The organism is Serpentinicella sp. ANB-PHB4, assembly GCF_031432315.1.
Classification (GTDB): Bacteria; Bacillota; Clostridia; order Peptostreptococcales; family Natronincolaceae; genus Serpentinicella.
In genome coordinates, this window is record NZ_JAVKGO010000013.1 from 1 (window position 1) to 57,671 (window position 57,671).

The 57,671-nt window shown below is 33.4% G+C and carries 49 protein-coding genes and 1 riboswitch (1 of these 50 running past the window's edge); of the genes, 46 read left to right on the forward strand and 3 right to left on the reverse strand.

From position 1 onward, the window contains the following. Positions 1 to 843 precede the first annotated feature (843 nt). The 29 genes from RH915_RS09670 to RH915_RS09810 all read left to right on the forward strand — a co-directional run bounded on the left by RH915_RS09670 (position 844) and on the right by RH915_RS09810 (position 33,287). A complete protein-coding gene (locus tag RH915_RS09670; protein WP_310479680.1) occupies positions 844 to 1,311 on the forward strand; it encodes a COG2426 family protein in 468 nt (155 codons plus the stop codon). Positions 1,312 to 1,408: 97 nt separating this feature from the next. Then, positions 1,409 to 1,514, forward strand: a riboswitch (SAM riboswitch). Between the two features lie 134 nt (positions 1,515 to 1,648). Continuing rightward, positions 1,649 to 2,836: a methionine adenosyltransferase gene (gene metK, locus RH915_RS09675; RefSeq protein ID WP_310479682.1), complete on the forward strand. Its 1,188-nt coding sequence runs from the start codon at positions 1,649 to 1,651 to the stop codon at positions 2,834 to 2,836. 220 nt (positions 2,837 to 3,056) lie between these two features. After that, on the forward strand, positions 3,057 to 5,288 hold the full coding sequence (gene recD2 / locus RH915_RS09680) for an SF1B family DNA helicase RecD2 (RefSeq protein WP_310479683.1): 2,232 nt from the start codon (positions 3,057 to 3,059) through the stop codon (positions 5,286 to 5,288). Positions 5,289 to 5,548: 260 nt separating this feature from the next. Continuing rightward, a complete protein-coding gene (locus RH915_RS09685) occupies positions 5,549 to 6,253 on the forward strand; it encodes a ComF family protein (protein WP_310479684.1) in 705 nt (234 codons plus the stop codon). A gap of 75 nt (positions 6,254 to 6,328) precedes the next feature. Continuing rightward, positions 6,329 to 6,742, forward strand: coding sequence for a TIGR03826 family flagellar region protein (locus tag RH915_RS09690; RefSeq protein ID WP_310479687.1), 414 nt, complete (start codon positions 6,329 to 6,331; stop codon positions 6,740 to 6,742). A 75-nt stretch (positions 6,743 to 6,817) separates the two neighbouring features. Further along, positions 6,818 to 7,111, forward strand: coding sequence for a flagellar biosynthesis anti-sigma factor FlgM (flgM, locus tag RH915_RS09695; RefSeq protein ID WP_310479689.1), 294 nt, complete (start codon positions 6,818 to 6,820; stop codon positions 7,109 to 7,111). 34 nt (positions 7,112 to 7,145) lie between these two features. Further along, the gene (locus RH915_RS09700) at positions 7,146 to 7,655 is read left to right on the forward strand and encodes a flagellar protein FlgN (RefSeq protein WP_310479691.1); all 510 of its coding nucleotides are present in this window, start codon (positions 7,146 to 7,148) and stop codon (positions 7,653 to 7,655) included. Between the two features lie 227 nt (positions 7,656 to 7,882). Further along, positions 7,883 to 9,400: a flagellar hook-associated protein FlgK gene (gene flgK, locus RH915_RS09705; protein ID WP_310479694.1), complete on the forward strand. Its 1,518-nt coding sequence runs from the start codon at positions 7,883 to 7,885 to the stop codon at positions 9,398 to 9,400. 10 nt (positions 9,401 to 9,410) lie between these two features. Then, positions 9,411 to 10,964 (forward strand): flagellar hook-associated protein FlgL, encoded by a 1,554-nt coding sequence (gene flgL / locus RH915_RS09710; protein WP_310479695.1) that lies wholly within the window; start codon positions 9,411 to 9,413, stop codon positions 10,962 to 10,964. A 59-nt stretch (positions 10,965 to 11,023) separates the two neighbouring features. Continuing rightward, positions 11,024 to 11,500, forward strand: coding sequence for a flagellar assembly protein FliW (gene fliW / locus RH915_RS09715; protein ID WP_310479697.1), 477 nt, complete (start codon positions 11,024 to 11,026; stop codon positions 11,498 to 11,500). Further along, a complete protein-coding gene (gene csrA, locus RH915_RS09720; protein ID WP_310479698.1) occupies positions 11,501 to 11,728 on the forward strand; it encodes a carbon storage regulator CsrA in 228 nt (75 codons plus the stop codon). It begins immediately after the preceding gene. A gap of 440 nt (positions 11,729 to 12,168) precedes the next feature. Next, positions 12,169 to 12,987, forward strand: coding sequence for a flagellin N-terminal helical domain-containing protein (locus tag RH915_RS09725; protein WP_310479700.1), 819 nt, complete (start codon positions 12,169 to 12,171; stop codon positions 12,985 to 12,987). A gap of 67 nt (positions 12,988 to 13,054) precedes the next feature. Further along, a complete protein-coding gene (locus tag RH915_RS09730; RefSeq protein ID WP_310479701.1) occupies positions 13,055 to 14,410 on the forward strand; it encodes a motility associated factor glycosyltransferase family protein in 1,356 nt (451 codons plus the stop codon). A 94-nt stretch (positions 14,411 to 14,504) separates the two neighbouring features. Further along, on the forward strand, positions 14,505 to 15,116 hold the full coding sequence (locus RH915_RS09735) for a hypothetical protein (RefSeq protein ID WP_310479702.1): 612 nt from the start codon (positions 14,505 to 14,507) through the stop codon (positions 15,114 to 15,116). Between the two features lies 1 nt (position 15,117). After that, positions 15,118 to 17,004 (forward strand): motility associated factor glycosyltransferase family protein, encoded by a 1,887-nt coding sequence (locus RH915_RS09740; RefSeq protein WP_310479703.1) that lies wholly within the window; start codon positions 15,118 to 15,120, stop codon positions 17,002 to 17,004. A 62-nt stretch (positions 17,005 to 17,066) separates the two neighbouring features. Continuing rightward, on the forward strand, positions 17,067 to 18,071 hold the full coding sequence (pseB, locus tag RH915_RS09745) for a UDP-N-acetylglucosamine 4,6-dehydratase (inverting) (RefSeq protein WP_310479704.1): 1,005 nt from the start codon (positions 17,067 to 17,069) through the stop codon (positions 18,069 to 18,071). Positions 18,072 to 18,093: 22 nt separating this feature from the next. After that, positions 18,094 to 19,293: a UDP-4-amino-4,6-dideoxy-N-acetyl-beta-L-altrosamine transaminase gene (gene pseC, locus RH915_RS09750; RefSeq protein WP_310479706.1), complete on the forward strand. Its 1,200-nt coding sequence runs from the start codon at positions 18,094 to 18,096 to the stop codon at positions 19,291 to 19,293. Between the two features lies 1 nt (position 19,294). Next, on the forward strand, positions 19,295 to 20,029 hold the full coding sequence (locus RH915_RS09755; RefSeq protein WP_310479708.1) for a glycosyltransferase family protein: 735 nt from the start codon (positions 19,295 to 19,297) through the stop codon (positions 20,027 to 20,029). Between the two features lie 52 nt (positions 20,030 to 20,081). Beyond that, positions 20,082 to 20,627 carry a UDP-4-amino-4,6-dideoxy-N-acetyl-beta-L-altrosamine N-acetyltransferase gene (gene pseH, locus RH915_RS09760; protein WP_310479710.1) on the forward strand — a complete coding sequence of 182 codons (546 nt, stop codon included), beginning with the start codon at positions 20,082 to 20,084 and terminating at the stop codon, positions 20,625 to 20,627. 44 nt (positions 20,628 to 20,671) lie between these two features. Continuing rightward, on the forward strand, positions 20,672 to 21,667 hold the full coding sequence (locus RH915_RS09765) for a hypothetical protein (protein WP_310479712.1): 996 nt from the start codon (positions 20,672 to 20,674) through the stop codon (positions 21,665 to 21,667). Between the two features lie 124 nt (positions 21,668 to 21,791). Next, the gene (pseI, locus tag RH915_RS09770) at positions 21,792 to 22,826 is read left to right on the forward strand and encodes a pseudaminic acid synthase (protein WP_310479714.1); all 1,035 of its coding nucleotides are present in this window, start codon (positions 21,792 to 21,794) and stop codon (positions 22,824 to 22,826) included. 75 nt (positions 22,827 to 22,901) lie between these two features. Then, a complete protein-coding gene (locus RH915_RS09775; protein ID WP_310479716.1) occupies positions 22,902 to 24,635 on the forward strand; it encodes a sulfatase-like hydrolase/transferase in 1,734 nt (577 codons plus the stop codon). A gap of 78 nt (positions 24,636 to 24,713) precedes the next feature. Continuing rightward, positions 24,714 to 25,481 carry a phosphocholine cytidylyltransferase family protein gene (locus RH915_RS09780; RefSeq protein ID WP_310479719.1) on the forward strand — a complete coding sequence of 256 codons (768 nt, stop codon included), beginning with the start codon at positions 24,714 to 24,716 and terminating at the stop codon, positions 25,479 to 25,481. 13 nt (positions 25,482 to 25,494) lie between these two features. Then, positions 25,495 to 26,004 carry an adenylyl-sulfate kinase gene (locus RH915_RS09785; protein ID WP_310479720.1) on the forward strand — a complete coding sequence of 170 codons (510 nt, stop codon included), beginning with the start codon at positions 25,495 to 25,497 and terminating at the stop codon, positions 26,002 to 26,004. Positions 26,005 to 26,009: 5 nt separating this feature from the next. After that, entirely contained in the window at positions 26,010 to 28,367 is a 2,358-nt protein-coding gene (locus tag RH915_RS09790; protein ID WP_310479722.1) for a PEP-utilizing enzyme, read from the forward strand. Next, positions 28,364 to 29,026, forward strand: coding sequence for a gamma-glutamyl-gamma-aminobutyrate hydrolase family protein (locus RH915_RS09795; protein WP_310479724.1), 663 nt, complete (start codon positions 28,364 to 28,366; stop codon positions 29,024 to 29,026). The genes RH915_RS09790 and RH915_RS09795 overlap by 4 nt, the downstream gene beginning before the upstream one ends. 139 nt (positions 29,027 to 29,165) lie before the next feature. Then, on the forward strand, positions 29,166 to 30,605 hold the full coding sequence (locus RH915_RS09800) for an NAD-dependent succinate-semialdehyde dehydrogenase (protein WP_310479726.1): 1,440 nt from the start codon (positions 29,166 to 29,168) through the stop codon (positions 30,603 to 30,605). A 587-nt stretch (positions 30,606 to 31,192) separates the two neighbouring features. After that, positions 31,193 to 31,675, forward strand: a complete 483-nt coding sequence (locus RH915_RS09805) for an REP-associated tyrosine transposase (RefSeq protein WP_310479727.1) — start codon at positions 31,193 to 31,195, stop codon at positions 31,673 to 31,675. A 115-nt stretch (positions 31,676 to 31,790) separates the two neighbouring features. Beyond that, positions 31,791 to 33,287 (forward strand): sodium-dependent transporter, encoded by a 1,497-nt coding sequence (locus RH915_RS09810; protein ID WP_310479729.1) that lies wholly within the window; start codon positions 31,791 to 31,793, stop codon positions 33,285 to 33,287. 172 nt (positions 33,288 to 33,459) lie between these two features. On the opposite strand, the gene RH915_RS09815 is transcribed toward RH915_RS09810, so the two are convergent. Continuing rightward, positions 33,460 to 34,278, reverse strand: coding sequence for an aminotransferase class IV (locus RH915_RS09815; protein WP_310479730.1), 819 nt, complete (start codon positions 34,276 to 34,278; stop codon positions 33,460 to 33,462). A 400-nt stretch (positions 34,279 to 34,678) separates the two neighbouring features. Here RH915_RS09815 and RH915_RS09820 point away from each other — a divergent pair, with 400 nt between their 5' ends. The 8 genes from RH915_RS09820 to prfB all read left to right on the forward strand — a co-directional run bounded on the left by RH915_RS09820 (position 34,679) and on the right by prfB (position 43,490). Continuing rightward, positions 34,679 to 35,032, forward strand: coding sequence for a flagellar protein FlaG (locus tag RH915_RS09820; protein ID WP_310479733.1), 354 nt, complete (start codon positions 34,679 to 34,681; stop codon positions 35,030 to 35,032). Between the two features lie 16 nt (positions 35,033 to 35,048). After that, complete coding sequence (fliD, locus tag RH915_RS09825; protein WP_310479735.1) at positions 35,049 to 36,653, forward strand: flagellar filament capping protein FliD; 1,605 nt, start codon at positions 35,049 to 35,051, stop codon at positions 36,651 to 36,653. Positions 36,654 to 36,681: 28 nt separating this feature from the next. Then, positions 36,682 to 37,062 carry a flagellar export chaperone FliS gene (fliS, locus tag RH915_RS09830; protein ID WP_310479736.1) on the forward strand — a complete coding sequence of 127 codons (381 nt, stop codon included), beginning with the start codon at positions 36,682 to 36,684 and terminating at the stop codon, positions 37,060 to 37,062. 8 nt (positions 37,063 to 37,070) lie between these two features. Continuing rightward, positions 37,071 to 37,523 (forward strand): flagellar protein FlgN, encoded by a 453-nt coding sequence (locus RH915_RS09835; protein WP_310479737.1) that lies wholly within the window; start codon positions 37,071 to 37,073, stop codon positions 37,521 to 37,523. A 763-nt stretch (positions 37,524 to 38,286) separates the two neighbouring features. After that, complete coding sequence (gene hpf, locus RH915_RS09840) at positions 38,287 to 38,820, forward strand: ribosome hibernation-promoting factor, HPF/YfiA family (RefSeq protein ID WP_310479738.1); 534 nt, start codon at positions 38,287 to 38,289, stop codon at positions 38,818 to 38,820. A 172-nt stretch (positions 38,821 to 38,992) separates the two neighbouring features. Then, positions 38,993 to 39,592, forward strand: a complete 600-nt coding sequence (locus RH915_RS09845; RefSeq protein WP_310479740.1) for a DUF5317 domain-containing protein — start codon at positions 38,993 to 38,995, stop codon at positions 39,590 to 39,592. Positions 39,593 to 39,699: 107 nt separating this feature from the next. Further along, positions 39,700 to 42,372 carry a preprotein translocase subunit SecA gene (gene secA / locus RH915_RS09850; protein ID WP_310479741.1) on the forward strand — a complete coding sequence of 891 codons (2,673 nt, stop codon included), beginning with the start codon at positions 39,700 to 39,702 and terminating at the stop codon, positions 42,370 to 42,372. A 13-nt stretch (positions 42,373 to 42,385) separates the two neighbouring features. Then, a protein-coding gene (gene prfB / locus RH915_RS09855; RefSeq protein ID WP_442985504.1) for a peptide chain release factor 2 occupies positions 42,386 to 43,490 on the forward strand; the annotation gives its coding sequence in 2 pieces (ribosomal slippage) (positions 42,386 to 42,454 and positions 42,456 to 43,490; 1,104 coding nt in all). Positions 43,491 to 43,801: 311 nt separating this feature from the next. Here the strand turns inward: prfB and RH915_RS09860 are convergent. Then, positions 43,802 to 44,248, reverse strand: a complete 447-nt coding sequence (locus RH915_RS09860) for a YaaR family protein (RefSeq protein ID WP_310479744.1) — start codon at positions 44,246 to 44,248, stop codon at positions 43,802 to 43,804. A 400-nt stretch (positions 44,249 to 44,648) separates the two neighbouring features. On the opposite strand from RH915_RS09860, the gene RH915_RS09865 reads away from it, so the two are divergent. The 8 genes from RH915_RS09865 to rimI all read left to right on the forward strand — a co-directional run bounded on the left by RH915_RS09865 (position 44,649) and on the right by rimI (position 56,263). After that, positions 44,649 to 48,743 carry a DUF6240 domain-containing protein gene (locus RH915_RS09865; protein ID WP_310479745.1) on the forward strand — a complete coding sequence of 1,365 codons (4,095 nt, stop codon included), beginning with the start codon at positions 44,649 to 44,651 and terminating at the stop codon, positions 48,741 to 48,743. 9 nt (positions 48,744 to 48,752) lie between these two features. After that, positions 48,753 to 49,037 carry an EscU/YscU/HrcU family type III secretion system export apparatus switch protein gene (locus RH915_RS09870; RefSeq protein ID WP_310479747.1) on the forward strand — a complete coding sequence of 95 codons (285 nt, stop codon included), beginning with the start codon at positions 48,753 to 48,755 and terminating at the stop codon, positions 49,035 to 49,037. Between the two features lie 223 nt (positions 49,038 to 49,260). After that, positions 49,261 to 50,856, forward strand: coding sequence for a flagellin N-terminal helical domain-containing protein (locus RH915_RS09875; protein WP_310479749.1), 1,596 nt, complete (start codon positions 49,261 to 49,263; stop codon positions 50,854 to 50,856). Positions 50,857 to 50,929: 73 nt separating this feature from the next. Further along, a complete protein-coding gene (gene fliS, locus RH915_RS09880; RefSeq protein WP_310479750.1) occupies positions 50,930 to 51,406 on the forward strand; it encodes a flagellar export chaperone FliS in 477 nt (158 codons plus the stop codon). 383 nt (positions 51,407 to 51,789) lie between these two features. Next, positions 51,790 to 53,952 (forward strand): Tex family protein, encoded by a 2,163-nt coding sequence (locus tag RH915_RS09885; protein WP_310479751.1) that lies wholly within the window; start codon positions 51,790 to 51,792, stop codon positions 53,950 to 53,952. Positions 53,953 to 54,644: 692 nt separating this feature from the next. Beyond that, positions 54,645 to 55,103 carry a tRNA (adenosine(37)-N6)-threonylcarbamoyltransferase complex ATPase subunit type 1 TsaE gene (gene tsaE / locus RH915_RS09890; protein ID WP_310479752.1) on the forward strand — a complete coding sequence of 153 codons (459 nt, stop codon included), beginning with the start codon at positions 54,645 to 54,647 and terminating at the stop codon, positions 55,101 to 55,103. Beyond that, positions 55,100 to 55,816: a tRNA (adenosine(37)-N6)-threonylcarbamoyltransferase complex dimerization subunit type 1 TsaB gene (gene tsaB / locus RH915_RS09895; RefSeq protein ID WP_310479754.1), complete on the forward strand. Its 717-nt coding sequence runs from the start codon at positions 55,100 to 55,102 to the stop codon at positions 55,814 to 55,816. The genes tsaE and tsaB overlap by 4 nt, the downstream gene beginning before the upstream one ends. Then, positions 55,817 to 56,263 (forward strand): ribosomal protein S18-alanine N-acetyltransferase, encoded by a 447-nt coding sequence (gene rimI, locus RH915_RS09900; protein WP_310479755.1) that lies wholly within the window; start codon positions 55,817 to 55,819, stop codon positions 56,261 to 56,263. A gap of 64 nt (positions 56,264 to 56,327) precedes the next feature. Here rimI and RH915_RS09905 read toward each other — a convergent pair whose 3' ends face one another. Beyond that, on the reverse strand, positions 56,328 to 56,498 hold the full coding sequence (locus tag RH915_RS09905) for a hypothetical protein (protein ID WP_310479756.1): 171 nt from the start codon (positions 56,496 to 56,498) through the stop codon (positions 56,328 to 56,330). A gap of 188 nt (positions 56,499 to 56,686) precedes the next feature. On the opposite strand from RH915_RS09905, the gene tsaD reads away from it, so the two are divergent. Further along, a protein-coding gene (gene tsaD, locus RH915_RS09910) for a tRNA (adenosine(37)-N6)-threonylcarbamoyltransferase complex transferase subunit TsaD (RefSeq protein WP_310479757.1) crosses the window boundary here: on the forward strand, positions 56,687 to 57,671 show its 5' portion. Its footprint extends 62 nt past the window's final position; the window shows 985 of its 1,047 coding nt (coding positions 1–985); its start codon is at positions 56,687 to 56,689; the stop codon falls past the right edge of the window.

Consider the following 57,671-nt stretch of genomic DNA (forward strand, 5'->3'; position numbering starts at 1 on the left):
CTGGCTTTTTATTATTTCTAATTCTTGCCAGAAAAGAGTATATTTTTTCACTAAAGCACAGATTACTTTACACTACCCACCTTAGAATTCATTCGTCCTAACCAACTGCAGCACTGTCATCCTGAGTGTAACAAAGAATCTGGAATAAAGTAGCTTCGAATTCATTCGAAGGTTCCCCGTATAATCATTTAGCTTTTGCCTTTCCTTTCCAACTTTCCACTGACCAACTGAAAGTTTTGCCTTTCCTAACCAACTAACTACTAACCAACTAACTACAATAGTCTAACAATGGTTCAACTATGGTTTAACAATTGCTCAACTATTGTTTAAACCAGGGCAACTATCCACCGTCATACTGAACGCAGTGAAGTATCAGGTTTTTGACTTTCCCCTAACCAACTAACCAACTTTCTACTAACCAACTTACCAACTTCATAGTCATCCTGATTAATGTAACGAAGGATCTAGATTAAAGGTAGCTTCGAATTCATTCGAAGGTTTCCCGTAGATCATTTTGTTAAGATACAGTAGCTCCGAATTTATTCGAAGATGAGCATAATCATTTAGCTTTTGATTTTCTTGACCAACTATCTACTGACCAACTGCAACGCTGTCATCCTGAGCAAAGCGAAGGATCTCGGGTTTAAGAAATTTGCCTTTGCCTTTCGCTCTTCCTAACCAACTAACTACTAACCAACTGACCAACTGAAAGTTATGCCTTTCCTTTCCAACTTTCCCCTTTCCGACTTACCAACTTTCTACTAACCAACTAACCAACTTTCCAACCCATTCTAATTATTTTTTGCTCCTCCCCTTAATATAGATAGATTAGGAGGGGAGCACATGGATAGACTTTTTGATTATATAACCCGAGAGGTAATGGTACTTTTAATTGCAGCAATGCCCTTAATGGAATTGAGAGGAGCCATACCTATAGGCGTTTCATTGGGGTTACATCCCTTGCATGCTACTGTACTTGGCATATTAGGGAGTTTGGCACCAGTGCCTTTTTTACTAATATTTATAAAACCTATTGTTATCCGTATAAAAAATTTACCATGGATTAATAAATTAGTAAATCGAATGATCCAAAGAACTAGGAGGAAAGGAGATAAAATAAGGAAATATAGCGTGATAGGCCTAGTTTTATTTGTTGCTGTCCCCTTGCCAAGTACTGGGGTGTGGAGTGGATGTCTAGCCGCAGTTTTATTTAATATTCCATTTAAGCATGCACTACCCTCTATTGCATTAGGAACTTCTATAGCTGGGACCATTATGTTTATACTGAGCTATGTTGCTGTGCATTTGTAGAGCGCTTAAAAAGGTATGCTAATTAATAATATTTTTTACTTGACAATAAAACAATGGAAGTGATAGTATTAATACGCAATTGAATAGAGATCTTGATTCCTTATCAAGAGAGGTGGAGGGATGGGCCCGATGAAACCCGGCAACCATAATGCTTTTAAGTATGGTGCCAATTCCCCCAGAATTAAAATTCTGGAAGATGAGGAGAGGTAATCGATAATAGGAACCTCTTCTTCAAGGAGAGGTTTTTTGTTTTGTTAAAAAGCTCCCAAAAGATTTGGAATACAAGGTATTTTAAAGGGTATAGTAATAAAATAAGAAAAATATAGGAGGGACACGAATGATAAAAAGACTATTTACATCTGAGTCGGTTACGGAAGGACATCCAGATAAAATTTGTGATCAAATATCAGACGCGGTATTAGATGCCATTTTTGAGCAAGACCCTAAGGCAAGGGTAGCTTGTGAAACAACAGTAACAACAGGCTTAGTACTACTTTCAGGAGAAATAACAACAAACTGTTATGTAGATATACCGAAAGTTGTTAGAAAAACAATAGAAGAAATAGGCTATACAAGAGCCAAGTATGGCTTTGATGCAAATACATGCGCAGTTTTAACTTCGATTGATGAGCAATCCCCAGACATTGCAATGGGCGTTGATGAGGCTTTGGAAAGTCGTGAAGGAGAAAAAGATGCAGATCTAGAAGCTACTGGAGCGGGAGATCAAGGGTTAATGTTTGGATTTGCATGTAATGAAACACCAGAGTTAATGCCATTACCAATTTCTTTATCTCATAAACTATCTAAACGTTTAGCAGATGTTAGAAAAAATGGCACATTACCTTACTTACGTCCTGATGGAAAAACCCAAGTAACCGTTGAGTACGAAGATAACAAACCTAAAAGAGTAGATACCATTGTTATATCTACCCAACATAGCCCTGAAATAGAGCAAAAAACCATTGAACAAGATATGATACAGCATGTAGTAAACGAAGTAGTACCTGTAGAATTACTTGATGATGAGACGAAATACTACATAAATCCAACAGGTCGATTTGTAATCGGTGGGCCACAAGGAGATGCAGGTTTAACTGGAAGAAAAATTATTGTTGATACCTACGGTGGCTACGCAAGACATGGTGGCGGTGCTTTTTCTGGAAAAGATCCAACAAAAGTAGACAGATCAGCAGCTTATGCAGCTAGATATGTAGCGAAAAACATTGTAGCAGCAGGACTTGCAGAGAAATGTGAAATTGGATTAGCATATGCCATTGGCGTTGCCAGACCAGTTTCTGTACTAGTTGAAACTTTTGGAACAGGAAAAGTAAGTGATGATAAAATTGCTGAATTAGTTCAAAAACATTTCGATTTAAGACCAGCAGCCATTATTAAAAACCTAGATTTAAGAAGACCAATATACAGACAAACAGCTGCCTACGGACACTTTGGAAGAACAGATATATCACTTCCATGGGAGCAAACAGACAAAGCTGAAATATTAAAACAAGAAGCTTTTCAATAAACAAAAAAAAGAAAATCATTCAACAGGATGATTTTCTTTTTTGTTTTTTGTTTATTATTTTAATTTGACTTGTACCTTCGAATTCATTCGAAGGTAACCACAATGATCTGTCATTCACTTCCCTTTCCCCTTTCCACTTTCCAACTTTCCAACTACTCTTATCGTACCCCACCGCCTTTATGTTATAATAAAAACAACATAAGCTTTAGGAGGCAATAACGTGGTTGAATTACAGGGGCAATTAGTAGAAATTATATTCTCAAACGAGGCCAATGGATATACCGTGGCAATACTTTTATCCGAAGAGGAAGAAGTAACCGTTGTCGGATATTTACCAACCCTAAAGGCTGGGGATAAAATACAAGTGCAAGGAAACTGGAAAATACACCCTGTATACGGACAACAACTGGAGATAACTCAGTTTAGAACCATCATGCCCTCAACGGAAAAAGAAATCTTAAATTATTTATCCTCTGGGGTGATCCCTGGAATCGGTGAAAAAATGGCGGAAAGAATTATTGACTACTTTGGTACAAAAACATTAGAAATAATGGAAAAAAATCCAGATAGACTTCGAGAAGTATCAGGAATAGGACAGTCCAAGGCAGAGAGTATTAAAGTTGCTTTTCAAGAACAGCATGAGCTTCGGGAAATTATATTATTTTTAAATAAATACAATATACCAACTAGCTTTGGTGTAAAAGTGTATAAAAAGTATGGAAGTCAAACGATTGATGTCATTCAAGAAAATCCCTATCGATTAGCAGAGGATATACACGGAATTGGGTTTCACACATCAGATCAGATTGCTAGAACCCTAGGGATCCCTTTTAATTCAAAATATCGAGTTTCCGCAGGGGTCCAATATACAATTAACAGCTTTCACTTAGAAGGACACACCTATATTCCAGGGGAAATGTTAATAGAAAAAACAGCAAAACTATTAAATATAGATGAAGAAGGGATCAGTGAAGGTATACAGCACTTAGCCCTAGATCAAAAAATACAATTAGAGCGCATGGCCGATGATATTAACATTTATAGTATGCCTTATTATTATGCTGAAACAAATGTGTGTAAAAAAGTGATAGAACTTTCTCAAGTACAATTTGAAAAAGTGGATATTGACGTAGAGGCAACACTCTTAAGCATTGAAGAAAAAGAAGAAATTCATTTAGCTGAAAATCAAAAAGAAGCAATTAAACAGGCCATGGACAAAGGACTACTTGTTATTACAGGAGGACCGGGAACTGGGAAGACCACAACTGTAAATACTTTAATCAAGGTTTTTGAAGCACTCGACAAAAAGGTTATACTTGGTGCGCCCACAGGAAGAGCAGCAAAAAGAATGACAGAGGCCACAGGAAAAGAATCAAAGACCATTCATCGACTTTTGGAGTTAGGATTTTCAGATGAGGATCAGGAATTTGGATTTTTAAGAAATGAAGAACAACCTTTAGAAGCAGATGTTGTTATCATTGATGAAGTATCCATGGTAGATATTATTCTAATGAACAGTTTAATAAAAGCAGTCGGGTTAGGAACGAGACTTATTCTTGTAGGGGACGTAGATCAACTTCCTTCAGTAGGAGCAGGGAATGTGCTGAAAGACATTATTAGCAGTAATATTATAAAAGTTGTAAAACTAAATGAGATTTTTAGACAGGCCCAAGAAAGTATGATCATTGTGAATGCCCATAGGATTAATAAAGGGGAACGGCCTGTTTTAAATAAAAAAGACAAAGATTTTTACTTTATGTCAAAGGGAAACCCAAGGGATATTTTAGGTACAATTATAGAACTAGTCATTAAGAGACTTCCAAAGCACTATGGGTTTGATACGATGAAGGATATCCAAGTTCTTTCCCCTATGAAGAAAGGGGAGCTTGGAACCATTAATTTAAACAAGCAGCTGCAACAACATATTAATACGCCAGCCCATTATAAAGAAGAAAGGGTTTTAAAAGAGAAAACCTTTAGGGTTGGGGATAAGGTCATGCAGATTAAAAACAATTATACTTTGAAATGGCGAAATATTGACGAGGATGTAGAGGAAGAAAAAGGAGAAGGTGTATTTAACGGAGATATAGGTTATGTGCATGAAATTGATAGCCAGGAACAGATACTCAGTGTACTATTCGAAGATGGTCGGTTAGTGGAGTACGATTTTGTCAGACTAGACGAGTTAGAATTAGCCTATTGTGTTACAATTCATAAAAGTCAGGGGTCAGAATTTCCAGTTGTGGTGATGCCAGTTACTTGGGGACCTCCCATGCTACTTACTAGAAACTTACTATACACAGCAATTACCCGGGCAAAATCCTTAGTAGTATTGGTAGGAAACGAAAAATATTTAAAAACAATGATTGATAATAATAAAATTACAGAGCGTTATTCTGGATTAGGAACAAGACTTAAAAAATTCTATGAGTTTCATACAGAAAATCCCTAAGGAAATTAAAAGCGTAAAATGCAACATAAGTGGATATCTATATAATAAAAATAAAACTAAAACTAAAAAAGTTTGTCATTCTGAACGAAGTGAAGAATCTTGGGTTTGTTATAATCTCGTAGCTTCGAATTCATTCGAAGGTTTACTATTTGGCATGTATAATAGCAATTTGTAGAGGCGAATTCATTCGCCGCAATACTACACCAATGAATTATTTACAATAAAGAAGGAAAATCCCGAAAATTGTAGAATATTTAAATATGGATACAAAAAAAGCGTGGATAAAAGAACTAAAAGCCTATGGAGAAGCCTTTCTCGATTTTATCTATCCTAATATACACTGCATGACATGCGGTGAGGATATAACCAAAGATTCAAAAAATAATATTTGTACCTTTTGTTATGAAAAAATTAAATTTGTTCAGGGGGTTCAATACCCTTATGGCATGACTTACTATGATCGTATTATCTCTGTAGCAGAATACAAAGGACCGATTAAAAAAGCTGTAAAGGATTTTAAATATTACGATAAAGTTTATTTAGGTAAACTGATGGCAAATCTTATGGCAGATCGAATTAGCCAAGAGGAAATAGACTTTGATAGCGTCGTAGCCGTTCCATTACATGGGAGCAAGGAAAAATATAGAGGATATAATCAAGCACATATACTTGCAAAACATTTAAGTAGATTATTAGATAAAGAATATATTAAAAATGCATTAATTAGATCAAAAAACACAGAAGATATGAACAAACTTACAAAAACAAAACGGATAGAAAATGTCCGGGATGTTTTTGAAGCAAATAATAAGATAGCATTGAAAAATAAACATATATTATTAGTAGATGATGTTTACACCACAGGTGCAACGGCGGACGCCTGTAGTCAAACACTATATAATGGTGGTGCAAGACGTATAACCGTTGGCACTTTTGCAAAGGCAAGAATGAAGGGGACATCATAAACTATTAAAGAACATATAAAATGAGTTACTAATCTGAAGATCAGATATATTTAAAATAAATAGGAGGGATCGATTATGGATTTAAGAAATTGTTCTAAATGTGGTAGAGTATTTTCCTATAAGGGTTCTACAGTCTGTTCCAGATGTGCTAGCACCTACGAAGATGATTATAAAAAAGTAAAGGATTATTTATACGATAATCCTGGAGCATCGATATCAGAAGTTTCTGAAGAGACAGAAGTTCCGGAAAAGCAAATATTAAAATATTTAAGAGAAGCCCGAATTGAAATTAGAGAAGACAGCAATTATTTACTTGATTGTGAACGTTGTGGCACTGGCATTAAGTCCGGCAGATACTGTGATAAATGCGCAGGAGAAATGAGAAGAGAGTTTGGGGCTGCTATTAAACCAAAAACCGAATCGAAGAAAGAGGAATCAAAAAAAACAAATACAAAAATGCACGTTGCAGATATGAGAAAAAAAAGATAAATAAATATAAAGAAACACCTCAATTGTTCCGATAGTATTAGTATAAGACTAAATTGGAAAGTTGAGGTGTTTTTTATGAAGATTTTTAATAATCCCCAATTATCGAAGGTAATGAACTTATACAATAAAAATAAAAGTGCTGCTGTAGATAAAGCCGAAGGTGTTAAATCTAAAAAAGATCAGGTGGAAATATCTGACAAGGCAAAAGAATTTCAAATTGCTATGAAAGCATTTAAAGCATTACCGGATATTCGTGAAAACAAAGTGAATGAAATCAAGCAAAGAATTGAAACAGGAAGTTACAACGTATCTGGTCAAGAGATTGCAGAAAAAATGGTTCAAAGTGTACAAATAGATAAAAAAATATAGTTTGTCAAAGCACACTTATATTTGAGGTGAAAATATGAGATCCATCGAACAATTAAAAGAAGCCTTAGAAAAAGAACTTGAATTGTATGAAAAAGTACTTGAACTAGGGGAAAGCAAAGTGAATATTGTTGTTAAAGGGAAAGTAAAAGAGCTAGAAGATATTACAAAAAAAGAAGAGCAGTACGTCGTAAATATGGGTACTTTTGAAAAGGTAAGACGTTCTATTTTTGTAAACATTGCTTCCGAATTACAGTGTCGAGAAATTGAAAGCTTATCTCAGCTAATATTGATACTGGAAGAAAGAAATTATGATGATCATGAACTGAAAACATTAGATGATCTTAGAAATAAATTGATGAGTGTGATTGATAAAATAAAAGCAGCCAATGAGTTAAATGAAAAGTTAATTAAGCAAAGCTTAAACTATATTTCAGTAAATAAAGAACTATTGTTAAGCGCAGAAAATCCAGGGAATCAGTATGGGAAAAAAGCAGAAGAAAATGAGAAAAAAACAAATACAAGCTTCTTAGACGTACGGGTTTAGAGGGTTTAGAAACTGAGGAAATTGCATAATTAAATTTAGTCGAATAAATATAAAAAATATACCTTCCCTGCTTCGAATTCGTTGACTTGTCTTTTGATTATAAATTCAATGATACAAGTCAGCAAATGAGCCGCGACCTCAGGTAACATTTTTTCTACTTATTCTATGGAAACCTTGAATAATGTAATTATGCAATTTCCTCAAATAAGTAATAGGAGTGTATATAAATGAGATCAACCTTTTTAGGATTTAATACAGCACGATCGGGATTGTTTGCGGCCCAAAGGTCCTTAGATACTACTGGACATAACATTGCAAATGTTAACACCCCGGGATATACAAGACAACGCCTTGAACAGAAATCTTCGACTCCTTTAGCACTTCCTGGAAGAGAAGGAATGCTAGGAACTGGAGTTACTACGGTTACAATCGAACAGGTTAGAAATGAATTTCTTGATTTTAAATATAGAAAAGAAGTCAATGCATCTTCAGAATGGGAAGCAAGACGAGATGGATTAATGCATATTGAAGCAATTATGAATGAGCCTTCTGATACAGGGATCAATACAGTGATCGATGAATTCTTTCAATCATTACAAGAATTAAATAAAAATCCCCAAGAGCTAACCAATCGTTCTTTAGTAAGGCAGCGAGGGGTGGCACTATCAAACTCGCTAAATCATATGCATGGACAGATGGAAAGAATGATAAAGGATACAAATGAAGATGTAATTACTACAGTCAGAGCTATTAACAGCTATGCTAATCAGATTGCACGATTAAATGAGAAAATATTTAGCTCAGAAGTCGGAGGTTCTAATGCCAATGACCTTAGAGACCAAAGGAACCTGCTAATTGACGAACTTTCCGAGCTTGTAGATGTAGAAGTGATTGACGTTGTTGACCCTAATTCAAAGGGAGAAAACAAAGCAACAAAAATGGCCATCCAAATCAATGGACAACCTTTAGTGTCCCATGACAAAGTGAATAGATTAAGTACTGAAGATGAAGTGAAACATGACCACATTGAAGACTTATACATAAACAAAGTAAAATGGGAGAATGGATCAGGATTTGATTCAAATAGTATAAACGGAAATTTGAGAGGACTGCTTGATCTAAGAGATGGCAATGGTAAGGAAGGACAGTATGGCGGACTACCCTACTACATGGAAGAACTAGATAGGTTCGCTCAAACCTTTGCAAAAAAATTCAATGAAATTCATGCCAGTGGATATGACATAAATGGAGGTACAGACACTCTATTTTTCACAGCCAATGGAACGGCTTCTTCGGCTATGATTGACGGGAATGGCAATATAGAACATGATAAAATCACTGCTAAAAACATTGCAGTTTCATTAGATCTACAAGATTTGAATAAATTTGCTGCAGCTACAAATAAGGAACTTTTACCCGGGGATGGATCAAACATATTAAAGTTAATTGATTTAAGACAGGATACAGGTATGTTTAAAGAAGGCGCACCAGAGGATTATATTAAATCCTTAGTAGCAGCCCTAGGGGTTGACACCCAAGAGGCTATAAGAAATACGCAAAACCAAGAGTTCTTAACAGAACAACTAGATAATCAACGACAGGCTGTGTCTGGCGTTTCTATGGATGAGGAATTGTCAAAAATGGTGATGTTTCAACACGCATATAACGCTTCAGCTAGAATGGTGAATACCATGGATGAAATGTTAGATGTTATTATTAACCGTTTAGGTCAAGTAGGAAGGTAGGGATTAACATATGCGAACCACCAATAATATGGTTATCACAAACATGATGCGAAATTTAAATAGAAATATGACAAGACTAGATAAAAGACAAATGCAAATGTCTACAGGTAAACGGATACATAAACCTTCTGATGATCCCGTAGCCATCGCTAGAAGCTTAAAGATCAGAACAGATATTAATCAATTACATCAGCATAGAAAAAACATTGACGATGCTGCATCTTGGCTTGAAACAACAGAATTAGCGCTACAGAATAAAGGGGAAGCCATGCACAGAGTTAGGGACTTAACCGTACAAGCAGCTAACGGAGTTTTAACCCAAGAAGAAACCCTAAAAATTAGTGCAGAGATAAAAGAGCTGAAAGATCAAATTATTGGACTATCCAATACAACCTATGCTGGCCGTTATGTATTTTCTGGTAAAAATACAAATCAACCCCTGTTAGATCAAGAAGGAAATTATAATGTTGATTTATACAATGCCAATAATCCGAATGCCATCGATCACAAAATGATCTACGAGGTGGGTATTGCAGAAAAGATTGATGTTAATGTTCTTGGAACAGATTTTCTTGAAACCAACTCACTAACCCTAAATTTTCCAAGACAAGAAGGGGAAGAAACAGAGTGGACCCTTCATGATGCAAAAGTAAATATCACAATGGAAGAGGAAAATCCAGACACATATAGTGCAACAGTAACAGTGGTGAACGAAGAAGGGAAAGAAATAGTTAAAGCAATTCCTGAAGATGGTGATCCACGGATTAAATCAGATCTATCAAAAGAGATAGCAGATACGTTAAATGAATTAATTAAAAATGACGGAGAATGGAAAGATGAAGAACAAACTCCGTTAAGATCAACTAACCCATTAAAAAATTATAATTTTAGTGGAGTAGATTTTAAGGAAACGCAATTAGATTTACCTGGTGCTGACGAGGAAAAAATTTGGCGATTTGGTGGAGAAGAATTTAAGATTGAATATGATGGTAATAACTACACCGTTTCTAAAAAAACGGTTGATGATAATGGAAATGACACAGACAAACTAATAGGATCTGGAGGTAATATTGCAGAAATTTTTAATGAATATGTATACGGCGATGAAACTGAAGATAATTCAGGAATTAAAAATCCAAATCATCCATTAAAGAACTATACATTCGATATTAATGAAGGCAATTTAGTAGCCACAAAACAAGACGGCTTATTAGTCGCACAACCAGAAAAAGCAGGACTAATAGCCCTACTAGACAGAATAGAAGATAATATGATTAACGGGAAAAATGAAGAACTAAGTGATCAGCTTAAAGAATTAGATACCTATAAAAATCAATTGTTAACCATGCGCTCAGAAGTTGGAGCAAAAGTCAATCGAATGGAGTTAGCAAACAACAGAATCTCCGATGATATTGTTAACTTTAGAACCCTACAATCCAACCTAGAAGATGCGGACATGGGTGAAGTCATCATGGAACTTATGAACGAAGAAAATGTATACAGAGCAGCACTAAATGTAGGTGCGAGAATTATACAACCAACCATCCTAGACTTTTTAAGATAGTATACCAAAAACCACAAGGCAAGTCCTCGTGGTTTTTTACAAAAGGAGGAGAAAAACACATGAAAATTACAACAAAAAACTTTGGTGAAATAGAAATAAATGAAAAAAGCGTTATTGATTTTATAGACGGCATACCCGGATTCGACCACTTAAAGAAATTTGTATTAATAGAAAATCCAGAAGAAGATATGCAATTTCATTGGCTACAATCCGTAGACGATGGAGATGTTGCCTTTGTAGTAATCAACCCATTTTTATTTAAACCAGATTACGACTTTGAAATTAGCGAAAATACCATTATCAAACTTCAACTTGAAGATCCTAAAGATGTAGCCATATACAGTATTGTAGTAGTACCAGAAGACCTTACAAAAATGACCGCTAATCTAGCAGCACCAATAGTAATTAATACAAAAAACAAAAAAGGAAAACAAGTACTCCTAGACTCAGACAAATATAGCAAACGACATTACATTATGGAGGAACTAAATATTGTTTCAGAAGAAGTAACAAAAAAAGAAGAGGAGGCGTTATAAATGCTAGTCCTCACAAGAAAAGCCGATGAAGGTATTATAATTGGAAAAGATATAGAGCTTAAAATTTTAGCCATTGAAGAAGGCAAAGTGAAATTAGGTATATCCGCCCCAAAAGAAGTAGAAATTTTTAGAAAAGAAATCTACTTAGAAATTGAAGAAGAAAATAAATCAGCTAGCAGTCAACAAGTTGACCTAACAGCGCTGAAGAATATATTAATTAAAAAATAATCATCTACTTTTTATTTAAGCAAAGAAAAGATTTATTTGAGTTGTCATCCTGAATAAAGTGAAGGATCCCGTTTCTAAAACAAACACGTAGCTTCGAATTCATTCGAAGGTCACAACTACGATTGTCATTCCACTCTGCGTAAGCGACTGACACGAAACTACTCTTCGGTCATCTGCTTATGAGCAAAACAAAGAATCCCGGATCTGATTTTAAACGTAGCTTCGAATTCATTCCAAGATTTCACATTAAAAATTAATGTAAAAAATGTTTCAATTTATAAAAAAAAGGTATAAAAAAACTAAAGTAACATCAAATCCAAACCGATATATATTATGAGAAGAAAAACTTACTTCTTTCTTAGCCGGCAAGAAAGAAAAGTTTTCTAAAATATCCTAGGCAAGGATGCCAAAGGAAAATAAAATTCAAGGAGGAATTTACAATGAGAATTAATAACAACTTAATGGCAATGAACACACACAGACAGTTAGGAATGGCTAACGCTGGTGGCGCTAGATCAATGGAGAAATTATCTTCAGGATTTAGAATCAACAGAGCAGGAGATGACGCTGCGGGACTTTCTATTTCTGAGAAAATGAGAGCGCAAGTAAGAGGACTTAATCAAGCATCAAGAAATGCTCAAGATGGAATCTCTTTAATACAAACAGCAGAAGGTGCATTGGATGAAACACACTCAATTCTTCAAAGAATGAGAGAGCTTGCTGTTCAGTCAGCGAATGATACAAACGTAACTGTTGATAGACAAGCGCTACAAGCAGAGTTCGATGAATTAGTAAATGAAATAGACCGTATTGCAGAACAAACAGAGTTTAACACACAAACATTAATGAGTGGCGCACTAGAAGATAATGGACTGAAGTTCCATATTGGAGCAAATAAAGGCCAAGATATTGAACTTAAAATTGATGATATGTCTGCTAATGGGTTAAGTGTAAGTGGGTTATCAATTAGTGGACAAACAGATGCAAACGATACAATTGAAACGGTTAATACTGCTATTGAAACTGTATCAACACAAAGATCTAATTTAGGAGCGGTTCAAAACAGATTAGAGCATACAATCAGAAACTTAGATAATGCATCTGAGAATTTACAAGCTGCTGAGTCTAGAATCAGAGACGTTGATATGGCTGCAGAGATGATGGAGATGACAAAACAAAACATTCTTCAACAAGCATCTACAGCAATGTTAGCACAAGCAAACCAAGCACCACAATCAGTACTTCAATTATTAGGTTAATTAAATTAGTTCAATATAAAAAAGGTTGGGATTCCCAACCTTTTTTATTGTATTGGAGGTTTTAAATATGAGATACGAAGAAAATATAAAGCTTTTAAAGAAATCACCAAATATTTTTAGAGAGGTTATTCAAACAAAACCGCTAAATAGCATATATGAAGTTGTAGATACAAAAGTAGGAGTACCTACAGTAAAAATAAATTTAGAAAATAAGCGTATCTACTTACATAGTAAATACGATCCATATAGAGAAGCTGAAAAATTTGCTGAGGAAAATCTAGATTCATCGGTAGAAAACTACATTGTAATTGGAATGGGGTTTGCCTACCATATTGAGAATTTAATAGAGAAAGCACCTAATGCTAATTTTTATATACTAGAAACAAATAAAAACATATTTAGATTAGCTTTAGACTATATAGATCTAAATAATATCTTAAATAATAACAGGGTAAAAGTCCACTTATCTGATAGCGCTTTAGAGATTAGTGATATATTGAGAGATTTATTGTTTACTCCAAAGTCGAAATTAATTATTCATAACCCTTCAATTAATATCATGTCAGAGGAATTAAGAGATATAAAATACTTACTAGAGGAGTTTAAAATGTTGTCTAGTTCTGTAGAAAGTCATTCTTTAATTATGCAAGAAAATTTCGACTCAAATATAAACCAACGCAGTAAAAACGTAGATGTTTTATTTAACAAATTTAAAGACAAGCCATTATATATTATATCTGCTGGGCCGTCTTTAGATAAAAATATAAAAGAACTCTCTAAGATTAAAGATAAAGGAATAATTATGGTAGTTGGTAGAGCTGTTAAATCCTTAATAAAGGAAGGAATAACGCCGGATATTATCATAATAACAGACCCGTCGCCCCATCTTTATAATAATCAGCTGAAAGACATAGATATAAATGTACCAATAATTGTTCTATCTACTTGTGATAAAAACGTGATGTTAAATTATAAAGGAGATAAATTAATCGCTTTACAGAAGGGTTACTTACCAGCAGAAGAATATGCCAAAACTAATAACAACATATTAGTTAAAACGGGTGGGTCTGTTGCTACGACAGCTTTAGATGTTGGTATTAGAATGAGATGTAACCCCATCACTTTTGTTGGTCAAGATCTAGCCTTTACTGATAGTAAAACCCACTCAGTCAACACTAATTCAAGAGATGTAATACAATCGAAGAACTTAAGAGAAGTAGAAGATGTAAACGGTAATAGGATATATACCTCTAAAAACCTTTTTATATATCTAAGATGGATACAAAATAGAATCAATCAAGAAAACGACATATTATTTATAGATGCTACAGAAGGTGGCGCGAAAATTAAAGGAACAAAAATACTAACACTTAGGAATACAATAGAAAAATATTCCAGAAAGAGCTTTGGTAAAAATTTGTAATTAATTTAAGCTATGTTTTGTACAAAAAAAGTAAAAAAATTTATGACTTATGTCGATATATATATATATAAAATATCTTTTGGAGGTTACTTAAATGAAAGTATATATATTAGATCAAACTTTAGAATGTGAGAATAGTAAAAATCAAATTGAGGAAATTTTTAAAGAAATTAACGAGAAAATTTCAAACAATAATGTACTGTTTAGTCATTTAATTATTGACGGATCAGAAGTATATGGTGAGTTTGATAACTATATCTTAGAAAATATTAATCAGATAAAAGAAATTAAAGTAGTGACTAAAACTTTAAAAGAAGTAGCCCAAGAAACGCTGTTATCGACTTTAGATTATATTGAAAGGGCTAACCCGGAAATAGAGGCTTTATCTAATGAATTCTACAAAACCCCGGAAATAAATACATGGAAAAAATTAACCGAGTTGATTGAAGGTATTAATTGGATAATGAGTACCTTTACGTATATAGATTCTAATCCGAATCTTAAAAATATTGTTATTAGCTATGAAAATTGGAACCTTTACGCAAAAGATATATATTCCCTAAAAGAACTGATAGTAGAATTTGAAGAAATAATGGAAAATGGTGATTTAGTCTCCCTAGCCGATATACTTTCTTATGAGATTGTGCCCTTATTTAATAGTATGAAAGACAAACTAGAAACGCTTGTATCACAAGGGAAGAATTAACATGATTTTAGCGGATAACATTACGTTTTTAAAGAAAAGATTTCCAAGTTTTTGGCATAAGTTAAAATCATTAGAAAATAATCTAGATATGCAAGTACATATGCATGAAGTCAGGTCGGGGGACAAAACACTATATATTCAAAAAAATGATAAAAAAACATTTATTCATAGCAAATACAATCCTCAAAGAGAAGCAGAAGCATTATTTCAAAACTATCAAAATTTAGATGAAGAGACCCATTTCGTTTTTTATGGAATTGGCCTTGGACATCATATAAAAAAAATTCTTGAAGCATATCCAAATGCAACCTATTCAATTTATGAACCTGTTCCAGAAGTCATGAATTTCTTTTTATCTCAAGTAAACCTAACTAAGTTAAGGGTGGGGAGACTGAGACATATTGAAGTTGAACAAGAGGAGAGCAATGTTGAAAATTTTATTTATCAGCAAATAGAAATAAAAAACGAGGCAGTAGCATTTATTCCTTTGCCGAGCTATGAAAGGATTTTTGGAGAAAAGTACAATTGTTTCTTGAGGTCTTTTAGGGAAGGCATAAAAGATAAAAGAAGTATGCTTCATACTAATTATGCCTTTCAAAAAAGATGGATTATTAACGGTATGATGAACTTGAAAGATGTGTTGACAACTCCCAATGTTCTTATGCAGAAGAATGGTGTTTTTAAAGAGAAACCTGCAATTATAGTTTCAGCAGGTCCATCTTTAAATGAAGAAATAGAGAATTTAAAATATATTAAAGAAAATGGGTTAGCTTATATTTTTGCTGTTGGATCTTCAAACAAAACATTGCTTAAGCATAATATATACCCCCATGCTGTAACCTCTTATGACCCCCAAGGTACAAATTATAAAGTATTCAATGAATTAGTAGAAAAGAATATTACTGATATCCCTCTAATTTTTGGAAGTAGTGTCGGATATGAGACTGTAGAAAAATTCCCTGGGCCTAAATATCACATGTTAACGAATCAAGATTCAACAACACAGTTTTACTTAAAACCAAAGTTAAATCAAAATTTAAAAGGTGTAGTGGATGCACCAACAATTGCAGTAATAACATTACAATTAATCTATGAGTTAGGTTTTAGCAAAATTGTTTTTGTTGGACAAAATTTAGGTTTATTAGGTGAAATTGATTATGCAGAGGGCATTAAAGAAAATAATCAAAGCAAACAAGCTAAAAATACCAGCAAGCATATTGTTGTAAAAGATGTTCAAGGAAAGAATATTAAAACGACTGATGGATTTAATCGTATGAGGCTTCAGCTTGAAAAGTACATTTCTTATTATATGCAACTTAATAGGAAAGTTGATTTTATAAACACGACCCAGGGTGGGGCACACATTCAGGGTACAGAATTTATTCCCTTAGAAGAAATAATTGAAAGAGACTTTAAAGAGACTATATTTGATCCAAATTGGCTATCCGTTCAACCAAGAAATTTTTACGATAAAGAATTTCTGTCCCATAAACAAAAAGAGATGCAAGATAGCTTGAGCGGACTTAAAAATGAAATAGTAAAGTTTGAAAATATAGTTGAAAATGTTATGAAATTAAAAAACAACCGTAATATTAAACAGTTAGAAAAGGAATACGGTAAGTTTGACATGCTTTATTCTAAACTTAAAGAGAACACATTTATGAAGACATATATTATACCTATGAGTAGAGTTGAATATGAAATCATAATTAAAGAAATTAAAAACATAAAAATACAGTCAAATCCAGTTAAAAAAGCAGACAAGTTTGTAAAAACAATGAGCATGTTATTAGGTATTATTAAACGAGAATTAAAAAATTTAGAAAGTCCTTTTAATAAAATGAACAATGACATCTTAAATCTGCTGAGTCTGGCAGAAGAAGTATAAAAAAAAATTATAGTATATAGCCATGTAGAGAATCTATGGTCAAGAAAGACGAGGTTAAAGACATGTTAAATAATAAATCAATATTAATTACAGGTGGAACGGGTTCTTTTGGAAAAAAGTTCACAGAAATGATTTTGCAAAAATACGATCCAAAAAAAATAATTATATATTCTAGGGATGAGTTTAAACAAGATGTAATGAAAAAAGAACTGACGCAAAAGATACCAGATAAAATATCTAAGCTTAGGTTTTTTATTGGAGATGTTAGAGATAAGGATAGACTATATCGAGCATTTAAGGATGTGGATTATGTCATTCATGCAGCAGCCATGAAACAAGTACCAGCATGCGAGTATAACCCATTTGAGGCAATAAAGACAAATATACATGGCGCACAAAATATTATAGATGCTGCCCTCGATAAAGATGTGAAAAAAGTTGTTGCTTTATCAACGGATAAGGCCGTAAATCCAATCAATCTTTATGGTGGGACCAAACTTGTATCGGATAAGTTATTTGTCTCAGCCAACGCATATTCAGGAGAAGAAGGAGCAGTTTTCTCGGTGGTACGGTATGGCAATGTTTCAGGAAGCCGAGGTTCAGTTATTCCTCTATTTAAAGAACTTATAGAGAAAGGCAATTTAGAATTACCTATTACAGATGAGAGAATGACACGTTTTTGGATGACTTTAGATGATGCAGTAAACTTAGTAATTAGAGCATTGAACGAGTCAAAAGGTGGGGAAACCTATGTATTTAAAAATCCATCATACAAAGTAACAGACATTGCTGAAGCAATGAATCCTGGAGCAAAAATAAAGATTATCGGGATTAGAGAAGGTGAAAAGTTACATGAATGTATGATAACAAGCGAGGATTCTCGAAGAACATATGAGTATGATGATCATTATATTATATACCCTGATTTTATTTGGTGGAATAAAGAGAATTATTTTAAAGAAGGTGGCAATTTAATAGAAGAAAATTGGGAGTACAACTCAGGCACAAATGATGAATGGTTAGATATAGAAAGTTTACAAAAGAAAATAAGAAAATTAGATATCTAAAACATTTAAGGAGGTGCCTAGAGTGGATAAGTTAGCAATTTTAGGCGGCACGCCCGTGAGGAACCAGAATCTAGCCTACGGCAAACAGTCAATTGATGAAGAGGACATTGAAAGAGTTGTTAGAGTTCTAAAAGGCGATTATTTAACTACAGGACCTTATGTCAAAGAATTTGAGGAAAAAGTAGCTAAATATGTAGGTGCGAAGTATGCTGTTGCTGTTGCAAATGGGACAGCTGCATTGCACATGGCATGCTTTGCAGCTGGGATAAGCAAAGGAGACGAGGTCATCGTAAGCCCAATTACTTTTGTAGCATCAGCCAATTGTGTTCTGTATTGTGGAGGGACTCCTGTATTTGCAGATATTGATCCAGTTACATACAATATTGATCCTAAAGAGATAGAAAAAAAAATTACAGAAAAAACAAAAGCAATTATTGCAGTAGATTTCACTGGGCAAGCTGTAGATCTGGATGAGATTAGAAAAATTGCAAATAAACATAAATTATTTGTAATAGAGGATGCTGCTCATGCACTAGGGAGTGAATATAAAGGTAAAAAAGTAGGTTGTTTAGCAGATATGACAGCCTTTAGTTTTCACCCAGTTAAACCAATTACCACTGCAGAAGGTGGTATGATTACAACAAATAATAAAGAACTATACGAAAAAATGATGATTTTCAGATCACATGGGGTTACTAGAGATTCTAGTTTATTAAAACAAAGTGATGGCCCTTGGTACTATGAACAACTGGAACTGGGATATAATTATAGGATTACTGATGTTCAGTGTGCCCTTGGTTCAAGTCAAATAGAGAAAATAGATGATTTTATAAGAAGAAGGCGTCAAATAGTATCGAGATATAATCAAGCATTTCAGAACTTAAAAGAAATCACAACGCCATTTGAAGCGGCTTATTCAAATTCAGGTTGTCATATATATGTTATAAGAATAAAACCGAAATTATTAAATGCAACAAGAGAAGATATTTTTCGGGCATTGAAAGCAGAGAATGTTGGAGTTAATGTACATTATATCCCTGTATATCTACATCCATACTATAGAGAGTTAGGATATTCAGTAGGCTTGTGTCCTAATGCAGAAAGATTATATGATGAAATAATTACATTACCACTTTTCCCTAAAATGACTGACCAAGACATAGTAGATGTAATTAATGCTGTGAAAAAGGTAATAGATTACTATTCGAAAGTTAGGTGTTAATATGAAAATAGGTGCTATTATACAAGCTAGAATGGGATCAAGTCGTCTACCTGGGAAAGTAATGAAAAAGCTAAAAGGAAAAACGGTTTTACAGCATGTGATAGATAGAGTAAAACAATCAAAAATGATTGATGAGATAGTTATTGCGACAACGGTACATGAAAGAGATGATGCTATAGAAAATGAAGCATTGAACTGTGGTGTTAAAGTATACAAAGGTAATGAGGAAGATGTACTTAGTCGGTATTATTATGCAGCAAAGGAAAATGAAATAGATATTATACTCAGAATTACGTCGGATTGTCCTTTGATAGACCCATTTATAATGGATAGTGTAATAACGAACTATTTAAAAGGTGATTATGATATTGTTACGAATGCAGGATCTGACCTTTCACAAAGAACATTTCCTAGAGGTCTGGATATAGAAATTTTTTCTGATGATATTCTAAAAAAGGCTTTTAATAATGCTAAACAAACTTATCAACGAGAACATGTAACACCCTATATCTATGAACATAGTGAGAAAATATTCTATCATAAAAATGATATTAATTACTCAAACTATCGTTTAACATTAGATACGGAAGAAGATTTTGAATTAATAACACAAATTTATAATAGACTATATAAAGGCAAACATGATTTTTACTTGAATGAGCTTATAGAACTAATCATCCAGGAACCAGCACTTTACTACATTAATTCACAAATTAAACAGAAAAAGTTAAAATAAAATTAATTAACTGTAAAAATATCGATATTACAGACGAAGAAGGGTGATGTAAATGGCTTTAAAATTAACAAAAGTCACTGAAGATGACCTTGAATTAATTATGAATTGGAGGATGAAACCTAGTGTTACGAAATACATGTATACCGATCCTAGACTAACAATAGAAGGTCAAAAAAACTGGTTAGAGAATATAAAAGAAAGTTGTTATATTAAATACTGGGTAATAAGAATGGACGGAGTTAGAATAGGCTTAGTTAATGTCTCGGATATTGACTTGATAAATAAGAGATGTACTTGGGCGTACTATATAGGAGATACTTCATTTAGAGGCAAAGGATTAGCGGGAATATTAGAGTGTAATATTTATGACTACGTTTTTGATGTACTAAAATTAAATAAGCTATGTTGTGAAGTATTTTCCTTTAACGATAAGGTTATTTCAATCCATCAGAGATTTGGATCAGTTATAGAAGGGACTTTAAAGCAACATATTTATAAAGATGGCAATTATTTTGATATAGTTTGTATGGGTATTACAAAAGATAGATGGTATAAAATAAAAAACACCTATAACTATGAAAAAATATTAATAGAATAGCAAAATATAAATTTAAAATTATTTGATATTAAAGAGGAATGGATATGACGCAAAAAATTATATTTAGGACTTTGGGAGGAATGAGAATAGGGTATGGACACTATTATAGGTGTATATCACTTGCTAGTGCATGTTATAAATCATTTAAAAGGATAGAGATAACGTTTATTGTTAATAAAGAACTTGAAGAATTAATAAAAGAAACTCATTTTAAATACTTTATAAAGGACATATTGGATGAAGATATAGAAGTGATACAAAAAAAAGGTCCTGATTTGTTTGTTTTTGATTCTTACCTAGGAAATGATCACTATTTAAGAAAGGTAAAGGATTTAACAAAGCTAATGATTTTTGATGATAACAATGATATTTATGACTCTACTATTCCAGATATTCTTTTAAATGGGAATATTTACGCTAATCATTTGAATTATAAATTGAATAAAAATAGTCTATATCTTTTAGGCCCAAAATATCTTGTCCTAAAAGAAGAGTATTGGGAAACTAACAAAGAAATAGAAGTATATAAAGATGGCTTATTGATAACAACTGGAGGAACGGACCTACATGAGATTTCTTATATAATTCTAAAAAATATTAATGAACTACCGATTAAAAAAAGAGTAATTATTGGCCCAAGTTATTCTTCCAGTCTTATAAAAAAAATAGAAGAATTAAATGATACATACTTAGAACTAATATATAAGCCAAAAAGCCTAAAGGATTACATTCGAACCTCAAAATTAGTAATAACTGCCTCTGGTAGTACAGTCTATGAAGTTTTGACTCAAAAAACAATGCCTTTGATATTTTCAATGGCTAAAAATCAAGAGATTGCTTACTACTACTTTGAAGCACACAAAATTCCTGTGCTTGGAAAATATCCAAATATAAATTACGATATTATACAAAACAAAATTAAAAAAATAATTAATGATAATGAGGATTTACATTGGAATAAAATATACAACTATTTTAAGAGTGATGGAGTAAAACAAGTAATAGAAGCAATACAGGAGTGTATACGTGGATGTGATTAGATTACGATTTATAATATAAAGTGAATTTTAAATTTTGATCATACAAGTAGTGAAGTAACGAAGAAAAAAATAATGTACTGCTTTTAAAAAAGCTAGTATATTTTAATTTAAAAAGGAGAGTACGATGAATATACAAGATTTTAGAATAGGGACAAAAGTTTTTGTAATTGCTGAGCTTTCTGCAAATCATGGTCACAATATAGATACTGCTAAAAAAACAATAAAAGCAGCGAAAGAGTCAGGTGCAGACGCCATTAAGATACAGACATATACACCTGATACAATAACAATCGATTGTAATAATGACTACTTTAGAGTGAGTGGAGGTACAATTTGGGACGGTAGAACTTTATATAATTTATATAGGGAAGCATATATGCCTTGGGAATGGCAAAAGGAATTAATGGATTTTGCTAAAGAACAAGGTTTGATTTCTTTTTCGACACCATTTGATAAAACAGCTGTAGATTTTTTAGAAGAATTAGACGTTCCGGCATACAAAATAGCTTCTTTTGAAATTACAGATATTCCACTAATAGAATATATTGCTCAAAAGAAAAAACCAATTATTATGTCCACCGGTATTGCTACATTAAGAGATATAGAAGATGCTTTAATGGCGTGTAAAAGAATGGGAAATGATGATGTTATTTTGCTAAAATGCACTTCGGCATACCCATCACCAATGGAAGATATAAATTTAAATGTTATTCCTAATATGAGAGAAACTTTTAATAAATTAACCGGGTTATCAGATCATACACTTGGCCATACTGTAGCATTAGGTGCTGTAGCATTAGGTGCTAAGGTGATAGAAAAACATTTTATACTAAATCGCAATGATGGTGGACCGGATGCTAAATTTTCAATGGAACCTAGTGAATTTAAAGAAATGGTAAAAAATATTAGGGATTTAGAAAAAGCTCTAGGAACAATAACTTATGAACTGACTGAAAATCAAAAAAACAGTAGAGAGCATTCGAGATCTTTGTTTGTAGTAAATGATATAAAAAAAGGAGAAAAATTTACCGAAGAAAACATAAAAAGTATTAGGCCTGGCTTCGGGTTAGAGACAAAGTATATTGACAATATTTTAGGTGAAAAGGCTAAGTGTGATATAAAGAAGGGCACACCCATGGCATGGAATTATTTGGTATAAAATAGTTAAAATTCTTAATCTTAATCTATAACTTAGTTATACCATGGAATAATAAATGGTAAAAGGAGGGAGATTATGTTAGAAGAACTATTAGAAAGCATATTGCAAAAATATGATATGCTACATTCCCCAATACAAAAAACTTTTTTAAGAAGGCTAGATGAGATTCCATCAGAACAAAAGATTGGTATTAGGGGTTCTATGCCAAGAATGACCAAAATATTAGATTATATACCTGATAAAAGTAAGATCAAAGGGCTATATGATAAAGATTTAAAATCAGTTAATCAAGAAATTGAAGGGTTCAAAATTAAGCATGCAGATTTTATTGAAAAAGATTCAGTAGATATAGCTATAATAGCACATTATAATTACAAAGAAGAAATCATGAAAGAACTAGAAGATAAAAACATAAAAGCTATAGATATATATCAAGATTTCACCAAATTGTATGGTATTGAAATTACTGATTTTACATATATAGAATATAATATAATTTTCAGACTGAAAGAACTCTATTTAAAGGAACAAAAAACTGATCAAAAGCAATATTACTTAAAAGAATTAATTAATCAATATTTACACATAAAAGACTTCAAGTATGCTATAAATTTTATAAAAGAATATATTGTACTACGCTATGATAACTACCATCTATTTGAGAGTCTTTTAGTTGAACTGAATGATTTTTTACTAACTGTAAAGAGAGAAATTGCTAAAAAATCCAAAGGACAAGATATATCGTTGTTTTTACTAGATGGATTAAAAGCAAAAGATGTATATGGTGCTGAGCATGATGGGACTAGTATTATGAAAAATCTAGCTAAGTTATCTAATGAAAATAAGCATTTTACACAAGCTTTTAGTCCCTCCACTTTTACTAGAGAAGTTATAACAGTTATATTAAATGAAAAGCATATATTATATGAAGATTCGGAATTAACCAATGTAGAGCTTAAAGATAGTATGTGGATAAGAAATCTAATAAAAAAAAGATACAAGTTATTTATAAACCTTATGAAAAATATTATTGGTCCCAATGATCATTTTCATAATGTAAAATTAAATAAACCTAAATATAAAACAGCACCGGAAACTTTTTGGGAACTTTTAATTGAACTATATAGTATAGAAGAGGATAGTTTATTTTCTTTCAACCATTTATACTGTGAAAGTCATGAACCATATTTCTGTGGAAACCATTCTTTAAAACCTTTTAATATTAATTTAACAGATATAAAAACATTAAATGACCAAGAACGAAAAAATATACTTACCCAACGAAGAGAAAGTTTAATTTATTTAGATGAACAATTAGAATATTTTTTTGATTTTTTACCGAACAATCATTCTATTATTGTATTTAGCGATCATGGAGCACCAGACTTAGATAGGAATGATTCTTCTAGATATGAATGTAAAGAGTCTAACATTCACGTTCCACTAATAGTAAAATCAGAATATTTAAATACTGAACGTGAAGATAAGTTATTTAGCACCATAGATTTAGGAAAGTTAATTTTAAATTTAGTTAACAGAAAAGATACAATTACAAGTGAAAGACATTTTGTAGAAATCCAACTTGAACCGATTTACAATAAGGATATAAAAAATAAGTTAATTAAACAAGGACAGTCAAAGTTAACTTCTGGATTTAGAGCGATCAGAGGAAAAAAAGATAAATATATTTTATGGGGAGATGGAACTGAAGAATATTATTTAATTTCTGATGAATCTAACAACTTAATAAAAAGTGAAAGTTATGAAGATAGAATAAAGTGCTTAAAAAGTAAAACTGATTTTATTTAGTCATATTATATTTATTAAAGTTACGAAGTGAGGAAAGTTATCATCTCAATCTATAGTTGGAAAGGAAGTAATATATTTATGAAAACGATCATTCTAGCAGCTGGAGAAGGAAAACGCCTTAGACCATTTACAGAAGACAAGCCTAAATGTATGGTACTATATCGTGAAAAACCCATAATTAATTATATATTAGATGCTATAGATGAAAAAAATTTACAGGATATTGGAATTGTAACTGGATATAAAGATGATGTTCTCAGAAAACATATAAAAAAAATTTATACAGAAAAAAATGTAGATTTGTATCACAATCCTAAATATCATAGTACAAATATGGTACAAACTCTATTTTGTGCTGAAAGCTATTTTGACTGTAATAAGGATTTGATAGTATCATATGCGGATATAATTTACAATCAAAATATCCTGACAGATTTAATTAAGGATGACTCAGAGATTAGTGTTGTAGTTGATAAAAACTGGAAAGAACTATGGGAAATGCGTATGGATAACCCTTTAGAGGATGCTGAAAGTATGAAGATTGACAACGAAGGCTATATCAGAGAGTTAGGAAAAAAACCAAGAGACTACTCTGACATAGATGGACAGTACATAGGATTAATAAAAATATCGAAGAGAGTTATAGAGAAAGTAAAATCTTTTTATCATAACTTAGATAAAAATCGAAATTACGATGGTAAAAACTTTAATAATATGTATATGACAACATTTATACAACTTTTAATTAATAAGGGTTTTAAAGTAAAGGCTGTTGAAGTTTATGGTGGATGGCTTGAAATTGATACCACTGATGATTTGAAAATATTAGAAGAATATTTTATATAGAGTGGGTGAGAGTATGGTAATTTGGATTACAGGTCTAGCAGGCTCTGGAAAGACAACAATAGGAAGACAAGTATATTCTAAAATTAAAGAATATCATATTAATACTGTTTATCTTGATGGAGATGTTTTTAGAGAGGTAATAGGAAGCTACGGGTACTCTTTAGAGAATAGATTAATCGTGGCAAAAAAAATTTCTAACTTGTGTAAGCAGTTAGAAAATCAGCAAATTAATGTAGTCTGTTCTACCATATCCCTATTTAATGAAATACATAAGATGAATAGAGAAAATTTCAGTGAATATTATGAAATTTTTATCGAAGTCACATTTGATGAACTATTAAAGCGTGACCAGAAAGGTTTATATACACAGGCGCTAAAAGGTGAAATAAAAAATGTTATTGGTGTTGATCTATCGTATGATATACCTAAACAACCAAACCTTATTATAAAGAATAATGAAAAGGTACACCTTCAAGGGAACATAAATAAGATACTAGATCTAATTGATTTCGATGGGAAGTGATGGAAGTGTCAAAAACGTATAATTTCAAAACAAAAGCAGAAACGTTAAAATATTTACAAAAACATGACTTGGAAGATGCAAGAGTCCTTCCTATATACATCGCTAGCAGAAAAGATTATTTCATAAATGAGAAACAACGTCTAAAAGAAATACAAGAATATTTTGATAATGAATACCTTATCATACGTTCTTCATCAAAGAGTGAAGATACGATTGAAACCTCTAGTGCTGGTAAATTTCATACAGAATTAAATGTTTACAAGAATGATATTGAGGCTTTAAGACAAGCACTTACAAAAGTATTTTTATCTTATGGCAGAGTAGAAGATGATGATGAAGTATTAATTCAACCAATGTTAAAAGATCTTAAATATTCTGGGGTTGTATTTACTGCTGATATAGATACGTTAGCACCTTATTACATTATAAATTATGATGAAGGGAAAACTAGTGATACTGTTACTAGTGGGAAAACTAATGCTTTAACAACGAATATTGTTTACAAACACAAACCTATTAGTCGAGGAAACAATTTAGTTAATAAAGTTATCAAATCATGTAAAGTGTTAGAAAAAATTTTTAATAACTCTTTTTTAGATATTGAATTTGGAGTAGATGGGAGAGAAAATATATTCATCTTTCAGGTTCGACCTATTGTTAAGTCTGGCAAGAAAGATTTATCGAATATTAACTTAGATGATCCATTAAAAAAAATGAAAAAAAAGATAAAGAAATTGTCTTCACCTCACCCAAATTTACTAGGTAGAAAAGCTATTTTTGGTGTAATGCCTGATTGGAATCCAGCTGAGATAGTAGGGTTAAGACCTAAGAAGCTTGCAATATCCTTATATAAAGAATTAATTATGGATAATATATGGGCATATCAACGAGATAACTATGGTTATAGAAATTTGCGGTCTCACCCACTTTTAATCTCTTTCTTGGGTGTTCCCTATATAGATGTGAGAGCTTCATTTAACTCATTTATACCGAAAACGTTGAATGAAAATATAGCTGAAAAATTAATGGATTTTTATCTTCATAGACTAAGTGAAATTCCTACATATCATGATAAAGTTGAATTTGAAATTGTACATTCTTGTTATTACTTAAATTTAGCAGATAAATTAGAAGATTTATTACCCTATGGATTTACTAAAAATGAAATTAAAAGAATAGAGTTTGCATTACTTGAAATGACAAATAACATCATTGATCCTAAAGATGGATTGTATAAAAAAGACCTTCAAAAAGTTAGTATATTAGAAAAGAAATATGAAAAAGTGATGAACTCTGATCTAGCTATTGTAGATAAAATCTACTGGTTAAGTGAAGATTGCAAAAGATATGGAACGCTACCTTTTGCTGGAATTGCAAGAACTGGATTTATAGCAATACAGTTTTTAGAATCGTTAATATCTATGGGTATTATGACTCGGGAAGAATATAATTCCTTTATGAACTCTTTGAACACAATTAACAAACAGATGAATGTGGATTTGTTAAGTGTATCCAAAAATAAAATGAAAAAACAAGACTTTCTAAATAAATACGGTCATATAAGACCAGGTACATATGACATTTTATCATTAAGATATGATGAGGATTTCGATAATTACTTTAATGTTGATCAGATGGAAATATCTATCGAGGAAAAATTCGAGTTTACTAATAAACAAATGAGAGAAATAGATCAGGCATTACAAGAAAATGGAGTTCAGATTAATTCAGACGAGTTAATTACATTTATTAGGGAAGCTATTGAGGGCAGGGAGTATGCAAAATATATTTTTACTAAATCTCTTAGTAGAATTATCCAACTTATTATAACCTTTGGAAATAAGTACGGATTTAACAGAGACGATTTAGCTTTTTTAGATTTTCAACGCATAAAAGAACTATATTCAACGCTAGATCACAGAGATGTAAAAGATATTTTCAAACAAGATATTAATAAGAATAAGGAGTTTTATGTATACACAGAAGCAGTGAAGTTACCCAGTGTAATTATAGAAGCAGAAGATATTTATCATTTTTCTTTGCTTTTAGAAGAGCCTAATTATATAACATTAAAGAAAGTGCGAGAAAAAATTATTTTAGAAAATAAAATAAAAAATAGCAATCTGAAAGGAAAGATAATTTTCATAGAATCAGCAGATCCTGGATATGATTTTTTATTTTCTAAAAATATAGGGGGACTAATAACACAATTTGGAGGGGCCAACTCTCATATGGCTATTCGTTGTGCTGAATTAGGAATACCTGCTGTAATAGGAGCTGGTGAAAAAAATTTTAAAACATGGTCTAGAGCGGATACACTCGAAATAGATGCTCTGAACAAACAGGTTCGGGTGATATCATGAAAAAAATATTAGTGTCACAGCGAATTATAGAAAATGAAAGCTATTATGAAGTTAGAGATGCATTAGATATAAACTGGGGACGTTTTATTAGAGAGATTGGTGCTGTGCCTATAATCCTTCCTAGTGAATATGACAGTACTAGCTTTATAAGTAATTTTGATATACAGGGAATCATACTTACTGGTGGAAATAATCTAGGATCCCTAACAAAAAAAGCAGTTGATATTAAAAGAGATACTCTTGAAAAAAATCTAATAGATTATGCTATTTACAATAAGATACCTATATTAGGTGTTTGTAGGGGGATGCAAATAATTCTTGATTCTTTTGGATATCCGCTTTATTCATTTAATAATCATGTAGCCGTACAACATGAAATAAATGTTTCAAAAAATACTAAGTATTACAATATATTAAATAGACAGGAGAAAGTTAATTCATATCATGAATATGCTATTAGTAGTCATCTATTTAATAAGATAAATTGTGATAAACATACACGTTCTAAATTACAAATTTCTGCAGTTTCAAAAGATGGTATTGTAGAAGCAGTTGAACATCCTACGAGTATGATTTATGCACAAATGTGGCATCCAGAGAGAGAAAAACCATTTAAGGAAAGTGACTTATTATTATTTAAAAATCATTTTGATTTGTAATAAAATACTAATTAGTAAAAGCAGATAACTTTTGTCGGTTTAAACTAATTAATTGTTTCAAACTAAGAAACAAAACCTGTGTACCTCCATTTAATTTTGGGTATAATTAATTATACGAAAAAATGATGGAGGTATTTTTATGAAAAGCTATAAAATTTATATCGACGGACAATGGATAGAGTCAATGAACAAAGAACAAATTACTGTAACCAATCCAGCCACAGGAGAGGTTGTTGGATATGTACCAAAAGTCGGTGAAACTGAAACGAAAAAGGCAATTGATGCAGCTAATAATGCGTTTAAAAGCTGGTCAACAACAACAGCTTCTGAAAGAGCAAATTATTTATGGAAGCTTTATCATTTGTTACTGGAGAATAAAGAGGATATAGCAAGAACTATGACAATGGAACAAGGAAAACCGTTACAAGAAGCCATTGGGGAAGTAATGTATGCTGCGGGATTTGTTCAGTGGTATGCAGAGGAAGCGAGGAGGGTTTATGGAGAAACAATTCCAGCTTCAAAAGAAAATAAAAGAATTCGAGTTTTAAAACAAGCTGTAGGGGTGGTAGCAGCTATTACTCCTTGGAATTTTCCCGCTGCCATGATTACGAGAAAGTTAGCACCTGCATTAGCAGCTGGATGTACCATGGTAATTAAACCAGCGTCTCAAACACCAATTACAGCAATAAAGATAATGGATCTGTGTGAAAAGGCAGGATTCCCAAAAGGCGTTGTTAACTTAGTTACTGGAAATGCAAATGAAATTGGTAAAACAATTATGTCTGATTTTAGAGTTCGCAAGCTCACTTTCACAGGATCAACGGAGGTAGGTAAGATATTAATGGGCCAAGCGGGAGAAACAGTAAAACGTATTTCTTTAGAGCTTGGTGGACATGCCCCATTCATTGCCTTTGAGGATGCGGATTTAGATAAAGCGGTTACCGGTGCATTAGCATCAAAGCTAAGAAATTGTGGTCAGGTTTGTGTAGCTTCGAATCGTTTTTATATACAAGAGAGTATTGTTGATAAATTTATAGAAAAGATAAAAAGTAAGCTAGCAGATTATCGTGTTGGTAATGGTTTGGAAGAAGGGGTTAATCTAGGACCATTGATTGACGAAAGTGTATACAATAAAGTAGAAAAACACATTGAAGATGCAGTGAATAAGGGAGCAAAAATTGAGTTTGGGGGAAAGGGATCCAAAGCTGAAGGAAATACCCCAGGACACTTTTTACAGCCTACCCTGTTATCAAATGTTACAGAAGATATGCTAATTATGAAGGAAGAAACCTTTGGTCCAGTTATCCCAGTGTTGTCTTTCAAATCAGAGGAAGAAGTGATTGAAAGGGCAAACAATACCAATTATGGATTGGCAGCATACTTCTATACAGAATCTTTAGCCAGATCTATTCGAGTATCTGAAGCTTTAGATTACGGAATTGTCGGTGTAAATGATGGATCGCCTTCTACACCAGAAGCTCCTTTTGGTGGTTTTAAAGAAAGTGGATTAGGTCGAGAAGGTGGACACCATGGGATAGAAGGGTTTCTTGAGACAAAATATGTTTCTGTTCAGATATAGTTATACGAGATAAAAACCGAGATCCTTCACTATGTTCAGGATGACAAAATTATCACAAAATGTTTTAAAAATGCATAATTTCTTTAGTCTGACCAATGTAAGAAATTAATTATTTTTAACTAAGCGACTGACACAAAACTTATTTTTGGTCATCTGCTTAAGATCCTTCACTATGTTCAGGATGAGAAAATGCATAAAAGTATTATTATAAAGTTAAAGCTGTTGTCTTTATATTTAAGTAAAGATAACAGCTTTTTTATGCATAAATAGAAATATTTTTGTAAATATGTTGAATATATACTATAATAAATGAGTAAACATTCAAAGACGTGCATATTTATATAGAAACTTTAGGTTACCTTCGAATGAATTCGAAGCTACAGGATAAACAATGATTACGTCAAAAAAAGTAACAAACTTTATAAAAAGTTAGATAATTAAAACTAGGTTATTAAGAAAAATTTTATATTACTCAATGAAACCTTCGAATAAATTCGAAGCTACAAGGATAATCAAAGATTACGTAAAAAAGTAGAGGCGAATTCATTCGCCGGTTAAGACTGTCAAATAACAAAAGGAGATTAGTCATGTCTCTGAAACATTATTATGAAGAAAATTGTTATTACTTTATTACTACTATAACTGAAAACAGAGAATCAATTTTTAAAGATCCCATTATATGTGACTTGTTAATTCACATACTTACTCAATACAAATTACAGTGTCCATTTAATTTAAAAGCATTTGTTGTTATGCCAGATCATATACATCTACTTCTACAACCAACTGGAAAAGAAAATATCTCAGAAATAATGAAGAAAGTTAAAGGGAGTTTTTCAAGATATTATAATAGATTACAGAAAAGAACAGGTAGTGTTTTTCAAAAAGGATTTTATGATATGGCGATAAGAAATGATAATCAACTATTGGAAGTAATGGAATACATACATCATAATCCTTGTAAAAAAGGGATTGATTTAGTGCCAGAAGATTATACATACTCAAGTTATAACTTTTATTTTAATGCTGATAGAAAGTTTGAGTTGCTTATGATGGAAAGCTTCGAATGAATTCGAAGCTACAGGATATTCAAGGATTACGTCAAAAAAGTAGAGGCGAATTCATTCGCCACAACAACAATATATTATGAGATACAATCATAAAAGTTTTATAGGAGGGAAAAAGATGAGTCAAAAAAATGAACAATGGGGCAGTCGTTGGGGCTTTATTATGGCGGCTGTTGGTATGGCAATTGGTACCGGAAACATATGGCGTTTCCCGAGGGTAGCTGCACAAAATGGTGGTGGACCTTTTATTATTGCTTGGACAATTGCATTATTTGTATGGGCAATACCATTACTAATGGGTGAGATGGTAATGGGTAGAAAAACTGGTTTAGGTACAATTGGTGCTTTTAGAGACTTTGCTGGTAAGAAATATACTTGGATGGGAACTTGGGTAGCTGTAGTCTGTTTAGGAATTATGTTTTATTATTCCGTAGTAATGGGCTGGTGTATTAAATACTTTACTTTAGCTATATCAGGGACGTTTAAGCCAGGTATGGATACGGTGGCAACAGAGGCAATTTGGGACACTTTCACAACAACACCGAGTCAAACAATTTTATTCCATTTTATTGCGATGATTATTGCAGGCCTCATTATATATCGTGGTGTTACGAAGGGAATAGAAAAAGCATCCAAAATTATGATTCCGACATTATTTATACTATTAGTTTTAGCAGCAATTAGAGCCATTACTTTACCTGGTGCTGCCCAAGGATTAGAATATTTATTCAATCCTGATTTGAGCATGTTAACAGATCATAACATTTGGATTCAAGCCTTTACTCAGGCTGCTTGGTCTACAGGAGCCGGGTGGGGATTTATTATCACCTATGCTGTTTATACAAAGCAAAAAGAGGATATTGGTGGAAACTGTTTAATTATGGGTTTTGGGGATCACTTAGGTGCATTAGTTGCTGGGATGACAGTTTTACCAGCAATATTTGCCTTGTCTTCAACACAGCAGTTTGCTGAAGAAGCCATGGCGCAAGGAAATACTGGTATTACATTTGTTTATTTATCTCAATTATTTACGGAGATGCCTTTGGGTAATTTAATTGCAGCAATATTCTTTGGTGCAATGGCCTTAGCTGCACTTTCCTCTTTACTACCAATGATTGAAGTAGGCGTAAGAAACCTAATGGACATGGGCATTGAAAGAAAAAAAGCCACAATTTACATTGCTGTTGCAGGATTTATATTAGGTGTACCATCAGCCTATAGTCTACACTTTATGGATAATCAAGATTGGGTATGGAGTATTGGATTACTAGTTAGTGGATTGTTTGTTGCCTTTGCACTAATTAAGTTTGGATTAGAAAAGGTAAGAAAAGAAGTAATCAACCTTGAAGGTGCTGATTTCAAGATTGGAAAATGGTGGTCAGTATTTGTAGGTTTATTCCCTGTGTTCTTTGTTGTGATCACTGGTTGGTGGTTATATCAGTCAACAACCTGGTACCCAGACACATGGTGGCATCCGTTTGAGAAAGAAAGTTTTGGAACAGTAATATTTCAATTTACAATTGTAATAGCCGCAGCTCTTGCACTGAACAATTGGTTAGCTAACAAGGTAGGAAAAGGACGAGATATTACAAAGGGTATAACTAAAGTCAAATAATTTAAAATATAATGATTTACTAGGAGGGGTTAAATGTCAGGAGCATCTATAGCGATGATGGTTGTAACTCTAGGGTTTTATGGCATAGGATTTCTTTATTTAATCAATAAAGCCTTTAATATAAAAAAGAAATAAAAATAGGGAACATGGTTTTTAGCCATGTTTCCTATTTTTATTTAGTATAGTTTATAATGTACTGAAGGATAAAGTCATCATAAGCACCAATAAGTTTCTTAATCACAGGTAGTGTAGGAGATTGAAATGTGAAATCATCGACTGAAGAGATGGGTAGTATTTTTGGTGAAGTACCGGTTAAAAAAAGCCCATCTACTTCTTTAAGAAAATGCCGATGAATAGATTGTTCAACAACATGGATGTCTAATTGATTACATAGCTGAAGTATTCGTTCTCTTGTAATTCCCATCAGTACGTTTTCTGAGGGTGGAGTATAAAGGGTACTACCTTTTACAAAAAAGAGATTAGAACGGCTACCTTCTGTTATTTCTTCATGGCTATTTACCAACAGTGCTTCATAAGCTTCTAACTGTTTTAATTTTTTATTGATCTTTTCCCTAAAATTTAGCTGTATCATTTTTGCATTCGGATTTTCTCGCTCTGCCTGATATAAGATGCTATGTACCCCTTGATCATACAAATTTTTTGTTGGATATCTGCTTTCTAACAAAAATAGATATACTTGTGGGTTGCAGTCTAAATTATTTACTAAGATTTTAAAATTTTGACTGACTACATGATTCATTTCAATAAGCCTATGAATATCCTGCAGCAGTTGGTGGAGATCTATGTGCACACTAGCATTTATAAGACTTAAAGATTTTTCTAAACGCTTAAGGTGTTCTTCAACAAATAATGGAACAGAATCAATCACACGGATTACTTCGTAAACTTGTTTTTGATTTGAAGATTCCCCTAGGTTTGGTTGAAAACCCTGTATAGGTTGACTATTTAAAATATAGTAATGATTTTTCAATATATAGTACCTCCTTTTACAATGCACGAGTATGAATCATTATATAATGTTATTTTAAATGAGGAAATTGCATAATTAAATTTAGTTGAATAAATATAAAAAATATACCTTCCCTGCTTCGAATTTGTCGACTTGTTTGTTCACTATAAATTCAATGTTACAAGTCAACAAATGAGGCGCGACCTCAGGTAACATTTTTAAAATTTATTCTATGAAAACTTTCAATAATGGGATTATGCAATTTCCTCAAATATCAGTTTGCTTATTATTATTCCATTTTATCAAATAAGTCATATAAAAAAACATTCTTTTTACCTTTATTTCAATTAAAAAACTAAACTTTATATTTAATTCTGCCGATAAAATAGTAAAGAAGAATGTATATTTAGGAGGGATCCGCATGAGAGTTGAAGGCCATACCAGTCAAGTGTATGCTACAAATTCAGCGACAGGGCAAGGACGCCGTGAAGTTGAAACAAAAATATCAGAGATGAATCAGGTAGAAAACACAAGAAAAGAAAGAGAAATTAGTGAAGAAGAGCTGACAAAAGCCATTGAAAAGGCGAATAAGGGATTTGAGCCCTTTGGACGTCAGTTTGAGAGAGCTGTACATGAGGATACGAATCGAGTTATGGTGAAAGTCATTGACGCTTCTACTGAAGAAGTGATAAGAGAAATCCCACCTGAAAAGGTTTTAGATATGGTGGCGTATATGTTAGAATTTGCAGGGATATTAGTGGACGAACGTATATAGTAAAGGAGGAATTATAATGCGTATAGGAGGAATGGCCTCCGGTATGGACACGGAGCAAATGGTAAAAGACTTAATGCGTGCTGAACGTATGCGAGTAGATCGTTTTACCCAAGATAGACAAAGGATAGAATGGCGCCAAGAAGCTTTTCATGATGTAAATCGAACGATGGCAAATTTCGTTTTAAATACAAGAAAAACCTTTACTGGTCAAGAAAGGACCATTAACCAGAGTCATATTAATCGATTTGACTGGGTGAAAACCGCTAATTCCAGTCGTGAAGATATTGTTAGTGCCACTGGAACCGCCCAAGCAATGAGTGGAACTCACACGATTGAAGTAAAGGAAATGGCTACAGTTGCCCGGGCAAGTAGTGTTAAGTTAAAAGGTGAAAATGAAGATGGCATAATAGGTGCTGATAATAAATTTAAACAAGATGGAAAAATTACCATTGAAAATGGTGATGGAGAGAGTGTGAAAATTGAAATTAAACAGGGAGAAACAAGCATCAATGATTTTATTAAAGAAATTAATGATGCAAATATTGGCATGAGAGCAGCTTATGACAGAAATTTAGATCAAATGATGATTACTACGGTCAATACAGGAAAAAATCAGGCGATTAAATTTTCAAGTGCTGATTTTGATCTAAGTGAAATGTTTGGTGAAGAACATGACATAATAGATGGTGGGGTTAAGGGAACAGATGCAAAGGTTAAATTTAACGATACCGTGGTAGAAAATAGTACAAACAACATGAGTTTTTATGGCATTAACTTAGTGCTAAATAGCGCAGCGGTTGGCACTGAGGTAACGATTAACGTAGATACTGATGTCGACGGCATCTATGGAAAAGTTGAAGAATTTGTAAATAGTTATAATGAAATGCTTGATGAAATAAATGGTTTGACAAGTCAAAAATTTTATCGAGATTTTCCACCATTAACCGATGAGCAAAAACAAGCGATGAGCGAAAATGACATTGAACTGTGGGAGGAAAAAGCAAGAAGTGGTTTGCTTAGAAATGATGAAACATTGAATCGTGTTACAAGTAGTATTAGAAATGGCTTATATGAGAATGTTGCTGTAGATTCTGGGAGTTTCAACCACCTAAGTCAAATTGGAATTACAACCGGAGCTTACCAAGAGGGTGGAAAGCTTGTGATTAACGAAGATCGTTTGAGAGATGCGATCCATAATGATCCAGAAGGAATTGTTAATTTATTATTCCAAACCTCTGATAAAGAAATACCTAAGGAGGGGGATGCTGAGGAAATTAGGAATGCGACTCAGCAAAAACGTTCAGAAACCGGTTTGGTTCATCGTATGTATGAAGACATGGTTAGTGGCATGAAGGAAGTCATTAGACGCTCAGGTCATGGTGGGGATTCCAATTTATATAGAACCATTCAGTCTAATATGTTGGTAGATTTTGTAACCAGTGGGTCGCAAAGTGTATTAGACAGAGATGTGGCAAATATTAATAGAAGAATTAGCCGGGAAGAGGATCTATTGGTAAGACGAGAAGAACGTTATTGGAGACAATTTTCTGCTATGGAAAAAGCATTACATGAAATGCATTCTCAAAGTGACTGGTTAATGGCGCAGATGTATCAACAATAACTAGAATGATTTAACAGGAGGAAATGATATGGCAATGCAAAATCCTTACAATCAGTACAAAGAGAATAAAGTTAAAACTGCCGGACCAGCAGAGCTTACTTTAATGCTGTATGATGGGGCAATTAAATTTATTAATCAAGGAAAATTATATATACAACAGAAAAACATCATAAAAAGCAACGAAGCTATTCAGCGGGCCCAAGATATTATTCACGAATTAAATATTTCGTTAAATATGGATTATGAAATGTCTCAAAATTTAAGAGCATTATACACCTTTGTTCTTGATCGTCTTGTAGATGCTAATATTAAAAAAGATGAACAGGCTTTAGAGGAAGCTCTTAACATGGTCCGTGAAATGAGAGACACCTGGAAAGAAGCAATGAAACTTGCTAAAACAGGGAAATAGGTGATTGGATGAAAGAAATCATTGATTATTTGATGCAACTAAGTGAAGCAAAAATGAAGTTAATGCAGGGTCTTGAACAATTAACAAAAAATCAAGAAAAAGCGATTGTTGATCGGGACGAAGAAAAGTTAACACAGCTAATTAGTGATAAACAAAAATTAATGAAAAAAGTAGATATACTAGATAAAGAATTTGTGGAAAAGTATGAACAGGTAAAAACACAAGGAATTAAAGAGGAACACAGTGAAGCCTTTAAAGCTTTACAAAATAGAATAAAAGAAATTATGGATTTAATTGAAAAAATTAGCACGCTGGATAAAAATAACATAAAAGAAACAAAAAAGTCTCTAAATGATTCAAAACAACAGCTAAAGTCTGTAAGATCCGGTGTGAAAGCTTATAAAGGTTATAGTAAAAAAGCGATGGATGGAGCATCTATATTTCTTGATAAAAAAAACTAGGTTACTGACCATTGTCTAATAGTACGGTTTAGCGTATAATAATAAGGTACATAGGAGGTCTGTGGTTGTAAGTCCAGGCCAGTCGCAGGCAAAAGGACCCACGTAAGATAGCAAAAATGTGCTATTGATCATGGTGCGGCTTAGAAGTAAGACCTGCCGGAAAAACCGAGAGGAGTAGTAGTGAGGTAACCCCGAGCGAACCTCCCAGCAGGCGAGTGTGGGGTCAAAGACCAGGTCAGCTTTAATGTACGTTAAAAAAGCACCAAGTAATTCAAATTACTTGGTGCTTTTTTAGTTGAGATAAATAAATTACATAGTAATTTAATATTTACTAAATTTTCTGATGTTTTCTATATAACTAACATCAATTGAGAATAAACCAGAAATGTTTAATCATAAAAACTTTGGGTATACATTATCAACTGCTAGTACACAGAAGTATACACATGGACAAGGTATGAAATTAGAGTTATCAACACAATTATCAACATTATCCACAAAATAACTGTATACATATCCACAGTTTTTAAAAGATAATGACTATCAATCGGTAAAAATTTTGGTAAAGTTTATCTACTTATTTTCAACGAAAAGTAATATAATAAATAATAAGTTGTACAAACTTATATTAATCTGTAAAATATTTGTTTATGCTAAATGAACAAGGGTATTTATATTAACAAGATTAGTCATTTTAATCTTATTATTTTTTTAGTTAACACCTGTTAACTAATTTAATAGAAGTGAAAGGAGCTGGGTATTTATGAATATTATTATTAGCGGAAGAAATGTGGAGGTAACAGATGCTTTAAGAGATGCAGTTGAACAAAAAGTTTCAAAGCTCAGTAAGTATTTTGAAATGGATACAGAGGTACAAGCAACCCTATCCGTTGAAAAAAATAGACAAATTATAGAGGTAACGATTCCTATGAGTGGAACAATACTTAGAGCAGAAGAAGCAACCGAAGACATGTATTCTTCTATTGATCGAGTTGTAGATAAACTTGTAAGACAGCTCAAGAAGTACAAAACAAAACTTGAAAAGCGAAATGTAAAATATGATACAATACGATTTGAAAATATACCAACATATGAGCCAAAAGATGATTATGAAGATTCAAAAATAGTGAAAACAAAGCGTTTCCCAGTAAAACCAATGGGAAGTGAGGAAGCGGTACTACAAATGGAGTTAATTGGGCATAACTTTTTCGTATTTGCCAATGCAGATACAGATGAAGTAAATGTTGTATATAAGAGAAATGACGGTCAATACGGATTAATAGAACCTGAGTTTTAAAGAATAGATTAAAAAATTTTAAATAAATATAAAGCAGGGATGATCATATGATCATCCCTGAATTTTTATTTATTATGAAAATTACATATATTCACAATAAAAACCTTGCAGGAAAATGACGATTTATGACGAAGTGATATAATAACATATTAAAAATCGGAGGCTTGATCACATGTTATTAGAAGCGTTGCTGCTTGGTATCTTGTTTGGTTTAATACGGGGTGGAAGTCTGAAAAGACTGGGTTTTTTATCTGTAAGGTTCCCTGTGTTTGCGTATTTCTCAATAATTATTATGTTGGGTACGAATATTATGATTACCCTAGGGAATCCATTTGCTATAGAACAAAAGTTATATCTTTATATGCTTTCTTATTTCTTACTCTTCATGGCGTTACTTCTCAACTTACACTATAAATCCATTTGGTTAATAACAATAGGAGCAATAACTAATTTTTTAGCTATACTTTTCAATAGTGGAAAAACACCAATTGACACAACTGTTTTAGAAAAAATAAATGCAGAAAGTATACTTACTTCCATAGAGGCTGGACTATTACCCCAGTTTATTCCTTTAGAAGAGGCTTATGGATTTACAGTATATCTAGGCAAAATAGTTGGACTACATGAAGCATATCCCTTTAAACATATATTAAGTGTTGGTGATATCTTGATTAGTATTGGCTTATTTCTATTAATTCAGTCCATGATGACTTCGGATAGGTCACGAAGATCTACAAAAACCATTAAATTTGACTATAATAAAAGGATTTAAGGATGTAATTGTTGAAAGTAATAAATAATGTTACAATAAAAGGCAATATTAATGAGAAATGATTATTTTCTCAGATGAATATATTGACACAATAATGAGGTGAAATAGTGAAAAGATTATTTGAAAAAGTTTTTGGGACACATAGTGAAAGAGAGTTAAAAAAACTAGATAAATCAGTAAATCACATATTAGAGTTAGAACAAGAATATAAGAACTTGACCGATGAACAGCTGAAAAATAAAACAGTAGAACTAAAAGAGAGACTAGCCCAGGGAGAAACATTAGATGATATATTACCTGAGGCTTTTGCTACGGTAAGAGAAGCATCTTGGCGAGTATTAGGTATGAAACATTACCGTGTGCAGCTGTACGGTGGTATTGTACTTCATCAGGGGCGTATTGCAGAAATGAAAACCGGGGAAGGAAAAACCCTTGTAGGGACACTGCCGGTTTATTTAAATGCGTTATCTGGAAAAGGGGTACATGTAATTACAGTTAATGACTATCTTGCAAAAAGGGATAGAGACTGGATGGGTAAGCTGTATCATTTCTTAGGCTTATCTGTAGGCGTAATTGTACATGGGTTGTCGCCACAAGAAAGAAAAGAAGCATATAACAGTGATATTACATACGGAACGAATAATGAATTTGGATTTGATTACTTAAGGGATAATATGGTCATTTATAAAGAGGATATGGCCCAGAGAGAACTAAACTATGCTATTGTCGATGAGGTAGATAGTATTTTAATCGATGAAGCAAGGACGCCTCTAATTATTTCGGGTCAAGGACAAAAGTCTACTGATCGATATGGCATTGTGGATCAGTTTGTTAAAAACTTAAAAAAAGAAGTAGATTACAATGTGGATGAAAAAGGAAACACCGTTGCACTAACGGAAGAAGGGGTAGAACGAGCAGAAAAATTCTTTAATATTGAGAATTTATCGGATATCAATAATATAGAGATATCCCATCATATTAACCAGGCATTAAAAGCCCATAATCTAATGAGAAAAGATAAAGAGTATGTCGTAAAAGACGGCGAGATTGTCATTGTAGATGATTTTACCGGTCGATTGATGTTTGGAAGACGTTATAGTGATGGGCTTCATCAAGCAATAGAAGCAAAGGAAAAATTACAGGTTCAAAGGGAATCCAAAACTTTAGCAACAATTACATTCCAAAACTATTTTAGAATGTATAAAAAAATAGCCGGTATGACAGGTACAGCTAAGACAGAAGAAGATGAGTTTGTTTCCATTTACGGTATGGATGTTATTGAAATACCGACCAACAAACCGATTGTACGTGTAGATAACCCAGATGTTATTTACAAGACAGTTCAAGGGAAATTTCTAAAATTAGCAGAAGAAGTTGAAGAAAAGCATAAATTAGGTCAACCGGTTTTAGTCGGTACCATTTCTATTGAAAATTCTGAGGACCTTTCTAAACTTTTAAAAAGAAGGGGCGTAGCTCACGAAGTTTTAAATGCAAAACACCATGAAAGAGAAGCAGAAATTGTAGCCCAGGCAGGACGAAAAGGTGCTGTAACGATTGCGACAAATATGGCTGGTAGAGGTACGGATATTTTACTTGGAGGTAATCCTGAGTTTTTAACCAAAAAACATATGAAGTCTAAGGGCTACTCGGATGAAGTATTAGCAGAAGTTACTGGATTTAGAGATATAGAAGATGAGGAAATAATTGAAGCCAAAAAAGTATATGAGAAACTTTTTGGAGAATTTAAGGAAAAGACAGACAAAGAGCATGACGAGGTAGTGGCAGCCGGAGGATTACAAATTCTTGGTACAGAGAGACATGAGTCTCGTCGTATTGATAATCAGCTAAGGGGACGTTCCGGGAGGCAAGGAGACCCTGGGTCCAGTCGTTTTTATATTTCCTTAGAAGATGATTTAATGCGTCTATTTGGAGGAGAAAGAATACAAGGCTTAGTAGAAAAACTAGGAATAGATGATGATGATGCAATAGAACATGGATTATTATCCCGATCCATAGAAAATGCCCAGAAAAAAGTGGAGGGTAGAAACTTTGGTATTCGTAAGCATGTCCTTCAATATGACGATGTAATGAACAAACAAAGGGAAGTCATTTATACAGAGCGTAAAAAAGTGCTATCCGGCGAAAATATGCGAGAGCACATCTTTAGCATGATTGAAAATATAGCTGACGAAGCTATTGCAATTTATACAGCTGGCATTCAGTACCCAGAGGAATGGGATTTAGATGGATTAGTTAACTATCTTGAAGGACAGTATTTACCTAAAGGGCTGTTAAGTTTTGAAGATGTTGAATCCTTAACGCCAGAGACATTAAAAGAACAAATACTGGAAGTAAGTGAGAAAGCATATGAGGCAAAAGAAGAAGAAATCGGTCAAGAACGAATTAGAGAAATAGAACGAGTTGTTTTACTACAGGTGATTGACTCAAAATGGATGGATCATATTGATGCAATGGATCAATTAAAGCAAGGAATTGGTTTAAGAGCAATTGGGCAACAAGACCCTGTTCGTGCATATCAAGTAGAAGGATTTGATATGTTCCAAGAGATGATTAAAAGTATTCAAGGGGACACAGTTAAATACATGTATGGCATGGAGAAAGAAAGTCGTGTAGAACGTAAAAAAGTTGCTACACCGACATCTACAAATCAGGGTGGATCAGCCAAACCGAAAACCGTTGTGAAAAACGACCAAGTCGGACGAAATGAAGCGTGTCCTTGTGGTAGTGGTAAAAAATATAAAAAGTGTTGTGGAAGATAGGCGGTGTCATTAGATGTTTCAAATAGATTTAATTAAGCAGCAAATTGATCAATTAGAAAAGACCCTTAATGAATTGAAGGTGTCTCTTTGACATAGAAAAATTAGAAATTATTATTGAAGAACTTGAAGCAAAAATGGCGGAAGCAAGTTTTTGGGATGATCCAGATAAAGCCCAAGAGACCGTTAAAACAGCAAAGAGTCATAAAGACAAGCTTACACTATTTAATGCTTTGGTGGAAAGTCATGAGGAGCTTCAAATGATGGTATCCTTTATTGAAGATGGAGACCCTTCCTTTGAGGAGGAGTTAGAAGCAACTTTAAAAGATCTAGAAATGAAAGCAGAAGCACTGAAAATAGAAACATTGTTAAGTGGTCCTTATGACAAAAACAATGGGATTCTAACCATACATGCTGGTACTGGTGGTTTAGATGCCCAAGACTGGGCGAAAATGTTACTTCGTATGTATTTAAGGTGGGCGGAAAAAAGAGATTATTCCGTGAAAACCTTAGAACTAACAGAAGATCCAGAGGCAGGTATTAAAAGTGCTACTTTGCTTATTGAAGGTATGAATGCATATGGGTACTTAAAGGCGGAAAAAGGGGTACATCGTTTAGTGAGAATATCCCCATATAATGCCTCAGGAAAAAGACAAACATCCTTTGCCTCCGTAGATGTAATGCCTGAGCTAGATGATTCCGTAGAAGTGGATATAAAGCAAACAGACCTAAGGGTAGATACCTATAGAGCAAGTGGTGCCGGTGGGCAGCATGTTAATAAGACAGATTCTGCTGTAAGAATAACCCATATCCCTACAGGGATTGTTGCCCAATGTCAGAATGAACGCTCTCAGCATAGCAATAAAGAAACAGCAATGAAAATGCTAAAAGCAAAGTTGTTAGAATTAAAACAAACAGAGCAAAAAGAAAAAATCGATGACATTAAAGGGGATTATAGCCAGATCGCCTGGGGAAATCAAATACGGTCCTATGTATTTAATCCCTATAATCTAGTAAAAGATCATAGAACAAATGCAGAAACCGGAAATGTACAAGTTGTCATGGATGGAGACATCGATTTATTTATTAATGCATACCTAAAAAAGCGTTTGGAAGATTAATCTTCCAAACGCTTTTTTCTATATTGAATTATTTATTTTTATTATCCAATTGATGTTTGAGTTTATACTTTTACTATCTAGGTATCTGCCATCCTGAGCTTGTCGAAGAATATCGCCTTTGAGTTTGTCATACTAAATTAAATGAGGTATATAGGGTTTAGACTTTAAAAAACAAAAAAACGAAATCCTTCGCTGGGCTCAGAATGACAAAAAAAGGTGTCATACTGAATGGTAGTGAAGTATCTGGGGTTTGTCTTAAAGGTATGACCATAATAAAAAAGCAGAGAAAAAATTCTCTGCTTAAATCTTATCTACATGAATACATCTACCAACAACCCACGTATATCATCTAATTTTTTTATGACACTAATCCGATCTACTTCTTGCTTTAAGAATTCTTTCGTTAAATTTTCAAGCTCCCGGTCTACTTGTTTAACAATTCCATAAACTCGGTGACGACCTCGACGGTCTAAAAAGTTTTGTTTAGAAAATTGATGAGAATTTTTTGTTGCAACATCAAGAAAATCTCTCACTAATTCTTTATATTTAACCACTTCGCTAAGATGTAGACGATCACTAATTTTTTCAGACTGGTCTGCAATTTTATCATAAAGACCTTCCAGGTGACTACGTACCTGGTCAGACTGTATGTTTTGAAACTTCTGTAAAAATTCTTGTTTTTGAACGTCTTTTCTTTTCGTAGAAGGTTCTGGAAAATTAATTGCATCACTGGCATTAACTGCATTTATTCCGCTCATAGATTATCACCTCTTTTGTTACATATATTTTATCCTATAATTAGGTCATTTTCAACTTAATATATTTATCGGCAATTTAGGTGAAAAAGTAAAGGATTAATATAAACTCAGTTAAGTAGAAGCGAATTCATTCGCCGGCAAGACCAATTATAGTTATTTTGTCATGCTGAATGCAATGAAGCATCTCGGGTGTAAAGCTACAATGAAGAAGCAAAACCGAGATCCCGGTACCCTCAGGGTGACAGAAAGATTTTATTATGGTAATACAGAAATATATTCTGATATAAAGTAGAGGCAAACTCATTCGCCGAACATTAATACAACAAATATAATTTCATCCACTTCTAAAGAAAAACATAAAATTTGACGATAAATATGTAGAGTGAAAGGCGGTGACCCTATGAATTTTATTTCCAATCAAAATCGTGTAAAGGTTGCACAACCAACATATGATCGTATACAAAGTAATTTTAAAATAAAAGGTACGTTAATAGAAAAAGAAAGTGAAAAAGTAAAAGTAGATATTGGTTCAAATAAAGTCATTGAAGCTCGGTTAAAAAATGAGTTAAAAGCTGAAGTCGGTGACGAAGTTGTTATAGATAAGCGAGAAATCCTAGAATCAAAGCTAATTCAAAAAGAAGATGCTGTCGAAACAACAAAAGAGGGCCAAAAACAAAAAGAAATTTTACAAAGGTTACAATTACCAATTAATGATGAAACAAAGGAAGCCCTTAAGACCTTAGAAAATCATAAAATTAAAATATCAAAAGAGAACATCCAATCTTTTATTGCATCAAAAAAACAGCTAAGCAAAGTAGTCGAAGGTTTAGATTATGATACAGCCATTGAGCTGATTGATAAAAATATTGATATTGAAAAAGAATCTTTACAAAAAATAGCCAAGGAAATTGAACAGATCAAAAGTGAAAAAGAGCAGTTTTCATTTATGAAGCTATTTACTCGGAAGAAAAAAATGTCCACTCAAGAAGCAGAAAAAATTTCACAAAAGATTTATGGAAGTAAAATGGGCAAAGACGTAACCGATGCGATTAAAGCCTTACATAAATCAGGGACAGAAATATCAAAACAAAATATTAATCGTATTCAAGATGTGCTAAACAAAGTGGACAATATTCAAACGATAGAAGATGAAACTTTAGTGCAGACGGTAAAAAATAAAATTAATACATCTATCGAAAATCTGTACAAACTTAAAAATAGTGTGGTTAAAAGTAAAATACAGGTTGAGCAAAAACAGGGTCACTTTGTGAGTAATGCATATGAAAGTATGTATGGGAGCAATCAAAAGGTGACAGAAAAAGATTTACGACTGATGGAAGAGGATATTAGATCCCTATTGGTTGATGCGGATATGGAACCAAGCAAAGATAAGATGGCTATATCGAAAGCACTTATACGAGAAGGCGTAGATGCTTCAAAAGAAAATATTACAAAAGTTATTGAAGTTAAGGAAGCAATTAAAGAAGTAAAAGCTTTATTAAATACAGAAAAAGCAGCTATGTTAATTCATAACATGGAGGCCTTTGAGCAAGAAGATATTGTGACTTTAGTGGAAAAATTAAAGATCCTAGATGCAGAGATAGAACAAGCAACAATCTCTGGAACAGAGGGTAAAAATCAAGATAACCTAGTTCATAAAAAGGTTATAGAGGAACAAGTGATTGATGTAGAAAAAATAGAGGTGCAAAAACAAGAAAATAAAACTACTGAATTAGTAGATACGGAAAATAAACAACATCAAGTAGTAACAGAAAAAAATAATGTTCAGGAGTTATTAAATAAGATTGAACAATTAGAAAAACTAGATGAAAAAACTTTCGTTTCATTAATTAAAAAAGGCATTGACTTTAAGCTTGATACTTTAAATAAAATAGCAAGTAAAGATCCAAAACAACAAGAAGCCCTAATGGAAAGTGTTACTAAATCAGCCCCTGAGGTAAAACCTACTGCCTTAGAATATAGTTTTCATGTTGCGAAGGCAATTGATACGGTTAAAACCGTGGATCTAAATACCATTGCTTTTCATGTAAACAATAGGGTGCCTGTTACATTGGAAGGACTTGCACTGAGTCGTGAGTGGGTACTGAATAAAGAAAATCAAGCACATATAGAGGAAGTATCAGAAAAAGAAGTAGTGCAAAATAACAAAGAAGAAAAACTTGAAAATATTAAAAAACATATTACCCGTTTAACCAATCAATTTAAAAATGTCGGCGTAAAACTAATACAAGAAACAAAAAAAATACCTGCAGCTGCTGAAAGCAAAGTACAAAGTTATTTAAAACAAAATGAAATTACGACCATCAAAGGGGAAAAGGAAGACTTTGAGGCAGCAAGAGCTTTAATAAAAAATAGTGTTTCTATCAATAAAGCTAACATACAAAATCTTTACGATATAAAAAGTCAGGTTGACCTAGTGACAGAAAAACTTTCCTTTAACCCTGTAAAACAAGCTTTCACAGAACAGGTTTCGCTAGAAAAATTACCACTATCTAAGTTAGAAGGGTACATCAATGCCTATGAGCAGAATTTAGATCAAAACAGTCAAATGACGGAAACAATGACAGATGCTTACCAAGTAAAAGATACAGAATCACTGGAAAGAAAAGTAGAGGAAATTAAACAAAATTTAAATCAGGCGAAACAAGCCTTAAATCAAATTCAAGATGGACCTGAAAAGGACAAAGAGTATGTAGTTAAACTAGAGAAACAGGCAATTGAAAACATTAAACAAGCAGCAGTTGCAATGAAGGCTTTAGATCTTTCAAAAGGAACAGAAAGTATAAATACACAAACCTTACAAGATCTAAAAGAGAAGCTATCTAATATGCAAGAGCTTGCAATGGAAATAGAAAAGGCTTTTACGGATTCAACACAGCTGGAAAGGGAGTCTTCAAATAAACAGGTACACCAAACACTTAATATAACAGCAGATAATATACAAGAAGCCCTACAAAATATAGAAAGAGCACTTCAGAACCTTGAAGTCGCTAACCAGCAAGTTGCAACATCAGTAGAAAACAAAGAAATAAACCAAGAAGTACAACAGGATTTTGATAACATTAGCCCAGCTCAACCAGAGGATAATAAGTTTTTCGAAAGTGGATTTGAAAAATTGCAGCTTCTACAAACCGTAAAATCCATAGAAATAAATACCCTGGCCTTTCAGATTAGAAACGACTTACCATTAACCCTAGAAGCTTTAGAATTAAGCCAGCAATTTATAATGGGGGAAATGACAAAGGAAGAATTATTAAGTCAGTTGCAAAATTTAGAGCTAGAAGGATTAGAACAATTAGGGGAAAGAAACATTGAAAGACCTATGCCCCTACCACAAGGGATGGAAAGCAACATAAAAACATATTTAAGGGATAATGAAGTAAAGTTAGGACAGGTTGCAGAAGACCCTGAAGTCAGAGAACTGGCAAGAACCATTGTACAAAATGGAATGGGTCTAAATCGAATGAATTTACAAAATATATTTGAACTTAAAAATCAATTAGCATCTCTTGGAGAATCTTTAACAGAAAATGAAAATCAAAAGTTAAATACAATCTTAAAAGATTTCAAAAAACTAGACATCGGTGAGGCGATCAAAACCTTAGAAAAACAAGAAACTGAAGCAATTAGTAAGCAAAGTCAATTCCAGTCAGAAGATAAGCTACAGCAGTTTATGCAAAGTTTAAAGCATATGGATATACAGCAAAAAGAACAAGTGATATCCCTATTGATGAAAAATGCGATCCCAATGAATTTAAAAGAAGTAGCCCATGTAGAGCGCTTTTTAAACAATCAAGATCAAATTGGCAGTGCCATGAACGATCTTTTAAATGCTTTTGAAGTGCCGGGTCGAGGAGAAGCATTCATGACTTTAGGGGATCAATTAAGAGATGCCTTAAATGGATTATCCCAGCAAATAAAGAATGGACAAATGCTACCAGAAAGACCCTATGAACAAATCGCCCAAGTACTAGAAGAAATAGAAGGGAAATCCCATCTATTAGACAGAGAGACAAAGGAAGCAGTTCAAAGAGCAGGACAAAAGCTTTTTGATAGTTTAGAGCTACAGGTTAGATTAAATAAGCAAGATACCATCTATCAGTTACCATTGATGATTAATGATCAATTTAAAAATCTGCAAATCTACTTATTAAATGATAAAAAAGGCAGTAAAAAAATTGATCCGAAAAATATGTCTGTTCTTTTAAACTTCGATACCAATAATATTGGCAATGTGAACATGTATGTTGGGGTTAGCTATAAAAAAGTAGTTTTGAAAATGGGTTTAAGTAAGGCTGAGGACCAAGCCTTTGTGGAGAAATACACAGAGCAAATTTATAGCATGCTAGAAGACCTAGGCTACGAGGTAAAAGATTTTTCCTTTAGAGTAGAGGAAAACCAAACCCTATTATCCGCCGTTGAAGACATAGAAGAGCCACAAAATTCAAACCGAATGTTAGACGTTAAAATATAGGTGATTTTTATGGATAAAAATAAAAAGGCTTTAGCTTTAGAATACGACGCCCAGCGGCAACGCGTACCAAAAATTACAGCCACAGGCAGAGGAATTGTTGCAGAAAACATCATAAAAAAAGCAGAAGAAAACGATGTATTTATCTATGAGGACGAAAGGCTGGTGAAGGAATTGATGCAATTTCAAGTAGGCGCTGAAATTCCAGAGGAACTTTATGAAATAGTGGCACAAATTCTGGTGTTTGTTGAAAGTGTCGACCGAGAAAAGGGAAAAGAGGAAAGATTTAAGTTTTGAGCTAGTTTAAATTGTCATGCTGACATAGATTGGGTTTTGTCATGCTGAACGCCAGTGAAGCATCTCGGGTTTACGGGTTTAAAGATTTTAAAAAAGAATATAAGAAAAAACTAAAGAATTCACCGAATTCAGTCGATAAAAATATTGAGAGAAAAAATAGTACAAGTATAATAATTTAAAATATAAAGTATAAAAGGATAATTCACTAAGGGGGAAATAATTCATGCGTATTAATAATAACATTCCGGCATTAAATGCCCACAGATTACTAAGCAATAACACAAACAAATCTTCAAAGGTTTTAGAAAGGCTATCTTCAGGGAAAAAGATTAATAGAGCTGCAGACGATGCCGCAGGGATGGCAATCTCTGAAAAAATGAAAGCCCAAGTTAGAGGTTTAAGAAAAGCTTCTCAAAATACATTAGATGGAATCTCTTTAATTCAAACCGCAGAGGGTGCAATGAATGAAGTTCACTCTATGCTACAAAGAATGAGAGAGCTAGCAGTACAATCTGCAAATGGTACAGTGACAGATGAGGATAGAAGTGCGATTCAAGATGAAGTAAACCAATTAACTTCAGAGGTAAATCGAATTGCAAATGGTACTGAGTTTAATACAAGAAACTTACTTCGTGGTAATCAAGCAGAAAATACAAATACTACAGTACATAGAATGTCTACAGGTGAGCCTGCTGTGTTAATAACAGAGAATATATCAGGTGACTTGGGTGATGATTTAAATGGAGATAACTTGTCTATTTGGATTGATGGCGAGGAACGAAGCGTTACTATGACAAAGCTACAAGGAGAGCACAATACTGGAGAAGAATTAAAAAATGCTATTAATGATGCTATTGGAGATCGTGGACAAGCTATATTTACTAATAATGGTACTTTAGAAATAAAGTCTACTTCAATTGGTGGAACAAGCGAAGTCAAGGTAACAGGATCTTCTAGAGTAATGAACGTGTTATTTGATGATGAAGACGACCGAGTAGAAAGAGGAGAAGCTGAAAATGATATAGATAAAGCTGTAGGAACTTTCTACTTTAATGATATGCCGGAAGCAGGATCTACTTTAACGATCGGAAATGAAAAAATTGAATTTTATAATAGTGCAGAGGCACCATATACTGGTTCAAACCGTCCTATAGATATTAATAATAAAGATATAAAAGGTATTGTTGAATCAATAACTGATTTAGATTTTGAAGGTGTTGAAATGAAAGTTGATGATGATGTAGAGGAAAGACTTGTTATAACAGCGACAGAAGAATATGCAGGGTTTAAAGGACAGGCGATATTCTTAGAGGGGACTCCTGATGAGTTCGTAACAAATCTTCAAATTGGACCGAATCAAGGACAAGGGTTTAGATTGTCTGTTGGAGATATCCGTGCAACTAAATTAGGTATAAGTCATACAGATCCATTAGGAAATCCAGGTGTTAGAGGAGCAGCTTTCCTTGAAGTACAAGATGTAACCGATGGATTATCAGAAGCAACTATAGAACATGCTTTGGATGTTTCAACAGAGGAAAGAGCAACTGCAGCAATTACGGTTTATGATAACGCGATTGTTAATGTAGCAGAGCTTAGAGGGGCATTAGGAGCAATACAAAATAGACTTGAGTACACTGCTGCAAACCTTGATAATACAACAGAGAACTTAACAGCAGCATTATCAAGAATAGAAGATGCGGACATGGCCCTTGAGATGTCTGAGCATACAAAACTAAATGTTCTAATGCAAGCTGGTACTTCTATGTTAGCCCAAGCGAATCAAAGACCACAAACAATATTACAATTATTAAACGCATAGTTACAATTAATATTAAGGGAGAGGGTACTCTCCCTGTTTTAATCATAAGCCCAATTTAGAAAGGTGATTGAACATGATTGAAAAAGAGTATTTAGCCAACAAAATTACCCAAGCAAATGATGCGCAGCTAGTGGCAATATTATTTGAAGCATTTATCGATGCTTTAAATGATGCAATTGCACAGGTGAAAAATAAAGATGAAAAACAATTAAATAAGTCTACTCAAAAAGCTAGAAGCATTATTGCAGAGCTCCTTGCTACTGTACAAGGAGATACAGAAATTGCACTCAATTTAAAGAGTTTATATGTTTATTTAAATAAGTTAGTGACAGAGGCTGAAATTGAAAAGGATGTAAATAAATTTGAGCAGGCAATAAAAATTGCCACACCTCAATTAGAAGCTTGGACAGAGCTAGGGGAAAAAGAAGTAACAGCGACTACTGAAACAATAAAGCCAAAGGGGCCTGCGATTGTAGCGGGTATGACCTACGGCAAAGGGCAATTAAATGACCATGTAATGAATGATGGAGATCGATGGGAAAAAGGTTGATATAAAAAACGAAGCACTGAAAAGGAAGTTGTTCCTTTTCAGTGCTTCGTTTTTGGACTATTTATGATGTTGATGATTATACATGACAAACCCGAATGTTTTAAAACTACGTAAATTCGCTTTAAACAAAGTAAGAATGAGCTTAAAGATAATCATAAATTTTTAAAACTCGCTACGCTCAAACAGTTAAAAATTCTTAACTGATTATCTTACGCTCTTTTTATTGTAACTTCGCTAATCATTTACTTTAGTTTTAAAAAAATCGGATTTTAGTTTTCGCTCTCATTAAGGTCGACAAAGGGAATTTAAAACTTTAAAAGGATTTAGCTAGTTATATAAAGAATTATGTAGGATATACTTGTTTAATGAAGGAGGATGACTGAATGGCTATTTCACAAATTACCCAACAACTAATAGAGGAATTTAAATTAAAAGCGTTTCAAGTGACAAATACAATAGAACTGATAGATGAAGGAAATACGATACCATTTATTGCTCGTTATCGTAAGGAAAAGACCGGGGAGTTAAGTGATGTGGTATTAAGGGATTTAGCTGATCGTTTAACATATTTAAGGAATTTAGAGAGTCGCCGTGAGGAAGTATTTAAATTAATTAGTGAACAGGAAAAAATGACAGAGGCGATTGAAAAAAAGATTACAGGTGCAAAAACACTACAGGAAATCGAAGATATATACAGACCCTTTAGACCAAAGCGAAGAACTAAGGCTACGGTAGCGAAGGAAAAAGGATTAGAGCCTTTAGCCCATATTCTATTTGAACAAAATGTCCTTGATGGAGCCATAGAAGAGCTAGCAGCACCTTTTGTTGATGAAGAGAAGGAAGTATTGACTGTTGAAGATGCCCTTGGTGGTGCAATGGATATTGTTGCAGAGGAAATATCCGATAATCCAGACTACCGTAAGGCAATAAGGGATATGACCTTTCAAAATGGCATGATCATTACTAAGGCAGATGATAAAACAGAATCAGTATATGATATGTACTATGATTACACAGAAAAGGTTAAGTCGATTGTAGCCCACAGAATTCTTGCCATAAACCGTGGGGAAAAGGAAGAAATTTTAAAGGTAAAAGTTGATATTGAGGCTGAAAAGATTTTACGTTACTTAGAAAATAGGGTATCTAATGGAAATGGAAGCATTACTACCCCTTATGTAATTAAAGCAATGGAAGATGCTTATAAACGTTTAATTTCCCCTTCTATTGAAAGGGAAATAAGGTCCTTTTTAACAGAACAGGCAGAGGAAAAGGCGATTAAGGTTTTTGGTGAAAATCTTAAAAAACTACTATTACAGCCGCCAATTACAGGCAAGGTGGTAATGGGCTTTGATCCGGCATACCGTACTGGATGTAAGATTGCGGTTGTAGATGAAACAGGAAAGCTATTAGATACAACAACCATTTTTCCAACTGCACCACAAAACAAAGTAGAAGAAAGTAAAAAGATATTAATTGATTTAATTAATAAATACAATATTGATATGATTGCAATTGGTAATGGGACAGCATCAAGAGAGTCAGAATTGATTGTTGCGGAGATGTTAAAAGAAGTTGATCGTAAAGTATTTTATATGATCGTTAGTGAAGCGGGAGCTTCTGTTTATTCTGCTTCTGATTTAGCATCTAAGGAGTACCCAGATATAAATGTATCTTTAAGGGGAGCTATATCTATCGCCCGAAGGTTACAGGACCCATTAGCAGAGCTTGTAAAAATAGATCCTAAACATGTTGGTGTTGGGCAATATCAACATGATGTCAATCAAAAAAGACTCGATGAAACATTAAAGGGTGTTGTAGAGGATTGTGTTAATAGTGTTGGGGTAGATTTAAACACGGCTTCTGCTTCTTTACTGCAATATATTTCAGGGATTAGTAAGGCAGTGGCAGATAATATTGTAAAATATAGAGAAGAACAGGGGAAATTCAAATCTAGAAAAACCTTAAAAGAGGTTAAACGATTAGGCCCTGCTGCCTTTGTACAATGTGCCGGATTTTTAAGAATTTCTGATGGCGATAATCCCTTAGATAATACCGGTGTCCATCCAGAAAGTTATAAAGCTGCAGAAAAGCTTCTGGATAAGCTAGGTTATAAAGAGGCATTGACTGATTACAAAGCACTGCAAAGTTTAGATAAGGAAATAAAGGACCAAGACATAGTAGCGTTGGCAGAGGAATTAGAAGTAGGGGTACCGACCTTAAAGGATATTATTAAGGAGCTGAAAAAGCCTGGAAGAGATCCAAGAGAGGAGTTACCTAAGCCGATTTTTAGAACCGATGTATTAAAGCTAGAGGATATAAAGACAGATATGATATTAACAGGAACAGTGAGAAATGTAATAGACTTTGGTGCTTTTGTAGATATTGGCATTAAAAATGATGGGTTGGTACATATTTCTCAGCTTAGTGATCGTTTTGTGAAGAATCCCATGGATGTTGTATCCATAGGGGACATTGTAAAAGTAAAAGTAATTGACGTTGACCATAAAAAGGGAAGAGTTGCTTTGAGTATGAAGGGATTACAATAGAGATTTTTTGATGGGAGTGCGCTAGGCGTGCTCCTTATTTTTTTGCAGGGAAGTATGAGAACCTTCTGCGTGTCAAAGATCAAATCTTTCCACAGATACCTGAAGGTCATTACATGTTACTAAGGGTATAGCAAGTATAGCTATACTTAAAGTGGAAATTATATGACAATAAGGAATAAAAAAATAAAGGTTTTTTTATGTCGAATATGTTAAAATTAAACATAGAGCATGTCAGGTTTATAAAGATAAAATCAAAAGCGAGATCCTTCGTTACACTCAGGATGACAGAAAAAGCTCTTTATCATGCTGAACGCAAGTGAAGCATCTCGGGTTTAAAGGTTTAAAGAAGTAATCGTAAATTCAAAAGCGAGATCCTTCGCAGGCTCAGGATGACAAGCAGTGGTTTGGAATTTTTTGTAGAGGCGAATTGCTTCCGTTTAAAGAAGAGACCTTCGAATGAATTCGAAGCTACGGAAAAAAGTGTGTTTATGTAGAGGCGAATTGATTCGCCTAAGGAAGAAACCTTCGAATGAATTCGAAGCTACGGAAAAAAAGTGTGTTTATGTAGAGGCGAATTGATTCGCCTAAAGAAGAGATTTTCGAATGAATTCGAAGCTACGGAAAAAGTGTGTTTAAAGTAGAGGCGAATTCATTCGCCGGAATATACTTGAAATATAAAAGAGGTGTTTTTTATGCGCTGCGTCAATATAAATGAACTTAAGGAAACAGAAAAAATAGCAAAAAAGCTGGGCCAATTATTATCTGCTGGGGATATCCTGTGCTTACAAGGGGATTTAGGCGCTGGCAAGACGACCTTTACTCAGTCATTAGCTAAAGGTTTAGAGGTAGAAGATCATGTAACAAGCCCAACCTTTACAATTGTACAGGAATATGAAGGGCGATTACCCTTATATCATTTTGATGTATATCGTATTGGAGACCCATTAGAAATGGAAAGCATCGGATATGAGGAATACTTTTTTGGACAAGGGGTTTGTGTCATTGAATGGGCATATTTAATTGAAGAAATTTTGCCGGAAGATCGTTTATGGATAGAAATGAAATACGTTGATGAAAACAAGCGGGAAATCTGTTTTAAATATACAAATGATTATTATAGACAAATTGTTGAGGAGTTGTTAAAGGGATGAATATACTAGTTTTAGATACATCCTCTGTAGTTGCAACAGTCGGAATATGCAACGATGAAAAATTAATAGGCGAATACACCATTAACCATAAAAAAACCCATTCAGAAAAGCTATTACCTATGGTGGATGAAGTGCTAAATGCGGCTGGGTTAAAACCTAAGGATATAGATGTTTTTGGAGTCTCTCTAGGGCCGGGATCCTTTACGGGATTAAGAATTGGGATTACAACCATAAAGGTGATGGCACAAGCCATGGCAAAACCAGTTGTAGGCATATCTGCCTTAGAAGCTTTAGCTTATAATGCACCTTTTTATGAAGGGACAATATGTCCAATGATTGACGGACAAAGGGATCTTGTATATACAGCTAGCTACAAATGGGAGGATAACGAATTAGTACAGGTTGAAGAACAACAAGTACTTGATATAAATGATGTTTTAAAGCATTATGAAAAAGAAACGGGAAATGTATTATTTATTGGTGATGGTGCTGTTAAACATAAAAGCAAAATTGAGGAACAACTAACCGATAAAGGGCAATTACCTCCAGCTTCACTAATTATGCCAAGAGCTGCATCTTTATGTGAAGCAGCAAAGAAAAAAGTAGATCTGGGACAACTACAAAATCCAAAGGATTTATTGCCAACTTATATGAGGAAATCCCAAGCAGAACGTCAGTATGATGAAAAAGTGAACGGATGTGGCATAAAGTAAATGGATGGAATAATGATCCGAGAAATGAAGGTTACAGACATCCCTGCAATTGTAGCAATTGAAGAACAATGCTTTGCAAATCCATGGACGGAAAGTGCCTTTTACCAGGAGATAAACGAAAATAAAATGGCCATATATTTAGTTGCAACTATAAAAGAAGAAGTCATTGCCTATGGGGGTATGTGGCAAGTTTTTGATGAGGGACACATTACAAATATTGCAGTAAACCCAAAGAATCAAGGAAAGCAAATAGGTAAGATCCTTGGAAAAGCACTAATCCATAAAGCTCGAGAAAAGGGTATAAAAAAAATGACCTTAGAGGTAAGGCGGTCAAATGAAGTGGCGCAGAAGCTATATACCCTGTTAGGCTTTCGTATAGATGGTGTTCGTAAGCACTACTATGAAGACAATAAAGAAGATGCTTTGATTATGTGGAATACACTATAACAGTAACGGATTGTGATCGTCTATAAAATGAGAGGAGATGACCAAAAAATCATCTCCTCTCATTTTATTTTTGATTCTTTTTATCCTGTATTTTTGGCGCATTTTGTGCTATGTTAAATATAGCCAAATCAGTAGCGCTAACCGGATTTAACATACCATCGGGCATAATATTGTTTTCTGAAACACTTTGTGTAAAGGAATCAGAATCCGTGTTTTTATGCTGTTTTTTACCCATTGGATCACTCCTCAGGTTAAATTTTGATACAGGATTGTTAATAGTATTCCAAAAAAGGTGAAAACTATAGTGGAAATAAATTTTGTAAGAGATCGTAAATAGAGAACATAAGATGAAGTATGTTTTAAAAACGTAGAGGCGAATTCATTCGCCGGTAAAGAACAACAGTAAAATATAGGAGAGATAATATGATAGAGACAGCAGTAGAACAAAATGAAATTATTACCTTGGCAATTGAAACAAGTTGTGATGAAACCTCTGTAAGTGTTTTGAAAAATGGAAGAAACGTTTTATCAAATATAATTTATTCACAAATTGAACAACACAAAAAGTTTGGTGGTGTGGTACCGGAAGTTGCTTCTAGACAACATATTGAAAAAATAAACGAAGTGATAGAATTAGCGTTGTCTGAAGCAAAGATAACCTACGATCATATAAGTCATGTTGGAGTAACATACGGTCCAGGTCTTGTTGGGGCTTTACTTGTAGGATTGTCAGCTGGGAAGGCATTATCCCTTGCAAAAGAAATCCCCCTTAATGGTGTGAATCATATAGAGGGACATATATACGCCAACTTTATTGAACATCCAAACCTAGAGCCACCTTTTGTTGCTTTAGTTGTTTCCGGTGGACATACCCATCTTATACATATGAAAGATTACGGTGACTATGAAATAATAGGAAAAACAAGAGATGATGCAGCAGGAGAGGCTTTTGATAAAGTGGCAAGGGCCCTTGAGTTAGGTTACCCCGGGGGGCCTATTATAGATCAGCTGGCGCAAAGAGGAAACCCTGATGCCATTGATTTTCCTAGAGCCCTATTAGGAGAAGAAAGTTATGATTTTAGCTTTAGTGGTTTAAAGTCTGCGGTGCTGAACTATATCAATAAGCAAAAAATGAAGGGGGAAGCCATTGTAGTAGAGGATGTAGCAGCGAGTTTTCAAAAAGCAGTCGTAGAGGTATTAACGGAGAAAGCAATCAGGTGTGCTCAGGATAAAGAAGTCAACACCATCGTTTTAGCTGGTGGCGTTGCAGCGAACAGTGGTTTAAGAGATAGCTTGAAGAAAGCTTGCGACGGAAATAGCATTGACTTTAAATACCCTTCTTTAAAGTTATGTACTGACAATGCAGCAATGATTGGCTGTGTAGCCTACTATAATTATTTAAGGGGGC

Coding starts and splice junctions, on each gene's coding strand:
- RH915_RS09845 (WP_310479740.1), top strand. CDS start 38,993: ATGTTATTAGAAGCGTTGCTGCTTGGTATCTTGTTTGGTTTAATACGG.
- RH915_RS09905 (WP_310479756.1), bottom strand. CDS start 56,498: ATGGGTAAAAAACAGCATAAAAACACGGATTCTGATTCCTTTACACAA.
- hpf (WP_310479738.1), top strand. CDS start 38,287: ATGAATATTATTATTAGCGGAAGAAATGTGGAGGTAACAGATGCTTTA.
- pseH (WP_310479710.1), top strand. CDS start 20,082: ATGGCTTTAAAATTAACAAAAGTCACTGAAGATGACCTTGAATTAATT.
- RH915_RS09700 (WP_310479691.1), top strand. CDS start 7,146: ATGAGATCCATCGAACAATTAAAAGAAGCCTTAGAAAAAGAACTTGAA.
- rimI (WP_310479755.1), top strand. CDS start 55,817: ATGGATGGAATAATGATCCGAGAAATGAAGGTTACAGACATCCCTGCA.
- tsaB (WP_310479754.1), top strand. CDS start 55,100: ATGAATATACTAGTTTTAGATACATCCTCTGTAGTTGCAACAGTCGGA.
- flgM (WP_310479689.1), top strand. CDS start 6,818: ATGAAGATTTTTAATAATCCCCAATTATCGAAGGTAATGAACTTATAC.
- fliS (WP_310479736.1), top strand. CDS start 36,682: ATGGCAATGCAAAATCCTTACAATCAGTACAAAGAGAATAAAGTTAAA.
- fliD (WP_310479735.1), top strand. CDS start 35,049: ATGCGTATAGGAGGAATGGCCTCCGGTATGGACACGGAGCAAATGGTA.
- RH915_RS09835 (WP_310479737.1), top strand. CDS start 37,071: ATGAAAGAAATCATTGATTATTTGATGCAACTAAGTGAAGCAAAAATG.
- RH915_RS09860 (WP_310479744.1), bottom strand. CDS start 44,248: ATGAGCGGAATAAATGCAGTTAATGCCAGTGATGCAATTAATTTTCCA.
- RH915_RS09780 (WP_310479719.1), top strand. CDS start 24,714: ATGAAAACGATCATTCTAGCAGCTGGAGAAGGAAAACGCCTTAGACCA.
- RH915_RS09800 (WP_310479726.1), top strand. CDS start 29,166: ATGAAAAGCTATAAAATTTATATCGACGGACAATGGATAGAGTCAATG.
- RH915_RS09810 (WP_310479729.1), top strand. CDS start 31,791: ATGAGTCAAAAAAATGAACAATGGGGCAGTCGTTGGGGCTTTATTATG.
- RH915_RS09885 (WP_310479751.1), top strand. CDS start 51,790: ATGGCTATTTCACAAATTACCCAACAACTAATAGAGGAATTTAAATTA.
- fliW (WP_310479697.1), top strand. CDS start 11,024: ATGAAAATTACAACAAAAAACTTTGGTGAAATAGAAATAAATGAAAAA.
- RH915_RS09870 (WP_310479747.1), top strand. CDS start 48,753: ATGGATAAAAATAAAAAGGCTTTAGCTTTAGAATACGACGCCCAGCGG.
- RH915_RS09740 (WP_310479703.1), top strand. CDS start 15,118: ATGATTTTAGCGGATAACATTACGTTTTTAAAGAAAAGATTTCCAAGT.
- metK (WP_310479682.1), top strand. CDS start 1,649: ATGATAAAAAGACTATTTACATCTGAGTCGGTTACGGAAGGACATCCA.
- RH915_RS09690 (WP_310479687.1), top strand. CDS start 6,329: ATGGATTTAAGAAATTGTTCTAAATGTGGTAGAGTATTTTCCTATAAG.
- pseB (WP_310479704.1), top strand. CDS start 17,067: ATGTTAAATAATAAATCAATATTAATTACAGGTGGAACGGGTTCTTTT.
- RH915_RS09670 (WP_310479680.1), top strand. CDS start 844: ATGGATAGACTTTTTGATTATATAACCCGAGAGGTAATGGTACTTTTA.
- RH915_RS09730 (WP_310479701.1), top strand. CDS start 13,055: ATGAGATACGAAGAAAATATAAAGCTTTTAAAGAAATCACCAAATATT.
- RH915_RS09765 (WP_310479712.1), top strand. CDS start 20,672: ATGACGCAAAAAATTATATTTAGGACTTTGGGAGGAATGAGAATAGGG.
- RH915_RS09725 (WP_310479700.1), top strand. CDS start 12,169: ATGAGAATTAATAACAACTTAATGGCAATGAACACACACAGACAGTTA.
- RH915_RS09785 (WP_310479720.1), top strand. CDS start 25,495: ATGGTAATTTGGATTACAGGTCTAGCAGGCTCTGGAAAGACAACAATA.
- RH915_RS09875 (WP_310479749.1), top strand. CDS start 49,261: ATGCGTATTAATAATAACATTCCGGCATTAAATGCCCACAGATTACTA.
- fliS (WP_310479750.1), top strand. CDS start 50,930: ATGATTGAAAAAGAGTATTTAGCCAACAAAATTACCCAAGCAAATGAT.
- RH915_RS09735 (WP_310479702.1), top strand. CDS start 14,505: ATGAAAGTATATATATTAGATCAAACTTTAGAATGTGAGAATAGTAAA.
- tsaE (WP_310479752.1), top strand. CDS start 54,645: ATGCGCTGCGTCAATATAAATGAACTTAAGGAAACAGAAAAAATAGCA.
- csrA (WP_310479698.1), top strand. CDS start 11,501: ATGCTAGTCCTCACAAGAAAAGCCGATGAAGGTATTATAATTGGAAAA.
- flgK (WP_310479694.1), top strand. CDS start 7,883: ATGAGATCAACCTTTTTAGGATTTAATACAGCACGATCGGGATTGTTT.
- RH915_RS09820 (WP_310479733.1), top strand. CDS start 34,679: ATGAGAGTTGAAGGCCATACCAGTCAAGTGTATGCTACAAATTCAGCG.
- flgL (WP_310479695.1), top strand. CDS start 9,411: ATGCGAACCACCAATAATATGGTTATCACAAACATGATGCGAAATTTA.
- RH915_RS09805 (WP_310479727.1), top strand. CDS start 31,193: ATGTCTCTGAAACATTATTATGAAGAAAATTGTTATTACTTTATTACT.
- RH915_RS09685 (WP_310479684.1), top strand. CDS start 5,549: ATGGATACAAAAAAAGCGTGGATAAAAGAACTAAAAGCCTATGGAGAA.
- RH915_RS09755 (WP_310479708.1), top strand. CDS start 19,295: ATGAAAATAGGTGCTATTATACAAGCTAGAATGGGATCAAGTCGTCTA.
- pseI (WP_310479714.1), top strand. CDS start 21,792: ATGAATATACAAGATTTTAGAATAGGGACAAAAGTTTTTGTAATTGCT.
- RH915_RS09795 (WP_310479724.1), top strand. CDS start 28,364: ATGAAAAAAATATTAGTGTCACAGCGAATTATAGAAAATGAAAGCTAT.
- RH915_RS09865 (WP_310479745.1), top strand. CDS start 44,649: ATGAATTTTATTTCCAATCAAAATCGTGTAAAGGTTGCACAACCAACA.
- RH915_RS09775 (WP_310479716.1), top strand. CDS start 22,902: ATGTTAGAAGAACTATTAGAAAGCATATTGCAAAAATATGATATGCTA.